At 42.7% G+C, this 57,671-nt stretch carries 49 protein-coding genes (1 of these 49 running past the window's edge); 16 read left to right on the forward strand and 33 right to left on the reverse strand.

Annotated elements, in window-relative coordinates:
- Nucleotides 1–174: 174 nt before the first annotated feature.
- Complete coding sequence (gene leuS / locus FHW89_RS24655) at nucleotides 175–2,979, reverse strand: leucine--tRNA ligase (protein ID WP_172337723.1); 2,805 nt, start codon at nucleotides 2,977–2,979, stop codon at nucleotides 175–177.
- Nucleotides 2,980–3,185: 206 nt separating this feature from the next.
- Here leuS and FHW89_RS24660 point away from each other — a divergent pair, with 206 nt between their 5' ends.
- Nucleotides 3,186–3,980 (forward strand): hypothetical protein, encoded by a 795-nt coding sequence (locus FHW89_RS24660; RefSeq protein ID WP_172337724.1) that lies wholly within the window; start codon nucleotides 3,186–3,188, stop codon nucleotides 3,978–3,980.
- Between the two features lie 83 nt (nucleotides 3,981–4,063).
- Here the strand turns inward: FHW89_RS24660 and FHW89_RS24665 are convergent, their stop codons facing one another.
- Both FHW89_RS24665 and murB read right to left on the reverse strand, forming a co-directional pair.
- Entirely contained in the window at nucleotides 4,064–4,600 is a 537-nt protein-coding gene (locus tag FHW89_RS24665) for an RNA polymerase sigma factor (protein WP_076376152.1), read from the reverse strand.
- A gap of 265 nt (nucleotides 4,601–4,865) precedes the next feature.
- On the reverse strand, nucleotides 4,866–5,885 hold the full coding sequence (murB, locus tag FHW89_RS24670; RefSeq protein ID WP_172337725.1) for a UDP-N-acetylmuramate dehydrogenase: 1,020 nt from the start codon (nucleotides 5,883–5,885) through the stop codon (nucleotides 4,866–4,868).
- Nucleotides 5,886–6,396: 511 nt separating this feature from the next.
- Between murB and FHW89_RS24675 the strand changes: the two genes are divergently transcribed.
- Nucleotides 6,397–7,908: a serine hydrolase gene (locus FHW89_RS24675; RefSeq protein ID WP_172337726.1), complete on the forward strand. Its 1,512-nt coding sequence runs from the start codon at nucleotides 6,397–6,399 to the stop codon at nucleotides 7,906–7,908.
- A 17-nt stretch (nucleotides 7,909–7,925) separates the two neighbouring features.
- Here FHW89_RS24675 and FHW89_RS24680 read toward each other — a convergent pair whose 3' ends face one another.
- The 4 genes from FHW89_RS24680 to FHW89_RS24695 form a co-directional block, all read right to left on the reverse strand.
- Nucleotides 7,926–8,531: an FMN-dependent NADH-azoreductase gene (locus tag FHW89_RS24680; RefSeq protein ID WP_172337727.1), complete on the reverse strand. Its 606-nt coding sequence runs from the start codon at nucleotides 8,529–8,531 to the stop codon at nucleotides 7,926–7,928.
- A gap of 412 nt (nucleotides 8,532–8,943) precedes the next feature.
- On the reverse strand, nucleotides 8,944–9,822 hold the full coding sequence (locus FHW89_RS24685) for a DMT family transporter (protein WP_172337728.1): 879 nt from the start codon (nucleotides 9,820–9,822) through the stop codon (nucleotides 8,944–8,946).
- 899 nt (nucleotides 9,823–10,721) lie between these two features.
- Nucleotides 10,722–12,389 carry a glycosyltransferase family 39 protein gene (locus FHW89_RS24690; RefSeq protein ID WP_172337729.1) on the reverse strand — a complete coding sequence of 556 codons (1,668 nt, stop codon included), beginning with the start codon at nucleotides 12,387–12,389 and terminating at the stop codon, nucleotides 10,722–10,724.
- A gap of 470 nt (nucleotides 12,390–12,859) precedes the next feature.
- Nucleotides 12,860–13,840 carry a glycosyltransferase gene (locus tag FHW89_RS24695; RefSeq protein WP_172337730.1) on the reverse strand — a complete coding sequence of 327 codons (981 nt, stop codon included), beginning with the start codon at nucleotides 13,838–13,840 and terminating at the stop codon, nucleotides 12,860–12,862.
- A 363-nt stretch (nucleotides 13,841–14,203) separates the two neighbouring features.
- Between FHW89_RS24695 and FHW89_RS24700 the strand changes: the two genes are divergently transcribed.
- Nucleotides 14,204–15,520: a sugar MFS transporter gene (locus FHW89_RS24700; protein ID WP_172337731.1), complete on the forward strand. Its 1,317-nt coding sequence runs from the start codon at nucleotides 14,204–14,206 to the stop codon at nucleotides 15,518–15,520.
- A gap of 98 nt (nucleotides 15,521–15,618) precedes the next feature.
- Here the strand turns inward: FHW89_RS24700 and FHW89_RS24705 are convergent, their stop codons facing one another.
- From FHW89_RS24705 to FHW89_RS24720, 4 genes are all read right to left on the reverse strand, one after another.
- Nucleotides 15,619–16,077, reverse strand: a complete 459-nt coding sequence (locus FHW89_RS24705; RefSeq protein WP_253952315.1) for a sterol desaturase family protein — start codon at nucleotides 16,075–16,077, stop codon at nucleotides 15,619–15,621.
- Between the two features lie 10 nt (nucleotides 16,078–16,087).
- Entirely contained in the window at nucleotides 16,088–16,474 is a 387-nt protein-coding gene (locus FHW89_RS24710; RefSeq protein WP_172337732.1) for a four helix bundle protein, read from the reverse strand.
- 44 nt (nucleotides 16,475–16,518) lie between these two features.
- Nucleotides 16,519–17,922: a dihydrolipoyl dehydrogenase gene (gene lpdA, locus FHW89_RS24715; protein ID WP_172337733.1), complete on the reverse strand. Its 1,404-nt coding sequence runs from the start codon at nucleotides 17,920–17,922 to the stop codon at nucleotides 16,519–16,521.
- 63 nt (nucleotides 17,923–17,985) lie between these two features.
- Nucleotides 17,986–18,984, reverse strand: coding sequence for a phosphotransferase enzyme family protein (locus FHW89_RS24720; protein WP_172337734.1), 999 nt, complete (start codon nucleotides 18,982–18,984; stop codon nucleotides 17,986–17,988).
- Nucleotides 18,985–19,113: 129 nt separating this feature from the next.
- On the opposite strand from FHW89_RS24720, the gene FHW89_RS24725 reads away from it, so the two are divergent.
- The 5 genes from FHW89_RS24725 to FHW89_RS24745 all read left to right on the forward strand — a co-directional run bounded on the left by FHW89_RS24725 (nucleotide 19,114) and on the right by FHW89_RS24745 (nucleotide 26,082).
- A complete protein-coding gene (locus FHW89_RS24725) occupies nucleotides 19,114–20,973 on the forward strand; it encodes a CocE/NonD family hydrolase (protein ID WP_172337735.1) in 1,860 nt (619 codons plus the stop codon).
- A 156-nt stretch (nucleotides 20,974–21,129) separates the two neighbouring features.
- Nucleotides 21,130–22,809, forward strand: a complete 1,680-nt coding sequence (locus tag FHW89_RS24730) for a M1 family metallopeptidase (protein WP_172337736.1) — start codon at nucleotides 21,130–21,132, stop codon at nucleotides 22,807–22,809.
- A 7-nt stretch (nucleotides 22,810–22,816) separates the two neighbouring features.
- Entirely contained in the window at nucleotides 22,817–23,458 is a 642-nt protein-coding gene (locus FHW89_RS24735; RefSeq protein ID WP_216650688.1) for a M949_RS01915 family surface polysaccharide biosynthesis protein, read from the forward strand.
- 22 nt (nucleotides 23,459–23,480) lie between these two features.
- Nucleotides 23,481–25,154 carry a M1 family metallopeptidase gene (locus FHW89_RS24740; protein ID WP_172337737.1) on the forward strand — a complete coding sequence of 558 codons (1,674 nt, stop codon included), beginning with the start codon at nucleotides 23,481–23,483 and terminating at the stop codon, nucleotides 25,152–25,154.
- Between the two features lie 190 nt (nucleotides 25,155–25,344).
- A complete protein-coding gene (locus tag FHW89_RS24745; RefSeq protein ID WP_172337738.1) occupies nucleotides 25,345–26,082 on the forward strand; it encodes a head GIN domain-containing protein in 738 nt (245 codons plus the stop codon).
- A gap of 147 nt (nucleotides 26,083–26,229) precedes the next feature.
- Here the strand turns inward: FHW89_RS24745 and FHW89_RS24750 are convergent, their stop codons facing one another.
- The 11 genes from FHW89_RS24750 to FHW89_RS24800 all read right to left on the reverse strand — a co-directional run bounded on the left by FHW89_RS24750 (nucleotide 26,230) and on the right by FHW89_RS24800 (nucleotide 36,157).
- Entirely contained in the window at nucleotides 26,230–26,955 is a 726-nt protein-coding gene (locus FHW89_RS24750) for a DUF2490 domain-containing protein (RefSeq protein ID WP_172337739.1), read from the reverse strand.
- Nucleotides 26,956–27,070: 115 nt separating this feature from the next.
- Nucleotides 27,071–28,099 (reverse strand): hypothetical protein, encoded by a 1,029-nt coding sequence (locus FHW89_RS24755; RefSeq protein ID WP_172337740.1) that lies wholly within the window; start codon nucleotides 28,097–28,099, stop codon nucleotides 27,071–27,073.
- An 11-nt stretch (nucleotides 28,100–28,110) separates the two neighbouring features.
- The gene (locus FHW89_RS24760) at nucleotides 28,111–29,835 is read right to left on the reverse strand and encodes a glycosyltransferase family 39 protein (RefSeq protein ID WP_172337741.1); all 1,725 of its coding nucleotides are present in this window, start codon (nucleotides 29,833–29,835) and stop codon (nucleotides 28,111–28,113) included.
- Between the two features lie 395 nt (nucleotides 29,836–30,230).
- Nucleotides 30,231–31,115, reverse strand: a complete 885-nt coding sequence (atpG, locus tag FHW89_RS24765) for an ATP synthase F1 subunit gamma (RefSeq protein ID WP_172337742.1) — start codon at nucleotides 31,113–31,115, stop codon at nucleotides 30,231–30,233.
- A gap of 145 nt (nucleotides 31,116–31,260) precedes the next feature.
- On the reverse strand, nucleotides 31,261–32,835 hold the full coding sequence (gene atpA / locus FHW89_RS24770; RefSeq protein ID WP_172337743.1) for a F0F1 ATP synthase subunit alpha: 1,575 nt from the start codon (nucleotides 32,833–32,835) through the stop codon (nucleotides 31,261–31,263).
- 34 nt (nucleotides 32,836–32,869) lie between these two features.
- On the reverse strand, nucleotides 32,870–33,415 hold the full coding sequence (gene atpH / locus FHW89_RS24775; protein WP_172337744.1) for an ATP synthase F1 subunit delta: 546 nt from the start codon (nucleotides 33,413–33,415) through the stop codon (nucleotides 32,870–32,872).
- Nucleotides 33,416–33,544: 129 nt separating this feature from the next.
- Entirely contained in the window at nucleotides 33,545–34,036 is a 492-nt protein-coding gene (locus FHW89_RS24780; RefSeq protein WP_172337745.1) for a F0F1 ATP synthase subunit B, read from the reverse strand.
- Between the two features lie 108 nt (nucleotides 34,037–34,144).
- Nucleotides 34,145–34,381, reverse strand: coding sequence for an ATP synthase F0 subunit C (gene atpE, locus FHW89_RS24785; RefSeq protein WP_172337852.1), 237 nt, complete (start codon nucleotides 34,379–34,381; stop codon nucleotides 34,145–34,147).
- Between the two features lie 53 nt (nucleotides 34,382–34,434).
- The gene (atpB, locus tag FHW89_RS24790; protein ID WP_172337746.1) at nucleotides 34,435–35,526 is read right to left on the reverse strand and encodes a F0F1 ATP synthase subunit A; all 1,092 of its coding nucleotides are present in this window, start codon (nucleotides 35,524–35,526) and stop codon (nucleotides 34,435–34,437) included.
- 14 nt (nucleotides 35,527–35,540) lie between these two features.
- On the reverse strand, nucleotides 35,541–35,927 hold the full coding sequence (locus FHW89_RS24795) for a hypothetical protein (protein ID WP_172337747.1): 387 nt from the start codon (nucleotides 35,925–35,927) through the stop codon (nucleotides 35,541–35,543).
- Nucleotides 35,924–36,157, reverse strand: coding sequence for an AtpZ/AtpI family protein (locus FHW89_RS24800; RefSeq protein WP_172337748.1), 234 nt, complete (start codon nucleotides 36,155–36,157; stop codon nucleotides 35,924–35,926). Before FHW89_RS24800 ends, FHW89_RS24795 begins: the two co-directional genes overlap by 4 nt.
- Before the next feature lie 265 nt (nucleotides 36,158–36,422).
- On the opposite strand from FHW89_RS24800, the gene FHW89_RS24805 reads away from it, so the two are divergent.
- From FHW89_RS24805 to uvrC, 3 genes are all read left to right on the forward strand, one after another.
- Nucleotides 36,423–39,377 (forward strand): tetratricopeptide repeat protein, encoded by a 2,955-nt coding sequence (locus tag FHW89_RS24805; RefSeq protein ID WP_172337749.1) that lies wholly within the window; start codon nucleotides 36,423–36,425, stop codon nucleotides 39,375–39,377.
- Nucleotide 39,378: 1 nt separating this feature from the next.
- Nucleotides 39,379–41,628: a transglycosylase domain-containing protein gene (locus tag FHW89_RS24810; protein ID WP_172337750.1), complete on the forward strand. Its 2,250-nt coding sequence runs from the start codon at nucleotides 39,379–39,381 to the stop codon at nucleotides 41,626–41,628.
- 138 nt (nucleotides 41,629–41,766) lie between these two features.
- Nucleotides 41,767–43,587 (forward strand): excinuclease ABC subunit UvrC, encoded by a 1,821-nt coding sequence (gene uvrC / locus FHW89_RS24815; protein WP_172337751.1) that lies wholly within the window; start codon nucleotides 41,767–41,769, stop codon nucleotides 43,585–43,587.
- A gap of 157 nt (nucleotides 43,588–43,744) precedes the next feature.
- Here uvrC and gldN read toward each other — a convergent pair whose 3' ends face one another.
- From gldN to FHW89_RS24870, 11 genes are all read right to left on the reverse strand, one after another.
- Nucleotides 43,745–44,749 carry a gliding motility protein GldN gene (gldN, locus tag FHW89_RS24820; RefSeq protein ID WP_172337752.1) on the reverse strand — a complete coding sequence of 335 codons (1,005 nt, stop codon included), beginning with the start codon at nucleotides 44,747–44,749 and terminating at the stop codon, nucleotides 43,745–43,747.
- Between the two features lie 6 nt (nucleotides 44,750–44,755).
- Complete coding sequence (gene gldM / locus FHW89_RS24825) at nucleotides 44,756–46,255, reverse strand: gliding motility protein GldM (RefSeq protein ID WP_172337753.1); 1,500 nt, start codon at nucleotides 46,253–46,255, stop codon at nucleotides 44,756–44,758.
- A 39-nt stretch (nucleotides 46,256–46,294) separates the two neighbouring features.
- The gene (gldL, locus tag FHW89_RS24830) at nucleotides 46,295–47,095 is read right to left on the reverse strand and encodes a gliding motility protein GldL (RefSeq protein ID WP_172337754.1); all 801 of its coding nucleotides are present in this window, start codon (nucleotides 47,093–47,095) and stop codon (nucleotides 46,295–46,297) included.
- Nucleotides 47,096–47,143: 48 nt separating this feature from the next.
- Complete coding sequence (locus tag FHW89_RS24835; RefSeq protein WP_172337755.1) at nucleotides 47,144–48,460, reverse strand: SUMF1/EgtB/PvdO family nonheme iron enzyme; 1,317 nt, start codon at nucleotides 48,458–48,460, stop codon at nucleotides 47,144–47,146.
- 254 nt (nucleotides 48,461–48,714) lie between these two features.
- Entirely contained in the window at nucleotides 48,715–49,479 is a 765-nt protein-coding gene (locus tag FHW89_RS24840) for a uroporphyrinogen-III synthase (protein ID WP_076376218.1), read from the reverse strand.
- A 13-nt stretch (nucleotides 49,480–49,492) separates the two neighbouring features.
- Nucleotides 49,493–50,479 (reverse strand): DUF4271 domain-containing protein, encoded by a 987-nt coding sequence (locus tag FHW89_RS24845; RefSeq protein WP_172337756.1) that lies wholly within the window; start codon nucleotides 50,477–50,479, stop codon nucleotides 49,493–49,495.
- Between the two features lie 367 nt (nucleotides 50,480–50,846).
- The gene (locus FHW89_RS24850; RefSeq protein WP_172337757.1) at nucleotides 50,847–51,572 is read right to left on the reverse strand and encodes a hypothetical protein; all 726 of its coding nucleotides are present in this window, start codon (nucleotides 51,570–51,572) and stop codon (nucleotides 50,847–50,849) included.
- Nucleotides 51,573–51,583: 11 nt separating this feature from the next.
- On the reverse strand, nucleotides 51,584–53,884 hold the full coding sequence (locus tag FHW89_RS24855; protein ID WP_371742487.1) for a peptidase domain-containing ABC transporter: 2,301 nt from the start codon (nucleotides 53,882–53,884) through the stop codon (nucleotides 51,584–51,586).
- 6 nt (nucleotides 53,885–53,890) lie between these two features.
- Entirely contained in the window at nucleotides 53,891–55,084 is a 1,194-nt protein-coding gene (locus tag FHW89_RS24860) for a radical SAM protein (protein ID WP_172337758.1), read from the reverse strand.
- Nucleotides 55,085–55,127: 43 nt separating this feature from the next.
- On the reverse strand, nucleotides 55,128–55,313 hold the full coding sequence (locus FHW89_RS24865) for a hypothetical protein (RefSeq protein WP_172337759.1): 186 nt from the start codon (nucleotides 55,311–55,313) through the stop codon (nucleotides 55,128–55,130).
- Nucleotides 55,310–55,507, reverse strand: a complete 198-nt coding sequence (locus FHW89_RS24870) for a hypothetical protein (protein ID WP_172337760.1) — start codon at nucleotides 55,505–55,507, stop codon at nucleotides 55,310–55,312. The genes FHW89_RS24865 and FHW89_RS24870 overlap by 4 nt, the downstream gene beginning before the upstream one ends.
- Nucleotides 55,508–55,947: 440 nt before the next feature.
- Here FHW89_RS24870 and FHW89_RS24875 point away from each other — a divergent pair, with 440 nt between their 5' ends.
- The 5 genes from FHW89_RS24875 to FHW89_RS24895 all read left to right on the forward strand — a co-directional run.
- Entirely contained in the window at nucleotides 55,948–56,151 is a 204-nt protein-coding gene (locus FHW89_RS24875; RefSeq protein ID WP_166090748.1) for a hypothetical protein, read from the forward strand.
- A 198-nt stretch (nucleotides 56,152–56,349) separates the two neighbouring features.
- Nucleotides 56,350–56,565, forward strand: a complete 216-nt coding sequence (locus FHW89_RS24880) for a hypothetical protein (protein ID WP_172337761.1) — start codon at nucleotides 56,350–56,352, stop codon at nucleotides 56,563–56,565.
- A 213-nt stretch (nucleotides 56,566–56,778) separates the two neighbouring features.
- Nucleotides 56,779–56,994, forward strand: a complete 216-nt coding sequence (locus FHW89_RS24885; RefSeq protein ID WP_172337762.1) for a hypothetical protein — start codon at nucleotides 56,779–56,781, stop codon at nucleotides 56,992–56,994.
- Nucleotides 56,995–57,201: 207 nt separating this feature from the next.
- On the forward strand, nucleotides 57,202–57,423 hold the full coding sequence (locus FHW89_RS24890) for a hypothetical protein (protein WP_172337763.1): 222 nt from the start codon (nucleotides 57,202–57,204) through the stop codon (nucleotides 57,421–57,423).
- 236 nt (nucleotides 57,424–57,659) lie between these two features.
- Nucleotides 57,660–57,671, forward strand: partial view of a hypothetical protein gene (locus tag FHW89_RS24895; RefSeq protein ID WP_172337764.1) — the beginning only. The gene runs 204 nt beyond the window's last position; the window shows 12 of its 216 coding nt (coding positions 1–12); it begins with the start codon at nucleotides 57,660–57,662; its stop codon lies beyond the right edge, outside the window.

The following is a 57,671-nucleotide window of genomic DNA, read 5'->3' on the forward strand; positions in this document are numbered from 1 at the left end:
AAACAAAATCATACACCGAATCTTTGCTGTCATTAAAAACCAAATACCTTATCAAAATCATTTGCTTTTATCATAGAAATCGCAATGACGCGTTTGTTATTAGAAAACCCGTTTTTGCCTTAGGCAAAAACGGGTTTTCTACAGCTTTTATCACTCCCCCTTTAGGGCCGGGGCTTAAACCACCATATTCACAATCCGGCCTTTTACTACGATCACTTTTTTAGGGGCTTTGCCGTCCAGGTATCGTTGTACATCGGCGTTGGCCAACACAAATTCTTCAATAGCTTTTGGTTCAAGGCTTAATGATATATTGAGGTTCATTTTTGTTTTACCGTTGATAGAGATCGGGTAAGCAAACTCGTCCTCAACCAAGTAAGCGCTGTTGAATTTTGGATACGGCGCATAGGATAAACTACCGGCAGGGTTACCTAACAAGGTCCACAATTCCTCACAAATGTGCGGCGCGTATGATGACAATACGATCACCATATCCTGCAAAATGGCGCGGTTGTTACATTTCAGATCGGTGAGCTCGTTTACCGCGATCATAAAGCTGGATACCGAGGTATTGAACGAGAAACGCTCCACATCTTCTTCTACCTTGCGGATGATCTTGTGTAACGATTTTAACTCTGCTTTTGAAGGCTCTGCGTCAGATACGCTAAACTCCCAGGCTTCATTGTGGAACAAACGCCAGAACTTACGCAGGAATTTAAACACGCCTTCGATACCATTGGTATTCCATGGTTTGCTTTGCTCCAGTGGGCCCAGGAACATTTCGTACATGCGCAGGGTATCGGCGCCGTAACGGCTGATAATGTCATCCGGGTTAACTACGTTGAACTTGGACTTTGACATTTTTTCAACCTCAACACCACAAATGTATTTGCCGTTTTCCAATATAAAATCAGCTGTTTCAAACTCCGGTCTGAATTTTTTGAACTTTTCCAAATTCAGCACTTCGTTCTCTACAATATTCACATCCACATGTAATGGTGAAGTTTTGTAGTCTTTGATCAATCCATGAGACACGAAAGTGTTGGTTCCACGCCCCTCTTCATCAATTAAACGATATACAAAATTACTACGGCCCTGTATCATCCCTTGATTGATGAGCTTTTTAAAAGGCTCCTCCTCAATTACCAGGTCCAAATCTTTCATAAACTTATTCCAGAAACGGCTGTACAATAAGTGCCCGGTAGCATGCTCGCTGCCGCCGATATATAAGTCGACATCTTTCCAATAAGCTATGGCCTCTTTGGATGCAAATTCCTGATCATTGTGGGCATCCATATAGCGGTACCAGTACCAGCTGCTACCAGCCCAGCCGGGCATGGTGCTCAATTCATATTCGCCTTCTGGATGTTTCCAACCTTCTGCTCTACCTAATGGCGGCTCGCCGGTTTCGGTTGGTAAGTATTTATCCACTTCGGGCAATAACAATGGTAAATGCTGTTCTTCAATTAAATGAGGCAGTCCATCTTTAAAGTATACCGGCACAGGCTCACCCCAGTAACGCTGACGGCCAAATATGGCATCGCGCATTCTGAAGTTTACCTTGGCTTTACCGGCGCCAATGGCTTCCAGTTTGGCTATCACCGCGGCTGTCGCTTCTTTGTAAGCCAGGCCATTCATAAAGTCGGAATTGATATACTTACCTTCTTTGGTTGGGTCGGCTTCGTTTTCAATATTTTGTATGTCGATAATAGGTACTATCGGCAGGTTAAAATGCTTGGCAAATAGATAATCGCGCTGATCGCCCGATGGTACGGCCATTACGGCCCCGGTACCATATCCCGCCAAAACATAATCAGCTATCCATATCGGGATCCTTTCGTTATTCAACGGGTTCAATACGTAGCTACCGGTAAAGGCACCAGATACGGTTTTGGCATCAGCCATCCTGTCCAGCTCCGATTTCTTTTTAGTTTGAGCGATGTAGGCTTCAATATCAGCTTTTTGTTCAGGCGTAGTTAAAGCAGCCACCAATTCATGCTCCGGCGCGATCACCAAAAAGGTAACCCCAAAAATGGTATCCACACGGGTGGTGAAAACTTCTATGAATTCGTGAGTGGTGAGCGATGAGTGGTGAGTGGCTTTCTCAATCGGAAACTTCACACTTGCACCAGTGCTTTTGCCTATCCAGTTGCGCTGCATTTCTTTCAGTGGCTCGGGCCAGTCAATAGTGTCAAGGCCTTGCAATAGGCGTTCGGCATAGGCGGTGATGCGCATGCTCCACTGCATCATTTTCTTTTGTTCCACAGGGTAACCACCGCGCTCGCTAAAGCCGTCTTTTACTTCATCATTAGCCAACACGGTACCTAAGGCTGCGCACCAGTTTACGGTGCTTTCGCGTAAATAGGTAAGGCGGTATTTTAACAGTTCATTTTGCTGTTCGCGGTTGCCCAGGGCTTTCCACTCGTCAGCAGTAAAACTCAAAACTTCTTCATCACTTACAGCATTAATACCTGCTGAACCTTTTTGCTCAAAATGTTCTACCAATTTGGCAATGGATTCGGCCTTATCGGCATCCTTATTATACCACGAGTTGAACAGCTGCATAAAGATCCACTGCGTCCATTTATAATAATCGGGCGAGCTGGTACGCACTTCCCGGCTCCAATCAAACGAAAAACCGATCTGATCTAACTGGCGGCGATAAGTAGCAATATTGGCTTCGGTAGTAATAGCAGGGTGCTGACCGGTTTGTATGGCATACTGCTCGGCCGGTAAACCAAAGCTATCGTAACCCATAGGGTGCAGCACATTAAAACCTTTTAAACGTTTATAGCGTGCAAAAATATCAGAGGCAATATAACCCAGCGGATGGCCCACATGCAGCCCCGCACCCGATGGGTAAGGGAACATATCCAGCACATAATATTTAGGTTTGGCGCTTTTATCTTCAGCTTTAAAGGTTCCGTTCTGGGCCCAAAACTGTTGCCACTTTTGCTCTATATCTTTAAATTGATAGTCCATTTTATTGTTTACACGTATGAGGTTGCGAAATTAAGAAAATACCTATTAGTTTGGTAGTATATTGATGCTTTGTTTGTTATGTTCTGCGGATAATATTCTCCTGGCGATAGTTTTACCTTTCATTATCCGCGCAAATTAATTTGCTTTCCCTTTATCTTAATTCATTGATAATAAGTTAAATTTGCACAGAATACCAAACCTTTATTATGAAACAATACTCCAAACTCACCTTTTTATCACTTGCCTGCATCGCTATTACTTACTCGGCTTGTATGAAATCGGCCAATATTAATAACAAAAGCAATCCCAGTACGGTAAGCACCAAAGTGGTAAGCAGCAACGTAGTGATGAACCTTAAACAGATACTATACGGTGAATATGGTTCCTTCAATATTGCTGATGGTGCCAATATGCCCCAAAATATGGATCAAAACCACAAGGGGCGCCTTAAAGTACAATCCACTCAAAGTCCGGATTGCGATTTTAAGATAGATACGGCATTTCAGTTCGGTTTGGATCTGAGCGACACCGCCAAATTCAACATCTGGAACAAGATCAAATATAACGTACAATGCACGGGCGGTACGCTTTCGGGCATCAGTGTGTATGATAGTTTATATGTTACCATTACCTCCAACGATTACATCGCACTAACCAAAAGCGGCGAAACACTCAACATGAAGCTGTTAACACCAGGCAATAAGAACTCGCAGCTATCCATGACCGGCTCTATGAATGTTTATGCCAACTTACAAGCCAAAACAAAAGCAGAAAAAACGAGTATTTCCAGCTATAATTATTCGTTTAACGCGCTCGTTATTGATCCTACAAAAGAGGGGGATATTATCAGCGGCTCGGCCAGCTTTGCCACCAAAGGCAGCGGTGCCGATGGTATGTGGGATTATAAGGGCACTATCCAGTTCATGGGCGGCCACCGGGTAAAAATAGTGATTAACGGTGTTACCTATACTTATGATCTGCAAACGGAGCTCCCGGTATAGCGATTCTTCACCAGGTTCAAAAAATGCAAAAAACCCGCCTAAAAAGCGGGTTTTTCTATGATATATATTTGAGTTTAATCGTATTAATTCTCTGCGTAAACGGGTTTGGCAATACCGTTATCATAAGCTTTCAAGTTCTTTTTCAATAACTTGCGGGCTACGTGGATGCGGGTTTTTACAGTACCGATCGGGATATCCAGGTGATCGGCAATTTCGTGGTATTTATGACCTTCAAAGTACATAGTGAAGGGTACATAATAATCTTCGGGTAAGCGGTCAAGTGCTCTTTTGATGTCGTCCATCACAAATTTCGCCTCGCCTTGATTTTTTGTCGAGCTGTATACCAGGTTTGGAGAAGAGATCTCGTCAGATTTGGTAACAAAAGTGCTCATTTTAACAAAACGGCGATAATTGTTGATGAATGTATTTTTCATGATGGTATACAACCATCCTTTTAAATTAGTACCCTCTTTAAACTTATTGTAATAAGTTATGGCCTTCAACATTGTATCCTGGACAAGGTCGTTAGCATCATCTGCGTCATGAGTAAAATGAAGGGCATAAGACCTTAATGAACTTGCCTGACGTAGTACTAGGGTGTTAAACTCAATCTTTGTCATTTTGTTAAAGTTTTGTATCAACACTTAGGCAACCATGATGCCACTTAAAAATTGTTTTTTTTGCCAAAACTTCAACGAAGGCGATTTTCAATAAAAAACACAACAGTGTAAAAGTTACACTATAAATGCAATCAATACACTGAAAAACAGAAGATTAAATGAAAGTTTTCAACTAAATGAAAAAGCAATGAAATTTATTTCTGTAACAAGAATGTTATACAGTTAACGTAAAACGAAAGCGAAGTTTTAGTTAGAATAAAATTATTTAACTAATAATATTCACCTCACGTTGTAGCATAACGCCAAATTTAGTGTACACACTGTCTATGATTTGCGACGAAAAACTGTACACTTCGGTTCCGGTGGCACCGCCATGGTTTACCAATACCAGCGCCTGATTTTTCCAGGTACCCGTATTTCCCACCACTTTTCCCTTCCAGCCGCATTGCTCAATGAGCCAGCCTGCCGCCAGTTTAACCAAACCATCACTGCCCGGGTAATTAACCACATCCGGGAATTTTGCCAACAGCGTGCTGAATTCATCCTGGGTGATCAACGGGTTTTTGAAGAAGCTACCGGCGTTACCTATAGTAGAGGGATCTGGCAATTTAGACACCCTGATGTGTGATACTACTTCCGAAACATCTTTAATAGTAGGCGCGGTAATGCCTCTGTTAGCCAACTCCTGTCCTATGGCACCATACTGCGTGTTGACATTAGGAATAAGCGATAGCTGGAATTTGACCGACACGATAATATATAAACCCTTGAGTTCATTTTTGAATACACTTTCCCGATAACCAAACTGGCAATCGGCCTTGGTAAATATTTTAAAAGTGCCCGTGGCTATTTCAAAAGCGCGGCAGCTTAAAAAGGCATCCTTTAGCTCCACACCATAGGCACCGATGTTTTGAATGGGCGATGCCCCTACCGAACCGGGAATCAGGCTCAGGTTTTCGATACCGGCATATCCGCGAGCCACGCAAAAGTTTACCAGGTCGTTCCACACCTCGCCACCGCCGGCTTCTACAAAAACATCATTGTGACTAATGCGGTGTTCTATCCCCCTTATATTCATACGGATCACCAGGCCCTCAAAATTGTTCACCAACAGCAGGTTACTACCACCGCCCAATACCAGGCGATCCATTTGCTGCCATTGCGGATCGGCAAACAGTTCAACCAGGTTATCTTCGTGGCTTATCTCCACAAAATAACGGGCATAAGCATCAATGCCAAAAGTGTTGAAGTTTTTAAGGGATACGTTTTCCTGTATTTGCAGCATATTTTTGATGTCAGCTATCGGATGTTCGATGTCGGATTTATTGGGGCGAATTTCGGAATTTTATTTTATTACTGAACTTCTGTTAGTAAACCACCGAATCAATGAACCAATGACCAAGATAAAAAACTTTTTAAACCTCCGTTTTTAACAAATTTTCACTCAAAAACGGATCAAAACAGGCCCAAAACAGCTTAAAAATTATTCAAAAACCTCCATTTTAACACTTTTTAACAAATTTTTGATGGGTTTTAAAAACTTTAAAAAGTTTTAAAAAATTGATTGTCAAATAACTAAATAAAAAACAGCCTATTTTTGATCTGTTTTATCCTTAACCAAACAGCCCGGTTCTCTGATTAAAGAGAACCGGGCCGTTGATTGATATAAATATACGAAAATCTGCTGACATTCAAAAAGGAAACTACACTAACCCTAACCGCTTTACAAAACTGTAACTATTAAGCGCTGTTTGATGTCTCCAATTATATTTAAGTAAACCTTCACTTGATAAACTATGCGTCTTATTACAGTCCTGGTTACCATCGTTATCCTTACACAAGCAGTAACCTTAAACGTTTCGGCTCAGTCAATATCTCAAAACTTTGACCGTTATTATAAAGCCCTTTATCATGACCGTGAAATGAACGGAAATATAGCCGTGGCCGAAAAAGGCAGGGTTATTTATCAACAAACTTTCGGCTTACGCGATGAGGCTAACCAAAAGCCCAATAACGAGCAAACACAATTTGAATTAGCCTCCATCTCGAAGTTATTTACCGCCACAGCTATATTGCAATTAAAAGAACAGGGCTTACTTGATCTCGATACACCATTCGCACATTACTTCCCGGAGTTTCCTTATCCTACCATTACCGTTCGTCATTTACTGGCGCATACCTCCGGCTTGCCCGACATCGAGAGTGTGATAGATCCCCTGCTTACAGCCAATCCCGACAAGCAATTCACCATTCATGACGATCTGCAAAATGTGTTGCTGTACAGTCGTAATCATGATTTAAAGTTTCAGCCAGGCGAACAATGGGGCTATTCGAGCCTGGGCTATCACCTGCTGGGCCTGCTGGTAGAAAAACTCAGTGCGCAAACCCTGGCAAACTATACCCGGGATCATATCTTTAAAGTGGCTGGTATGGCACACAGTTATGTACAAACATCGATGGCACAAAAAAGTGAAGCCAACCGGGCTAAAAATTACCAGTACAACAACCATTTTGAGATGAAACTTCAATGGGCAGACACCCTGAGCGATTGGCGCGAATGGACCTATAATCTTGCCCTCGAAACGGGCGGTGGCGGCATCATCAGCACTACCGAAGATATGCTTCGTTTTGATAAGGCACTAAATGCCGGTATATTAATAAAACAAAAAACCTTTGAAGAAGCCTGCACCCCTTACCGGCTGAACAATGGGCAACCGGCGCAGCCCTTTGATTTAACATACTGCGGATTGGGATGGTTTATTTTTAAGGATACCTCCTGTGGAAAGATCATCTGGGGCTCTGGCGCCAACCCTGGTACCATCAGTTTTTTTGCCAGTAATATCAACAAAAACCAATGTATAGTTGTGCTGCGTAATAGAAAGTGTAACTCTTTTAATGACCTGAAAGCATTGGATATGCTTTGCGGAAAAGCTGTTCCATATCATAGTTCTCTGGCATTTACTTACGCGCAAGACCTGTATAAAAACGGCCGGGTATATGCAGATGCCCGACTTGAAAAACTTTGTACCGATACTACAAACTATATTATAACCGAGAGTGACCTTAACCGTGCGTCATTAGAGTTTCGTCGTGCAGGCTTAAAAAGCCAGGCTTTGGCAATTGCCGAAACACACATCAAACTATTCCCTAAAAGCACCGGAGCTTTCAAAGATTATGCTTTAACGCTTGCCGAATATGGTCAAAAGGAAAAAGCCATCGCCGCTTATCAAAAGGCCCTTGAACTGAATCCCAATGATCATGAAAGCGGTGATGCTTTGAACAAATTAACAGGCAAAACCAAACCCTGAATGGCTTGAGGTACTCTTTAACTGATACAAATACTGCCGATAGCTTTTTGCAGCGCAGTGGCCTTTATACCTGGTATGGCTAATCCCTCCACACGGATAGAGGTAATATCGGTCAGGCCGATAAAGCCCAGGATGGTTTTCAGATAGGGCTCTACATGATCGGCCGGACGCATGGGGCCTTCAGAATAAACAGCACCAGACGTAAGGGCCAGATAAACTTTTTTCCCTTCTATCAGGGCTATCTGGTTTCCTTTATCATCGTATCTAAAAGTAAGTCCCACCCTAACTAAATGATCTATCCAGGCTTTCAGGTTTGAATGGATGCAAAAATTATACATCGGGGCCCCGATCACGATGATGTCCGCCTCTTTCACTTCCCTTATTACTTCATCAGAATGAATAATGGCTTCCAGATCTTGGGGTGTCCTGTTTTCGGGTGGTGTAAAAAAAGAGATAACATGGTTTTCTGCCAAATGCGGAAGTTCGCTTTCCAATAAGTTACGTTTTTTTACCACGCTACCGGGATAGGTTTGCATGATCTTTTCAACAATGGCATTTCCCAATTGAATGCTTACAGAAGCCTGGCCGCTCGCGCTTGATAGGATATGAAGTATCTGTTTCATTTTAATAATGGGTTTGATAGGGTTAATACAAAGTTTTTCATGTTGTTTAATGTTATTACCCCGATGACGATCGGGATTTGGGGAATAGGACAAGCGACGGATTTTTTTCACCACAGCGCATGGCATCGACTCACCCCGACATCGCTGCGCTTGTCAACCCCTCTCTCCGCTTCGCGCATAAGACCTCACCTAAGTCCTCTCCAAAGGAGAGGACTTAGCTTTAAAAGTTTCTTAGCTCCCTCTCCTTTGGAGAGGGGTTGGGGTGAGGTTTCTTTCCGCCGCAGGCGAAGATAGGGTGGTATAGCGAAGCGTAGACTGGATGAGTCGACTCTGCGTCATGTTATTACCCACGAAGGTCTGATCATGGGCTTTACCCCAAGGAGAACTACAGTCAAGTCAGGCAACAAAAAAACTACGTTTTTTTTCGTTTTATAGCCACTATAGCCATCAGCATGACAACAACCCCCACCCATTGCAGCAAACTTATCTTTTCGCCCAGGAAAAGCCAGGAACAGCACATGGCCACCGGGAATTCCGCGGTCATGAGCACCGAGCTTTTAAAGTGACCAGTTTTGGGTATGCCCGCGGCAAATAGCAGCGGCGGGATAATAGTACCAAAAAGAGCCAGGAACGCACCCCATTTCAATAGTTGCATATTAAAATGGTGAACGGCTGCTAATTGATGACCAGTAAGGATGATCAGCGAAACAGCCGAGCCAAGGATCATGACTGAGCTTTTGGTTAAAGAAGATCCCTCATATTTTAACCTGCTGTTGATCAAAATAAAACCAGCGTAAAATAAGGCGGATAACATACCATACAATATACCTATAGCCGGCAGATGGCCATTTTGTGAGCCCAGCATCCCGCTGGCCATAATGGTGGCTATCCAGATAACACCGATGATCAGCAATTGAATGGCCGTTGGCTTTTTATTAAAAAACGCCCACTCCAAAAATATACCTATCCAGGTAAATTGCATAAGTAATACAATAGCCACCGAAGCCGGGATATATTTTACAGAAAGATAGTACACATAGGAGGTTAGGCCAATGCAGCACCCGGTAAGCAATAAGTAAAGCCAGGTTGATGCCGGTATGGAGGCGCCTCCTGGTTTTTTATTGTACCTCTGGATTAACGTTAATGTACTTAACACGATAAAACCGATGGAAGCCTGCGTAACGCTGATCTCCTGGATGGTGTAGCCGGCCTGGTAAGCCAGTTTTACAAAAGTAGAAAGTATACCGTAGCTGCATGCCCCGGCAAATACCATAAACATATATTTGTTCATTGTTGCGGTTGAAATAAGAAAATAGAATGGCTAAAAAATGAGATAGCGCGAAACAACCGCCTGATGCAGGAATATGCTAAAGCTGTATGTTACAGCAATAACCGGTTGCGCCGCTTAAGCAACAACAACTGGTGGAGGAAGTACCGAATTGAATGGTAACATGATGATAATAATTACAGCTGCAATGTAGGTATAATAGTATTTGTAGTCAAGCGATGAATTCTTATATCTGTTAAAGAAACCCCTTCCTCCCCTTCCCGAGGGAAGGAATCGCACTTACCCCGGGCTTTTTTTGTTTATGGCTTTTGTCCCCCGAGACGAAGCTAAAGTTCCCTCCCCACGGGAGGGGTGCGGCTGGTCGGAGCGGTGGCAGGGAGGGGTTCATACGCCCTGCTTTTCGCGGCCGCTCGGCTCCTGCCGCGTGACAACTATTTGCAGGCCTCTGGCCTGCGATTAAATATCACTTTGTCTTCTACAGCGGCCGGAGGCCGGTTAATAATGGTCACTCGGCTGGAGCCGACAGGTGTTGGGAAGACATAAATTTATACCGAACGTTGTCATTTCGATGAGCAGAAGCTGAGGCCTGGGCGGGAGGGCGAAGAGAAATCTTGTACGATTTGCTTATCTCAGCGTATAAGATTTTTCGCTGCGCTCAAGAGATAGTTTCTCCTCGTACCTCGTCGAAATGACAACTTTTTCTTCTCCCCAGCACTTGAGGGCTGGAGCCGAGCGACTGCCGGGTCTTTACATAAAAACCCAAACACGTTTGTCATGCTGAGGAACGAAGCATCTGTTATTAAGCCTTCCAATCGCAGAATAGATCCTTCACTCCGTTCAGGATGACAAAACTGTTCAATTTAGCCCATGGTCGGTGTTATCACCGCACCATTAACAGAAACTTATAACCCCTTACCTATCCTCACCAAATAAAACCGCTCCAAAGTACCCAACCTGCTGGTTTTGATGATGAATGGCAAGATAATGTTTTCGCGGGGATAATTGTAAAATGCCTGTACTATCCGGAAATCGGTATGGTTCTTTTCCAGTTCGGCTTTTAAGCCGTCGTCTATCAATATAAGGGCTTTGTTGTGCGTGGCTGCCTGGGCCATACTCATAAAAGTTACCGGCTGGTGGGTGTAAAAATCAAAGGCATTGGGCACATCAAAAGCGGCGATGATTTCGTCGTTAGGATAATGCTGGTTGATGTATTCGGCAGCGTGCACATCGCCTTTAAATTTCAATAGTGTTGGATAAACCACGCCTACAAGGTAAGCGTTAACCCATAAACCTATTATCACCGTTAATAAAAACAAGGCCCGTTCCCGGTTGCCGCTGTTTTTATAAATATATAAGGTAATGCCAATAAGCAAGATACTGAGCGCTACAAATACGGGCCAGCGCTCGGGTGCGAAAACAAAGTTGAGCAGCGTTACCGCGATGATGAGCAATACCACAATAGTATACTGAGCGATGGTGAAGAACTTGTTTTTGTTCTGGATCACCTCCCTAACAAAACCAGCTGTGATGATAGCGAAAAAGGGAAACAGGATATTGGTATAAAAGGGCAGCTGAAACTTGGATATCGAAAATATCAGCAGCATCACCACCGAACCACTGATGCTGATATACTCGGGCAGCTTTACTCCTTTGATCATTTTGCCGATATGCCTGATAAGCGCGTAATAAAACACCAGCATCCACGGCGCGAAGGCCCACAATAATGTATGCAGAAAAAAGAACACGCTGCCATGACTGTTGCGGATAAAACTGTTGTTATTGAAACGACCGAACTGGCTATCCCATAAAAACCAATGAATACCCGATATGCCTGTTTTGCCAAACACCACTTTTTCGGGGTGCATATCAAACTGTATATATAAGGTATAAATTTCGGGCAGGGTAAACACGCAAACCAGTACAAAGGCCAGCAGCCATTTCCAGTGGAACAGGCTTTTAATATCTTTTTTAAACAGGTAATCGCCAATGATGGCGCTGCCAATGGGGATGAGCAGGTAAATGCCCTTGGTCATCACGGCGCAGGCGGTAAACAGGGCGCCGAGTAAAATATCGGCCCAGCCAAAGCGCTCTTTGAGTTGATAAAAGTGATATACGGACCCCATCAGCAAACCCATAATATAAGGCTCGGCCCGCACATCGGTGTTCGACATGAGTCCGTGCTGCGCGGTAAGCAATATCAGTACCGCAATAAGGGTAGTTTCCTGATCGTAAAACTTGCGGGCCAGTTTATAGGTATATAGCACCGACATCAGGAAAAACAACAGGGCGGGTAACTTATAGGCTATGGTATTGATGCCAAAGATCTTAAAGCTCAAAGCAGCCATCCAAAAAGGGAAGTGCGGTTTATCCAGCCAGTCCTTACCATGATAAATAATATCAGTAAAATTATTGCTTTGGGCCATACCACGGGCCAGTACGCTGTACAAACTGGGATCATCGGTAAAGTATTTGATGCCAATGCCGGCTATATTCACCAGTATGCCCAATGCCAATACTACGATGTATGGCTTTTTATACGCGGAAGATAAAGTGCTTACTGAACTGTTCACCAGGGGATATTTAGGGTACAAAATAACACATTATAAAACGAAAAGGAAAACCATAGTCGTCCCGATCGCAGATAGAGATCTTTTACGATGAGCTTATCCGCGTATAAGATCTCTATCTGCGTTCGAGATGACAATTGTTTTTACCCGCTCTACTTTATCGTTTTTTTAAAGGCAGGGACATGTGCGATTCCTTCCCTCAGAAAGGAACAATGTCATTATTTAAGGTTACTCCGTAGGAGTAAAAGCTTTGTAGAAAACAAAGAATAAGTATTTAGCATGCCGTAGGTATGCAACCGAAGTACAGTACCTACGGCACTGGTTTTGCTATCGAAATTTCCCTACAACGCTTTAACCCCGATGGGGTTTACAAAAAAGCCTAACTTAATCACAACCATCCGCCCGAGGGGAGGGAATTAAAATCCTGGAATAAAGCTTAAAGCCCTCTCCTTTGGAGAGGGTTGGGTGAGGTGTTACTCCTTCCAGGGCAGATACTTAGGCGATATTTCTTTCAATGTCGGGTTAACCGGGTTCAGAGTTTCGCCATTCAATATCTTTTCATATAATCCCAGGTAGCGCTGCGCCATTTTTTGAACGGTAAAATATTCCATGGCGTAATCATGGCAATGCTGGTTATTAAAAGAATCCACATCCTTAAGCGCTGTTGTTAACGCAATTTTGCTATCGTTCAGGAAACCAACCTCCGCCGGTACCAATTCCGGCAGCGAGCCATAAGGTGTGCCGAATACCGGGCAGCCAAAATACAGACTTTCGATAATGGCCAAACCAAAAGGCTCGTGCCATAAAACAGGAAACAGCAAAGCCTTGGAAGCATTCAACACTACCGACTTTTGGTCATTATCAACCATGCCCTTAAACCGTACATTTAAATTTGGCGTAAAGCGCAGCCCCATCTTCAAGTTTAAACGTGTGCCGCCCAGTACCACCAGCTTGTTGTGGCTTTGAGTGGCTATATCAATAGCTCCTTTTACGTTTTTAACGCGCCAGGCCGCTTTAGCCAAAAAGTGGACATGGGTGCGTTTTTGTTGCAGATCGGGCTTGGGGTAATCATCAGGATCGAGACCGTGGTGCACATACATGGATGACCCGTGGCGGGCAGCGTGATTAGCCGATACAAATACTGAATTTTGATCAAGTGTCTGGCCGTAGCCGGGATTGTTGTGTACATTAACCAGGTATGGCTTTTTTGTAAATCCGCTAACCTGAAAATGGAAGTGCACCACATCCACATCATCCGACACCTGTTGGTTCATATCCACAGCAGGGTCATAAACCAATACTTTCGCGAACGGACAGGCAGAACCAGCGCTTACCAAAAAAGTAACCTCATGGCCCAGGCGGTTAAGCTCTTTGCCCAGCCACCAGATCATCCTTTCGGTACCACCATATTTGGCAGCCGGTATCACAGTATTGTTAACGATTAATATTTTCATGCAGGCGATGAATGTAAGCGCCCGAATTTCGGAATTTTAATTTGGATTGGAAATTTCCGACATCAATCGCCGTGTGCGCTAAAACCTTGCAATAAATTGAATTTTATTTATAAATCTTGAGTTTTATAAGCAATGCATGTAAAAACCACTACGCAAACGTTTGATAAATCAATAAAATAGGTTATCAACTCTTTTTTTAAAGAAAATTCACCCAAAAAAACCACACAAATGATGTAAATCATCCAAATAAGGAAGATATTTCCTCATTTAATTTTACTAATTTTCACATTACCAATATAATCTACCAACTTTTTTAATTATTTTAGAAACTTCATTAAGTTCTTAACAATTCAACTAAAAGAAATGGATTCTGTTATCAAAGCCGAAAAAGCGGCAGTAAAAAGCTCAGGGATCAACCCTATCATTATTATAGGCGCGTTATTTTTCATCTTCGGGTTTGTAACCTGGTTAAACTCGGTATTGATACCCTACTTAAAAATTGCCTGCCAGCTTAATAACATCGAATCATTTTTAGTTGCGAGCGCTTTTTACATTGCCTATTTGTTAATGGCCAAACCATCGGCCTGGCTGCTTAAACTATTTGGCTTTAAAAATGGCATGGCTGTAGGTTTGCTCATTATGGCGGTTGGCGCACTCATATTTATCCCAGCGGCATTAACGCGCACTTATGCTATTTTCCTGATCGGCCTATTTGTACAGGGTTCGGGATTGGCCGTTTTACAATCTGCCTCAAATCCGTATATCACTATAGTTGGCCCGCCCGAAAGCGCTGCCAAACGTATCAGCATTATGGGTATCTGTAATAAATTTGCCGGTGTGCTGGCGCCAATTGCATTAGGTGCCGTAGTGTTAAAAAACATCGACGCTTTTACAGCTAACCTGGCCAAATTGGATGCCACTCAAAAAATAGCCGAATTGAATGAACTGGCTTCCAGGGTAATTTTGCCTTATATACTTATTGTTATTGTATTGGCAGTATTGGCCGTGCTGATCTATTTTTCGGGCCTGCCAGAAATTGATACAGATCATGAAGACGAAACTGTAGCGGCTGCCAACTCGGGCAAAACCAGCGTATTCGAGTTTCCACATTTGATATTGGGTGTAATTGCCCTGTTCCTGTATGTAGGTGCCGAAGTTATAGCCGGCGACTCTATCATCAGCTATGGTGTTGCGCATCATATACCACTATCTACCGCCAAATATTTTGCTTCTGGTACATTGGCTTGTATGGTTATAGGTTATATAGCGGGTATTTTATTTATCCCTCGTTACATTTCACAGCAAAAGGCGCTGGTATACTCGGCCGTGTTGGGAGTGATTTTAACCGCGGTTGCCTTAATTGTTCCTAAATATGCCTCTGTGGCTTGTATTGCTCTTTTGGGGCTGGCCAATTCATTAATGTGGCCTGCTATATGGCCATTGGCTTTGTCTGGCCTGGGCCGGTTCACCAAGATCGGTTCGTCATTACTGGTGATGGGTATTGCAGGCGCAGCGGTTTTCCCACCTATTTATGGCTTCCTGGTCGACAGCTTTAAAACAAGCCTCGGCCCCGAAGAAGCAGCGCAAACCTCGTATTGGATCCTGTTGCCTATTTACTTGTTCATACTTTATTTTGCCGCTATTGGGTATAAGAAAGGGAAACATGTGATAGCGGTGTAAGATTTTCTGAACCTTGATTTTGGGGATTTTAGGATTACCTTGATTTTTTTAAAAATAATCACGCCCATCTTTAAATCCTAAAAATCATGGTTCAGATACTATTTCCTAAACCACTTTCGGCTGGCCACCAGTAACCCAAACTCTTCCGAAGGGTTTTTCTGTGTGGATTTATGATGTATTTTATGCGCCCTGCGGATACCTGCCAGGTAACGGTTGTTACTCCTGAACGCTTTAAAGCGATTATGAATAAACCAATCGTGAAAAATAAAATAGATGATTCCGTATATGCTGATGCCAGCACCTATCCAGAAGTGATAGTCTAAAGCAAGGTGCCCCAGCCACATCAGCCATAAAGCAAAGGCCGCGAAACCGATGCTGAACAGATCGTTCAGCTCAAACCAGCCATGCCTTTCCTGGTGGTGCGTTTTATGAATAAACCACAGCGGCCCATGAAACAGGTATTTATGCATAGCCCAGGATAATAATTCCATCAGGGCGATGGTAAGCAACACGATACCAATGTTTAAAAATACCGTTGTAAAGTTGAAATGTTGCAAGGTTGAAATGTTACTTTTTCTTCTTTTCGGCCTCAAACTTCTTTAGATAATCAATTAGTGATTTCGTTTTACCCGAGAATTCAATACTTTTTGCATACAAATCATTATACACCGTACCATTGATCTTACCCGATCTGTATAAAATCACCAATTTATTTCTAAACTCGCCGGATGAACCTTTTGCATAGTTTAAAAATCTGATAAAATCAGGGTTGTTGTTATACTCAAACCCTTCTGCAATATTATCAGACATAGAACAAGCTGCTCTTCTTATCTGATCTTTCATTCCCCAATCAGATTTCAGAGGCTCAGTATCGCACAGTGAATAAACTTCAACTGCAATTGAAACAGCTAAATTCCAGATATCTAAATCTTCAAACTTTTGAAACTTACTCAAACAGCGTTACAACATTAAAACATTCCAACCTTACAACAAATAAACTACATATGTATCGGCCTGTTGTCGGTAGCTGCTAAGCAGGCTTCGCGCATAGCTTCGGTGTAAGTTGGATGGGCGTGGCTCATGCGCGAAATATCTTCGGCGCTGGCACGGTACTCCATAGCAACTACAGCCTCGGCTATCATATCTGCAGCCCGTGGACCAATCATGTGAACACCCAGTATCTCGTCGGTAGTGGCATCGGCCAGTACTTTCACAAAACCGTCCAGATCGCCACTGGCACGTGCACGGCCGCTGGCTTTGAATGGGAACGATCCTATTTTATATTTTACACCGGCTGCTTTCAGCTGTTCTTCTGTTTGACCAACGGCGGCAACTTCGGGCCAGGTATATACTACGCCCGGGATCAGGTTATAATCAATGTGTGGTTTCTGACCGGCAATGATCTCGGCAACTAAAGTACCTTCGTCTTCGGCTTTGTGGGCCAGCATGGCGCCTTTAATTACGTCGCCAATAGCGTATACACCTTTCACGCTGGTTTCCAGGTGATCGTTAACGGTAATTTTTCTGCCGCGTTCTTCTACAGTGATGCCTATCTTATCCAAACCTAAACCATCGGTATAAGCCACACGACCAACAGCCACCAGGCAGTAATCGCCTTTAAGCTCCTGTTTTTCCCCTTTAGGCGTATCAAAAGTTACAGTCACCTCTTTACCTTTTACGGTAGCGCCGGTAACTTTGTGGTTCAGGTAAAACTCCATGCCTAATTTGGTCAATACTTTTTGCAGTTCTTTACCCAAAGCTTTATCCATAGTTGGGATAATGCCATCCATAAACTCAATTACAGATACTTTAGCGCCTAAGCGGGCGTAAACAGAACCCAACTCCAAACCAATAACACCACCGCCAATCAGCACCAGGTGTTTAGGTATCTCGGTGAGGGTTAAAGCTTCGGTTGAGGTGATGATGCGTTTTTTATCGATCTTCAGGAATGGCAGCGCCGATGGTTTTGAACCGGTAGCTATGATCACATTTTTGCTGGTGATCTCGGTTTCTGTGCCATCGCTCTTTTTAACGATGATGGTATTTTTATCTTTAAAAGATCCAACACCGTGATGGGTATCGATCTTATTTTTCTTCATCAGGTAAGTGATACCGCTGGTATTGGCATCAACAACTTCCTGCTTGCGTTTGATCATCTGGCCGAAATCAATTTTCAGGTTATCCAGGTTGATACCATGCGTTTTAAAAGCATGGGCAGCATTATGGTAATGTTCAGACGAATCCAATAAAGCTTTTGACGGGATACAGCCTACATTAAGGCAAGTACCGCCAAGGGTATTATATTTTTCAACAATCGCGGTTTTTAAACCAAGCTGGGCACAACGTATAGCGGCTACATAGCCACCCGGGCCCGAACCGATAACGATAACATCATATTGCATAGTAGTCTATTTTGTGGTTGGCAAAGTTAATGGTTATTAGGCTATTATTTTATAGATTAATGGTCAAAATTCGCAATACTTATCTACCCACACTTTGATCAGCGCCACCCTGTCCTTTATAAATTTAGGGCCAAAAAACAGGTTCGACCAATCGTCGAAGTTCTCATACTGAAAGCCCAGGTAAAATATCCAGAAGCCTACGCCCAGGTATGGAATGGCATTGATCTCCTCAACTGATACCGGCCTCACTTCGCGGTAAGCTGCTATAAAAACCTGGTACATACGGTCGGCTTCTTCGTCGGTCAGCTTACCCGTAAATACATGCATAAAAAAATGCACAAAAAACGACATCAGATCGTTTGCCAGATGGCCCTGCCCCGCAAAGTCGAAATCAAAAAAGGTGATCTGGCCCTTGTCGTCAAAATGAAAATTCTTCGGCAAAAAATCATACTGGCAATAGCCATAGCTAAATTTTTCGGTATCAAACGTATCCAGCTTTTGAATTACCCGCGTGGCTATCTCCTTTAAATAAGCGTATTCATCCGGAAGATCGGCAAAAGCCGGTTCCAGAACGTTCAAAGGAACGGTTAGCGTGGTATCCTTGGTATAAGCTTTTCTGGCATAGTTTAGCTTCACCACCGCGGTGATGTTATGAACCGCGGCCATTTCGCGGCCAACGGTTTTTAGTTGTTCATCATCAAGATCCAATACGGGTTTACCTTGCGCGTAGGAAAGTACAATGCCATAACGGGTGCCTTCGGCGGCATCAAACTTTTGTATCTGCCCACCAAAAATATCAACCAGTGGGTACGATACTTTTGCCCCATACTCTTTCAGCATATTCAGCAATTCCACTTCGCCCTGTATCTCGCTTAGTGAACGGTGCTGGTCGCGATAAATTTTTAAAATATACCGGGCATCAGCGGCGGTTAAAACATAGGTATCGCTTACGCCACGCAGTAAATACTTGCAGCTTACCAGGTTTATACCATACGCCGCCGTTATATAATCTTTTAAGGCAAGGGCCGATAATGTGGAATACTGGGCGGGAAATGGTGTCATGGCAGAGGTTGATAATTATAAAAAAGAGATAGTAACCAGCTTTTATTTAAATTTATTGCAACAATGATGCAACAATAAATTGAATTAACGATTTACTTGCTAAATTAGGCGTTTAATTTGACTGATCTCATGAAAAAAGTTTACTCACTTTTTGCACTGTTATTGATGTGCAGCATTAACGCTTTTGCTCAAAGCGATTATGTGAAAGAACATTTTACCAAAAAAGACGTGTACATCACCATGCGCGACGGTAAAAAGCTTTTCACCTCCATTTACACACCCAAAGATGCTTCGGCCAAAAACAAGTATCCTATCCTGATGCAGCGTACCTGTTACAGCGTGGCGCCATACGGCGAGGATAAATACCCGGCACGTTTGGGCCCGTCGGAAATCACCATGAAAGAGGGCTATATTTTTGTATACCAGGATGTACGCGGTCGCTGGAAAAGCGAAGGCACCTGGACCAACATGACCCCGGTTATTGATAACAAAAAAAGCAAAACCGATGTTGACGAAGGTTCTGATACTTATGACACTATTGACTGGCTGGTTAAAAATGTAGCCGGCAATAATGGCAAAGTCGGTCAGTATGGTATCTCCTATCCGGGTTTTTACACCGCGGCAGGTATCCTGTCAAACCATCCGGCCCTCAAAGCTTCGTCACCACAAGCTCCTATATCTGATTTCTTTTTTGACGATTTTCATCATAACGGTGCTTTTATTGAAGGTTACTTTTTCACCTTCCCGGTTTTTGGTGTTCAAAAAACCGATACCACCAGCAAACCCTGGTACACCATGCTTAAGCCTAATAGCAAAGACGGCTACCAATATCTGCTGGATATGGGTCCGCTAAAAAATGCCGATAAATTTTACCACGATAATTTCTTCTGGCAGGAAACCATCAACCACCCAAATTATGACGAATTCTGGCAAAAACGTGGCTTGTTAAAACACTTTGGTAAAGTAAAACCTGCGGTAATGCTGGTAGGTGGCTGGTTTGATGCGGAGGATTTGACCGGTCCCCTGGCTATTTACAAAACCATCAACAAAACCGATCCCAATGCTTATAATACCATTGTGATGGGTCCGTTCGGGCATGGCCGCTGGTCGCGCGAAACCGGGCACACCATGCACAGCAACGTTTACTTTGGCGATAGCATAGCTACTTTTTATCAGAAAAATATCGAGGCCAAATTCTTTAACCATTTCCTGAAGGGTAATGGCGATAAAAACTCTGGTCTGCCAAATGCCTATATGTACAATACCGGCAAAAAAGAATGGGCCACTTTTGATAAATGGCCGGCTCCAAACGCGGTTCACCAAAAAATGTATTTAGGTGCCGATGGTAAACTGGCTGATGCGCAACCAGGCACAGCAGGCTCGGTATCATTTGTGAGCGATCCATTGAAACCGGTTCCTTATACCGAAGATAATACTACCACTATGGGCTTTACCCCGCACAACTATATGAGCGAGGATCAGCGTTTTGCCGGCAGGCGCACGGATGTGCTGGTTTACCAGACCGACGTATTGAATGACGATGTAACCCTTGGCGGCGAGATCATGGCGCATCTCAAAATAGCCACCACCGGTACCGATGCCGATTTCATCGTAAAACTGATTGACGTGTACCCTGCCGATGAGCCCAACAACCCGTACATGCCCAACAAGAATATCATCCTGAGCAATTACTGGCAAATGGTACGCTCGGAAGTGATGCCAGCACGTTTCCGCAATAGCTTCGAGAAACCAGAGGCTTTGGTAGCTAATCAAAAAACGGATGTTAACTTCCGCCTGCAGGATGTGTTGCATACCTTTAAAAAAGGTCACCGCATCATGATCCAGGTACAAAGCACCTGGTTCCCGATCATAGCACGTAACCCGCAAAAATTTGTGGAAAACCCTTACAAGGCCGACGAAAGCGATTACATCAAAGCCACCGAAACTGTTTATAACGACAGTTTTATTGATGTGCAAGTATTGAAATAAAACACTATCCCAGCCCTTCTCCTTACGGAGAGGGGCTTTTTTATTAAAACGCCCCCCTTTTAGGGTGAATTTAAAGTCAACTTATCTCTAAAAATATACTTAATCATAAGATATTTGTAGATTTAGGTTCATTTAAACATTGACTGATCCGTTACAATGAACAACTCATCATTTATTAAACTGAATTTTCAGTTTATAGTGGGGGCAATTTTATTATGTCTCCCGGCTATTACCAAAGCCCAGCTTTTACAGGAAAAAGAAAAGTATACGCATGCAGATACACTGCGCGGCAGTCTCTCACCTCTACGTTCCTGCTATGATATTAACTATTACCATCTGGATGTTAAGGTTAATATCGATCAAAGATTTATCAGCGGCAGCAATCAATTTAAATTTACGGCCACAGAAGATTTCGCCAAACTACAGTTTGATCTGTTTGCTAATCTGAATGTAGATAAAGTGGTGTATAAAGGTAAAACCCTGCCTTATACCCGCGAGGCTAACGCCGTTTTTGTTACCTTCCCGCAACCGATTGCCAAAGGCAGCAAGGATGAGTTCACCGTGTACTATTCGGGTAAACCAACTGTAGCGGTTAACGCTCCCTGGGATGGCGGCCTGGTATTTAAAAAAGATTCGCTGGGTAAACCCTGGGTAGCTACGGCTTGCGAGGGCATTGGCGCCAGTATCTGGTGGCCCAATAAAGATCACCTGAGCGATGAGGTTGACAGTATGATGATCAGCATCAGCGTGCCTAAAGGATTAAAAGATGTATCCAACGGAAGGCTGCGTAAAGTTACCCCGCTTAAAGATGGCTATACCCGGTTTGACTGGTTTGTGGCCAATCCTATTAACAATTACGATGTGACCGCCAATATTGGTGATTATACCCATTTCAGCGATACTTATGATGGCGAAAAAGGCAAACTCACTTTAGATTACTGGGTATTGCCCGCCAGCCTGGCCAAAGCCAAAAAACAATTTACCGAAAACGTGAAACCCATGCTCAAAGCTTTTGAACACTGGTTTGGCCCTTACCCTTTTTACGAGGATGGCTACAAACTGGTAGAAACGCCGCATTTAGGTATGGAGCACCAGAGCGCCACCGCTTATGGCAACCACTATTTGAATGGCTATCTGGGTTATGACATGTCAAGCACCGGCTGGGGACTTAAATGGGATTATATCATCGTTCATGAAAGCGGGCACGAGTGGTTTGGCAACAACATCACCGGTAAAGACCTGGCCGATATGTGGATCCACGAAAGCTTTACCTGTTACTCCGAATCGTTGTTTATTGAAAACAACTGGGGCAAAAAAGCCGGCCAGGAATATAATAAAGGCCTTCGGCCGGGCATCAGTAATGACAGCCCTATTGTAGGAGTTTACAATGTAAATAAAGAAGGCTCCGGCGATATGTATCCCAAAGGCGCGGTATTGCTTAATATGGTGCGCACTATCATCAACGATGATGAAAAATGGCGAGGGATATTGCGTGGCCTCAACAAAACTTTTTATCATCAAACAGTGACTTATGACCAGGTAGTAAACTACATCACCGAACAATCGGGTAAAAAACTATTGCCTGTGTTTGATCAGTACCTGCATTATAAAAACCTGCCTACACTGGAGTTTGCTATAAGGGATGGTAAACTGCTTAGTCGTTGGATAGCTGATGCCACTGGCTTTACCATGCCTGTATTGGTAAGGGTTAAAGGCGGCGAATATCAATTTATTACGCCTACCACCCGCTTTAGCCCGGTTGCTATTGAAGGTGCCTCTATTGATAATATTGAAGTTGATACATTTAACTACTATATCGGTATCCTGAAAGATTAGTATGAGCATGCATTACATCAAAATCATGGCCTTGCTGATATTTTTATCTGCAGTGCAAATGACTATGGCACAGGTCAGCGTGGTTAAGCTTAATAAAAGATCGATACCCGCGTCAATTAAATATAAAGGAGATATTGTTAACGCGGTACGCTTTACAGACAACGAAGGTGAGCATTTACTGATCACCACCGAAACAGGAATAACCGACCCCAGAGGTGACAGCGAAGACGGCAATGGACGCGATGCGGCACTTTATGCTTATCAATACACTGTAAAAAGCACTGGCAGCCTGCAGCTAAACTGGCAAATGGTTGATTTTGTGAAGGATTGCCAGGTCGACCTGGAAGCGATATATATTCCGGGGTCATTTGCGGTTACCGACCTGGACAGGAATGGTAAGGCCGAAGTATGGCTGATGTACAAAACATTATGCGCCGGTGATATCAGCCCCGGCGAAATGAAGATCATTATGCATGAGGGCGGTAACAAATATGCCATAAGAGGGCAAAACAAAGTTAAAGTGGGCCCTGGCGATTATGATGGCGGCAAATATACTTTTGATGAGGCTTTCAAAACAGGTCCCGAGCTATTCAGAAAATATGCCCAGGAGCTTTGGAGAAGGAATATCTGGGGCCCGCGAGTTGATTAATTTATACGCACAGTAATTCAACATGAAAACAAAATATTTATATAACATCGCGTCGGCTGTCTTGATGCTGACCGCGTTTACTCTACCTGTCCGTGCCCAACTTGGTGCAAACCGCGAAACTTTTACCCGTGCCGATAGCCTGCGCGGCAGTTTAACACCGCTACGCACTTGTTACGATATCAATTACTACCACTTGGATGTGAAGTTTGATATCGATCAAAAATATATCAGCGGAAGTAACCAGTTTAAGTTTACAGCCACCCAGGATTTTACCAAACTCCAATTCGATCTGTTTGCGAATCTCAAAATAGACAAGGTAGTTTATAAAGATCAGGAGCTGCCTTATACCCGCGAATTTAACGCCGTGTTTATCACTTTCCCGCAAACCATCACCAAAGGCACCGCCGATGAGTTTACCGTATTTTACTCCGGTAACCCTACCATTGCCAAACACGCTCCCTGGGATGGCGGCATCGTATATACCACCGACTCTTTAGGCAAACCATGGGTGGCTACTGCCTGCCAGGGTATTGGCGCCAGCATCTGGTGGCCTACTAAAGATCATCAGTATGACGAGGTGGACAGTGCCCTCATCAGCATCAGTGTACCTAATGGTTTAAAAGACGTATCAAACGGCCGTTTACGTAAGGTAACCAAATTAAAAGATGGCTATACCCGGTTTGACTGGTTTGTAGCCAATCCCATCAACAACTATGATATTGAAGCCAACATTGGCGATTATGTACACTACGATGGCGTTTATCAAGGAGAAAAAGGTAAACTGACCACGGACTACTGGCCGCTAAGCTATAACCTGAACAAGGCTAAAAAACAATGGAATGAAAATGCTACCAGAATGCTCAAATCATTTGAGTACTGGTTTGGCCCTTATCCGTTTTATGAGGATGGTTATAAACTGGTAGAAACCCCGCATCTGGGCATGGAACACCAAAGCGGTACCGCCTACGGCAATCATTATCAGAATGGTTACCTCGGTCGCGACCTTTCGGGTACGGGCTGGGGTTTAAAATGGGATTTTATTGTGGTTCACGAGAGCGGGCACGAGTGGTTTGGTAACAACATCACCTCCAAAGACGTAGCCGATATGTGGATCCATGAGAGTTTTACCAATTACTCCGAATCGTTATTTATAGAAACCTATTACGGAAAACAGGCCGGTCAGGAATATGTACATGGCACCCGTTTGGCTATACAAAATGACAGGCCCATTGTTGGCCCATACGGCGTAAACCGCGAGGGATCTGGCGATATGTATTATAAAGGCGGCAACCTGCTCAACATGATCCGCACTGTGATTAACGACGATGAAAAATGGCGCAATATCCTGCGCGGGCTCAACAAAACGTTCTACCATCAAACCGTTACTTACGACCAGGTGGTTGATTATATCACCACACAAAGCGGCATGAACCTGGCACCTATATTCGATCAGTACCTGCATTATAAAAACATTCCTATCCTGGAGTTTGTGAGCATCAAAGGCAGAATACTTTGCCGCTGGATAAATGTAAGCAGCAAGAAGTTCAACATGCCGGTAAAGGTTAAAGTAAAGGGGGGCGATTACAAATTCATTACCCCTACAACCAGCTTAACGCCACTAAAACTGGAGGGTGCTACCGAAGATAATATCGAAGTAGATACTTTTAATTATTACATAGGGGTAGCACGTAATTAAGTTGTATTAGGTTAAAATATTGTTTGTCATCCTGCGCGATAGCGAAGGATCTGTTAGTGGAAATGCATGATCTATAATAGATCATGCGTTCCTCAGGATGACAAATAAGTTGTAAAAGCTTATTTATTTCAAAAACAGTGCAACCAATCGGCGCATGTTGCGTCTTATAAACAAATAATTAACGTTAACCATGAAATCACTAACCAAACTATTACTACTTGCAGCTTTAGCAACAGGCACTACCGGCTATACTTATGCTGCACCTGTTACTACTGTTAAAACCATACAACAAAGTACACAGGATCGTCATTTATCAGGATTCAGGGCTATTGACCTGGCTGGTTCTTTTGATGTTTATATTACCCAGGGCTCTACAGAGTCGGTAAAGGTGGAAGCACCGGCTAACGTTATCGATCGTATTGTTACCGAAGTAGAAGATGGCGTATTAAAAATACACAGTAAAAAAGATTCCAACTGGAATAACTGGAGCTTCGGCAATAAAAAAATGGTGATCTATGTAACCGCGAAGGACCTGAATGGCGTTTCGGTAACCGGATCGGGCGATATCTTTTTTAAAGATGGTATCAGCACCAACTCCTTAAAATTAAACATCACCGGATCGGGCGATATACAGGGCAAAGTGAATGTGAAGAAATTGGAAAGCAGAATATCAGGTTCTGGTGATATGAGCCTGTCGGGCCGTGCCGATGACTCCAGCGTAAGCGTAGTTGGCTCTGGTGATTTTAAGGCCCGCGATCTGGTAACCGTAAGCACCGCGGTACGTGTAGCAGGCTCTGGCGATGCCACCGTAAATGCCAGCAATAAAGTTGATGCCTCTGTAAGTGGCTCGGGCGATATTCGCTATACCGGCGGCGCCAAAAATATCAGCAGCTCCAAAGCAGGCAGCGGCGATATTTCAAGACTGTAACCTCACCCTGCCCTCTCCAAAGGAGAGGATTTCTGATTAGCACGGAGTTTAAAAATTAAAAAAGAGCGATAGCATTAATGCTATCGCTCTTTTTTTGCCAATATTCAAGTAAAGAACCCTCACCTTTGGAGAGGGCAGGATGAGGCTTTAAAACCTCGTATAAAAAGCTATCTGAGCCACGTGGTTCAGCGTATAGGCTTCGGCCAGGTTAATGTATTGGTTTAAATAACCGGCCTCCACATCAAACACTTTGCTCACGCGGTAGCCCAGTGCAACGTATGCCCGGTTTTGATCAAAGAAATGTTTGTTTACCCTGTTTTTGTTCTGAACATTAAAAAATATTTCGTTCTGCAGGGCCAGGAATGGGCCTTTGGCAAATACCGCCGAATCATTCTTAAACGGAATTATTCCTCTTACAAAATACCGGAAACGCTGGGCAAAGTAATCGTCGTTTTTGTTATTGGCAGTTTGCCCCAAAAAGCGTTGCTCCAAACGGAAACGGTGTGCTACGGCAATGTGTTTACCCAACTTGTGCGAGTAAGTGTACTGCTGCCATATCCGGTGTTCAGGCCTGAAGGTTTTGCTACCATCAGCGGTACGGCCGTTAGTAGCGATGTAGGCATAACCCAAAGCGGCTACCTTGTTATTGGCAAAGTAATAGTTGGCCGAAGGGCGCAACAGGGTGTGTTTTAAATAGCTCAGATCGTCATGCGAGCGAAATTGTCCGTCGAACGAATAGCCCCAGTGTTCAGACAGGCGTTGGCTGTGAAACCAGGCTGCCCAGCCCGAAAATTGATTCTCTTGTGCCAATAGCCTTGCAGGTGCTATAAACAGGCACACCAACAGAACCAGTAATTTGTGCTTTAATTGCATAGTATATGTGATTTGTGTTAAAATTAGTATCAAGTAGCTAGTATCAAGATTTTACTTCGGTCTTGATACTTGATACTAGCTACTTGATACCCAACTAAGGTTAATTTCTTTCTCTTTAATCCTTGAATCTGGCCAGAACCTTCCTGCCCAAATCAAACGTTACCCTAAAGGCTTCCTGATTACTCATCTGAAACCCTGGTACCTGGTGAAGGCTCAAAATAAACTGCCCTTTTATCCTGTTAGCTAAAAACGCGGTATAAATAATATCCAAACGGTTATAGGTTTTGAACTGATAAAACGAATCGCCGTACATAATGTGGCTGCCCTGGCCTTTATAAAATTCATCATACAAAGCAAACTGATGCCAGCCAAAATAAGCGTTGGCTATAAAGCCTGCTGGTTTTTGAAAACCATCAACCCCACGAACTCGCTCAAACGACATCATGCCGCCTGCTTCTACTGATAACGAATCTAAAAAGGTTTTATGACTGAAATCTAAACCTAAACGGATCTGGCCACCGCCATTGTCCTGGATATGATCATTGGGGATAGGCACACCGGGACCAGCATCATGCAACAATAAAAAGTAATGCGATACATAAAAAGGGCCAAAAAGTGATGGGCGGTATTTACCCGAAAAGCCAAACAGGAACTCCTCACGTTGGGTATCGGTTTGGTGGCTCACCCAGTCGATCCAGCCGGTTTCGGTAAAGTGCTCGTTATGATAGCGGGCCAATAAGCCTTCTACGTTGGGGCGATAATAACGCAGGGTATCGTTCAGCAAAGCACGGGGATAATCGTCAAGCAAGCCTTCGCGCGGGAAAGCACCGGCGTTAAACAACCAGCTTTTGCCGGTATAGCTATAGTAAGCCACAGGGTTAACCTTTGCAAAATAAGACTGTCCGCCAAAATCATGCAGAGCGTTGGCACCTACCACAAAATGATGTACGCTATCGATATTCAAGCCCAGATCAAGCTCGGTACGCACACCAGAGTAGGTGTGGGACCGCTCTGTAAAAGGTTTATACTCGCGGTTATCAAGAAAACCCATCCCGTTAAAATGGATGTCGAGGCTATTTTGTGCCCGGGCAGCGGTACTGCCTATGAAGATAATAATTGCAACTAAGTATAGTTTTTTAAACATGGGGTGATGATTTATTTAACAGTAAAAGTGATCATACCGCTGTTTCGTCCTCCGGCAAAGGGCTCGGTGCGTAACGAAAATAGCAGATCATAGCGCCCCTTTTTAAGGGGCGCCGTAAGTGTAAATTTATATGGTGTGGTTTGTCCTGGCTGCAAGGCAATATGATAAAAGCTGTCGCTGGCTTTCTGCGTATTGACCAGATCTGAATTTTCAAAAAAGCAGGCCTCCAAATAAACAGGCGGCTCGCCAGGTCCATTTCCAAAATTAATGGGAAAGCTATAGGTATTTTTAAACGACAGGTCAAAGGTGAGCCGCTGTCCCGGCGACGCGGTTACCTTATACGACGAAGGTTTGAAATCAATTTTCTGGTAGGTACGCACATTATTTACCCAACCGGCATACCAGTTGCCAACCGGCGTTTTAATGGTATCGGGAGTTACTCCTGGTATACGATCTTCCATCACCAGGTATGCCTTTTTATGTTGTACACTATCATCAATGGGCCATATATCATATTGGGTACGGCGGTAATAGCGCGCATCGTAGTTGAGTCCCTTGACCGTATTGTTATAAAAGTTATATTTCGACGGATTCTGAAAGCCTTCACAAAATATCACATAATTATCGCCAGCCTTATCGCGTACAGTTTTGGCCCAGTCCTTAAAACCGAAAAAGCTTCTGATAGCCCCAACTTCCATTATAAATGAAGGCCCCCATACAATCAGCAACCTAAGCGTTACGATCAAAGCCATATTGATGATGGCCAGGCGACTAAACCATGCGGGCCAACCACGTTGCGCGAAGTGAATGAGCACCAGCATACATAAAGGCACATATACAATAAGCGTCCAATGTAGCTGCACCTCGCCTTTAAACGAGGTGAGGAAAAAGAAAAGCAATATGCCTATGCTGTTCACCAGTAAGGTGCGCATAAACGTATCCTTGATACGTACAGTAAAGCTTTTATAAAACAAAAACCAACCGATTAGCGGCCCAGCCATTATCAGTTGCCCTAAAGGGTATTGGTAGGAATAGGACAGGTCATACGTTTCGGCCGAACGTTCAGAAAGATGGTATTTGATAGATGGATAATCATGATTTATCTGCCATAAAATATGCGGCGCGTAAAAAACAAGCGCCAATATCACAATGCCCCAAAATGATGGTCGTTTTAATAATTTCAGGTTTGACAGCAGCGTAAATCCTACAACCAAAACACCATGATACTTGCTGTAGAGCAAGCCTGCAACAACCATTGCCAGTATGAGCGCGAGCGGCCAGCTATCCCTTTCGGCATATTGCTGGTAGAAAAAGAAAAACAGGGTAGTAAATAACAGCAGCGGTGCATCGGGTGTGGTGGTAAAACCATAAATATGGAAAACAAATACCCCGGGAATCACCAGTATAAAGGCTTTGGCACTTACCTGATACTTTTTCAGCATCAGCCATATCAGGTATAATGATATCGAACTGCTGAGTACCGTAAACAACCGCAGGCCAAATTCATTATGCATCAGACTGTACCCGGCTTTGATGAACAGGGCCACCATAGGCGGATGATCATAATAACCCCAATCTAAAAACCGCGAGTACATCCAGTAGTAGGCCTCGTCGGCATGTATCTCCAGAGTACTGGCTTGTAGTATATTCAATGCCGTCCAAAGCAATAAAAAATAAATAACGGGGCGGTTATAGTTTACCGGGGCCTGCGTGTTATTTAAATTACTTTCCTGCATTAATATCCTGAAAATTGAATTGGCAAAGGTATGATAAAAGATATAAGCCTTAAAATGTTAGTAATCATGATTAAGTAAAATACATGTATTCTTCATAATTAAACGTGAGTTCGATATAAGAAATGTAGCGCAATACCAATAAAAAAATGTCATTTCGAACGAGGTACGAGGAGAAATCTTTTGCGATACACTGATTTAAAAGGCATTGAGTAAAAGATTTCTCCTCACCCCATCACTTTGTCCGTCGCTGTTTGTCGAAATGACAGGGAGGTTTTCTTATATCGAACTCACGTTAATTCAAATGAGCGGGTAAGGCGAAAGAGAAATTTACAGGCAACAAAAAAAGGCCTTCTTAAACAAGAAGGCCTTTTTACTATAAACTCTTTTATAAACTATTATTGTGCAGATAAAGCCGCGGCACCGCTCACAATTTCGGTAAGCTCGGTGGTGATGGCTGCCTGGCGGGCTTGGTTGTAGGAAAGCTTAAGGGCTTTTAACAATTCGCCTGCGTTTTCGGTAGCCTTATCCATAGCGGTCATACGGGCACCATGTTCAGATGCGTTAGAGTCTAACACAGCACGGTATAACTGGATCTTGATATTTTTAGGTATCAGTTGCTCCACAATTTCTTCTTGCGAAGGTTCCAGGATATAATCAACATTAGCTGCTTTTACCTCGTCCTTTTTCTCAGGTTTTGGCACTGGCAACAGTTGCTCGGCAATTAAATACTGTACAGCGGCGTTACGGAAGTGGTTATACACCAGCTCAACACGGTCATACTTGCCATTAACAAAACCTGCCATAATGCTTTCGGTAATTTTGGAAGTATTTTCAAAGTTAAGCTCATTGTACAGATCGTTATTGTTACCAATTACGTTGTACTTACGACGCTCATAATACTCCTGGCTTTTTTTACCGATAGCCACTATCGAAACATTACCGGCCTGCAATTGCTTGCTGTATTTTTCGGCAATAAGATTGTTAGCTGTTTTTATCGCGTTGGTGTTAAAGGCACCGGCCAAGCCACGGTTTGAGGTTACTACAACCACCAATACACGCACGGGCTCGCGCTCCTGCAAATAAGGTGATGAGCCATCCTCTAAACTTGCAGATAAGTTAGCCAGTAATTCCTTTAGCTTATTGGCATAAGGGCGCAATTGTACAATAGCATTTGTAGCACGTTTCAACTTAGCCGCCGAAACCATTTTCATGGCCTTGGTGATCTGCTGGGTTGATGATACAGATGTTATCCTGTTTCTTACTTCTTTTAAATTAGCCATTCTTCTTTTTTAGTATCAAGTATCGAGTATCAAGATTTTTGTACCTGAACACGCTTACTAATGGTACCTATATTTTTTATCAAGCAGTTAGTATCAAATTTTCAAAAGTACTTGATACCTGATACTAACTACTTGATACTACTAATTAATAGTTACTTGCCAGTTCTTTGGCTACAGTTTCTAATACGCCGGTGATCTGATCGTCGAATTTACCTGCTTTAAGTGCAGCTAATGTTTCTGGGTGACGAGCTTCTAACTGGCTGGTAAACTCAGCTTCAAATTTCCTGATATCTTTTACAGGTACACTACGCATCAGGTTTTTAGTACCTAAATAGATGATAGCAACCTGTTTTTCAACAGATACAGGAGAGAACTGACCTTGTTTCAATACCTCTACGTTACGCACACCTTTGTCCAGTACCGTTTTGGTTGAAGCGTCCAAATCCGAACCGAATTTAGAGAATGCTTCTAATTCGCGGTATTGAGCCTGATCCAGTTTCAAGGTACCGGCTACTTTTTTCATGGATTTGATCTGCGCGTTACCACCCACACGTGATACCGAGATACCTACGTTAATAGCCGGACGAACACCCGCGTTAAACAGATTTGATTCCAGGAATATCTGACCATCTGTAATAGAAATTACGTTGGTTGGGATATAAGCAGATACGTCACCAGCTTGTGTTTCGATGATAGGTAAAGCGGTTAATGAACCACCACCTTTTACGATACCCCTGATAGACTCAGGAAGATCGTTCATTTGCTGCGCGATAGAATCGTTAGCGTTGATTTTAGCGGCACGCTCTAATAAACGGCTGTGCAGGTAAAACACGTCACCCGGGTAAGCCTCACGGCCCGGTGGACGACGTAATAACAACGATACCTCACGGTAAGCAACAGCCTGTTTTGATAAATCATCATAGATGATCAAAGCTGGTCTTCCGGTATCACGGAAGTACTCGCCGATAGCAGCACCAGCAAACGGAGCAAAGAACTGCATTGTTGCAGAGTCTGAAGCGTTTGCAGCTACAATGATAGAGTATGGCATAGCACCATTTTCTTCCAGTGTACGTACAATGTTAGCTACTGTACTTGCTTTTTGACCGCAAGCTACATATATACAGATAACCGGCTGACCGGCATCATAAAATTCTTTTTGGTTGATGATGGTATCGATACAAACAGCGGTTTTACCAGTCTGGCGGTCACCGATTACCAGCTCACGTTGTCCGCGGCCGATAGGGATCATCGCGTCGATAGCTTTGATACCAGTTTGCAGAGGCTCAGTTACCGGCTGACGATAGATTACACCAGGTGCTTTACGCTCCAATGGCATCTCGTAAGTTTGACCAGTGATTGGGCCTTTACCGTCAATTGGGTTACCCAGGGTATCCACAACACGACCTAACATACCTTCACCTACGTTGATAGACGCGATACGGTTGGTACGTTTTACGGTATCACCTTCCTTAATATCGTCAGATTTACCTAACAATACCACACCCACGTTATCTTCTTCAAGGTTAAGCACGATACCTTGCAATCCTGTGCCAAATTCTACAAGCTCTCCTGATTGTACTTTTGTCAATCCATAAACGCGTGCAATACCGTCACCCACCTGGAGTACAGTACCCACTTCTTCTAATTCAGATTCTGACTTGAAGCCTGCCAATTGCTGACGCAAAATTGCCGATACTTCGTCTGGTCTTACCTCTACCATTGTTTAAAATTTATTTAGAGTTTTAGTGTTAATATTAAACTGCCTGTTCGGCAAATTCTTTCTTTAATTTTTTCAGGCTGGCTGCAATGCTGGTATCTACCTGCCTGTCGCCAACGGTTAGCACAAAGCCACCAATCAGTGATGGGTCAACTTTAGCTTCCAGTTCTACTGTACCGCCAATTGCCTTTTGCAATTCGGCAACCAGTGTTTGTTTGTTAGCTGCAGAAAGCTCGGTGGCCGAAGCAACTTTTGCTTTGGTGATATGCCTCTTGATATTATACAGGTTAATGTATTCAAGCGCGGTAGTATATAAAACCTCACCACGGCCTTTATTAACCATCAGTTTAAAAAACGCGATAGTAGCCTTGTTCACCTTTCCCGCGAATACCTCGTCCAGTATCTTTATTTTTTTGATGTGGGCGATGATCGGGTTACTTAAAACAGCTTTAAGTTCGGGGCTTGCCTTAAGGGTATGTAAAAACAGATCCATATCGGCCTTGATCACATCAACAATATCTTGTTCCTGTGCAAGGTCAATCAATGATTTGGCGTACCTGGTTCCTACTGTTAATTCTGACATATCTTTTTTATTTGGGAATTGGGATTTTCGATTTCGGATTTCTGCCCGATGGATAAATTCAAATTCACTCTTTATATAAATTATAACAATTTCAAAAATCCGAAATAACAATTCCGAAATTCGAAATCACTATAATTTCACTTCTTTTAATAGTTGGCTTACCAGTTCGTCTTGTTTCTGGTGATCTTCAAATTGCTTGCGTAATACTTTCTCAGCAATTTGTAATGACAGTGTAGCTACCTGATTTTTAACATCAGCCATAGCTATTGATTTCTGATTGTTGATTTCCACACGGGCCAATTCAATCATACGTGCACCTTCCTTGTGGGCAAGCTCTTTAGCATCAGCTATCATTTGCTCCTTAACTTTGCGGGCGTCAGACAGGATCTGATCGCGCTCGGCACGGGCTTGTTTCAGTAACGACTCATTCTCGTTGGTTAAACGGGCCATTTCATCTTTAGCAGCTTCGGCTTTTGACAATGAATCTTCAATAAAACGTTCACGATCATTAAGGGCTCCTAAAATAGGTTTCCAGGCAAATTTTCCTAATATGAATAACAGGATCAAAAATGATAATGTCGTCCAGACAACCAAACCAAGATCGGGTGTAACTAATTCCATAATTCTGTATAGATATTTACTTTATATGTTTATTCTTTTTTCAGCAGATTAAAACAAGCCCGGAGCCAATCGCCCCGGGTTGTTCTTTTTCTTTTTCTCTAATAAATATTAGAGCAAAGCAACTACCACAGCAAACAAAGCAACACCTTCTACAAGGGCCGCAGCGATGATCATGTTAGTTTGAATTTTTGAGGCAGCTTCTGGCTGACGGGCGATACCTTCAACGGCTTTACCACCGATTTGACCGATACCAATACCTGCGCCGATAACAGCTAAACCTGCACCAACTGCACCAAGTTTTTCAAGGCCAGAAGCAGCGGCTGCTTGTGCAATTGTTCCAATCATTCCAATCATTGTTTGATAATTTAACGTGTATATATAATTATAATTAATTCAGATTAATGGTGATGCTCTTCAACAGCCATCCCGATAAACAGGGATGTAAGCATCGTGAAAATAAAGGCCTGCAAAAACGCTACAAGCAATTCAATACAATCCATAAACACCACGAACGGAACAGAAACTGTCGACATCCATGCGGTTTTAAAGATAAATATTAAAGATATTAAGCTTAATACAATGATGTGACCGGCTGTAATGTTGGCGAACAAACGGATCATCAACGCAAATGGCTTTGAAATAATACCGATGATCTCAACCGGAACCATGATAGGATATAACCACAATGGAATACCCGGCGCAAAAATGTGTTTCCAGTAATATTTGTTACCGCTAAAGTTAATAACGATCAGAACAATAAAAGACAATACCAATGTTACCGCAATATTACCAGTTAAGTTAAAACCTCCCGGGAAGAAAGGAACCAAACCTAATAAGTTATTGATCAAGATAAAGAAGAAGATGGTTAACAGTAAAGGCATGTATTTAGCATACTTCACACCTATATTAGGTATAGCCACATCGTCTCTTACAAAAAGTATCACCGGCTCCAGTAATGACTGCAAACCTTTTGGAGCCCTACCAGAACGTTTTTTATAAGCTGATGCCACAGCGAAAAATATGATCAATAATACGATCATCCCCATCCACATGCTGATCACATTACGGGTGATAGAAAAATCATACACCTTGGCTTCTTTGTTAATTTCGCCTGTTTCGTTAACAGCAACTACCTTTTTACCTTCCAGTTTATAGCTGTAATGTTCGCCTTTGTAAACCGGGGCTTCGTGACCTTCTGCATGATGAAAGCCTAATTTTTCAGAAGAAAAAATCTCCAGACCCTTATCTGTGTACAGAATAATTGGCAAAGCAACAAAATGCTCGCTCATAAACGGTACAGATACCGGCCAGGAGTGAGAGTCGCCGATATGTTCAAATACCAACTCTTTAGGATCAAATCGTTTTTCGCTTGCTTCAGCAGCCTTTTCTTGTGAAAAAGATAATGTTGGCTTAACACAGAAAAGCAAAAAAAGCGCGGAAATCAGTAATGGTTTAAATATTTTTGAGTTCAAAATCGAGCTATTATTCATCTAGATGAAGTTTTCTACCTTATTTTTTGGTTGCGCAAGTTACGTAACAAACCATAAATTTCAAAACCCATATTTAAGAAATATATATAAAAAAAATCGGCCACAAAAACGTACTTGTTTACCTTGTTTTTTAACAGAAAAATCAGAACGAAAAACATACAAGCCAACAGTTTAACCGTTGTAGCGGCCAAAAACGCCTGTGCATACATTTCTTTATTGATTTTGGCCACCATCAGGATAGCAATTACCGTTAAAAAGGTAAGCGCCGAAAAGAAAAAAAACATAAGCCAAAACTTTGGCGTGAGTAAGTTACCGTAGCCGAGGTGCGGCAATACCAATGGGGGCGCCGCTATGATAATAATAAACGATAAGTAGGATAATACAGTAGGTAGTACTTTCAACTTTTTACAGATCTGATAACAATATACAATGCAATAAATACCCCGATAAGCGATAGCACAGCTGTTACCCATTTTACCTGGTGCGCCATGGACTCATCAATTTTATAGCCTGCAAAAGCAAACAGACCAATAACGGCTATCATCTGAAAAGCCACACCGCTGAATTTGGCATAGCTGTTCATCTCTTTACCAATTCCGGATTCATCGTCCTGCTGTTCTTTTTTAGCCATGTGCAAATTTATAAAAAGCTGGTGGTCTGCACCAGAATTATCGGAATTAAACTGTCTGAACCAGAATTTATAGAATTAAAGAATTAACAGAATAATGAATCTGAGTTACGACATTCTGAGATCTAACACCTGAAATGATCGGTATCATCAAAAACTAACAACGGTTAAAATCGAACATCCTAAATCCGAAATCGTATAATGTTTAGTATTTTAGCGATGCTTTTAAAACCAACAACTTATTTTGAGGCAACTACCTATATCTTCCATGTACAAAAACAGTAATTTTTTACTGTTTGCCCTTATCATTATTATCGCGGGGTGCTCGCTCGAAAAGCAAAGCGGTCTTAACCGCTCTATGCAAAATCTCACCGCGCATTATAATATACTATTCAATGCCAATGAATTGCTACGGCGCAAGCAGGAAAGTTATGCAGCCTCCTTCCCTGATGCCTATACCGAATTATTGAATGTCTATCCCGATACTACCAGCCAGAGTGGTTCGCCGGATAAGGATATGGAATTGGCCATTACCAAAGCCAATACCATCATCAATATTAAAGAGCAAAGCCATTACATTGGCAATGCCTACCTGGTTTTGGGCAAAGCCCGCTTTTTGGAGGGCAGCTATTTTGACGCGGTGGAATATTTTAGCTACGTAGTACGTTCATTCGGAAATAATTTCCCATTGGCCCAGGAAGCCATGGTTTGGGAAGGGCGCTCGCTTTTATATCTCAATAATCTCCCCAAAGCCAAGCTCGTTATTGATTCGGCTGTACAAAACATCAACCCCAAAAAACCGGGCAAAAGTTTCACGGCCGATGTATATGCTACCCGCATGCAGTACAACATCAACACGCAAAATTATGCCGAAGCCGAGGAAGATGCCAAGCAGGCTATAGAATTTTGTTCGGTAAGCAGGCTAAAGCTGCGCTGGATCTTTATTTTGGCCCAACTGCAGGAGCTTAACCTAAAACCCGCCGAGGCTTACAATAGTTACACCCGTATTGTGCAAAGCAACGCATCGTTTGAGATGGCCTTCAACGCCAATTTAAATCGCATCAGGATACAGGATAACCGCGATGGTATTAAGATAAGCAAGATAGACCAGTTGCGTAAATTATTGAAAAACCACGACAACATTGACTTTTTTGACCAGATATATTACCACATCGGGCAGCAATACTATGCCACAGGCGATATTGATAATGCCGTCAAAAACTACAAGCTCTCTATACGCCATAGCACCAAAAACCAAAACCAACGGGGCGTATCTTATTTACGCATTGCCGATATCGACTTTAAAAACAAAGCTGATTACGAGGGTGCTAAATTATATTACGACAGCACGCTTAATGATCTGTCGCCCAGCTATCCCGGTTATCAGCTTATTGTTAAAAAGAGCAACAACCTGCAAATACTCACAGGTCTGCTGCAAACCATAGCCCGGGAAGATACCCTGCAGATGCTGGCTGGGCTCGATGAAAAAACGCGAATGACGCATATTGACGCGATGGTTGCCCGTAAAGCCGCCAAAGAAAAAGCAGCGGCGGCAGAAGCCGCGGCGGCAGCAGCCAGCGCCAATAACGGCGATCCATTTAGTAACAGTTTTACGTTAAGTAACCCAGACGCGCAGATGCTGCAAAATGGGCAGAACCGACAGAATGGGCAAAATGGGCAAAACGTAGTGAGTTCATTCTATTTTTATAACACCAACGCGGTAAGCCAGGGCTATACTGCCTTTAAGCGCCAATGGGGCAACCGTAAACTGGAAGATAACTGGCGCCGTAGTAAACGCTCAAACGCGGGCATGCCTACCAACGCCGGTCCTACCACAGGCCCTAATACCACTACCGACAAACTCGCGGGCCTTACGGGTAAAGCTGCCGACTCGGTCAGAAACGTGGAGTACAAACAACAGCTCATTCACGATCTGCCATTAACGCCCGATCTGATCAGTCAGTCCAATATCCGGATCTACAATGCTTATCTCGACCTGGGCAACCTGTATCGCGATGTGCTGGAAGATAAAAAAGAGGCCATAGCAGCCTTTGAGAAAATGCTGGCCCGCTTTCCGAACAATCCGGATAAACCCGCTATATATTATAATCTGTACCGTTTATATACGGATATCGACGCGACCAAATCCGACATGTATAAAAACCTTATCCTGAAGGACTACCCGCAAACCGCATTTGCCAAAATAATTCTTGATCCGGAGTACAGCAAAAAACTAAACGATGCCAACGCCGGGTTTAATGTGTTTTATAACCAGGTATATGACCTTTATGAACAAAAACAATACGCGCAGGTGGTGAGTGCCGCAGAAGATCTGTTAAAAAGATACCCGGACAACCGCTTCTCGGCACAGTTATTTTATTTGAAGGCCATAGCTGCGGGTCACCAGGAAAAACTGCCTCCATTTTTAACTGATATGCAGGAAATAGTTGCAAAATACCCGGATGACATATTGATAACCCCGTTGGCCCAGCAACACCTGGCTTACATTCATGCCAACATCGACGAAGTGGCCGCACGACCTGTAGTACTTAATAACGAAGATCCGAATGAGATCCCGTTCACCCCGCCAGTGGCTTATCAAAAACAAACAGAGTATCGAAAAACCTATATTCCATCGCCACAGGCACCAGAATATCGCCACCCGGTTAACGCGCCTCTGAATGGGCTGACCTCAGTTACAACAAAAATCAACACGCAGCTAACTGCACCACAAGGCAAATTGAGTGATAATCATATCCAACAACCTGCCTATGTATTGCAGCAAGCCAACCAGGCCAACCCCGATAGTGTGACTACAACAATAGCCCCGCCTGTAATTGTAGCACAAAACATTGCCTCCATATTTTCAAAGCGAGATAGCACCCATTACTATTTTGCTATAAATGTAACCTCGGGTACAACTAATCTGGCCTCATCACGTTTTGGTATAGGACAATTTAACCGCATACGCTTTTTTGGCTATGGCTTTAAGCACGAGCTTATGACTGCCGGACCGGATGACCAGATCATTTATATCGGAAGGTTTTTTTCCCTGAGTGATGCCCGCAAATATGCCAAGAGCATTATCCCGGTATTACCCGATATTATGAAGGTACCTAAGGATAAATACAGTTTTTTTATCATTACCAAGGAAAATCTGGATAAATTAGCCGATCAAAAAGCGGTGGATAGTTATATTGACTATTACCAGAAAAATTATTGAAATGAGAACCACTAAGCCCAAGCTTACACAACAGGATATAAGAAGATATAACTGGTACATATGGCGTACCGTAATAGCCGGTTTTGTATTTGTTGGATTGATGATAGCACTAACTATTTTTGATGTATTTGGTCAGCTACCCTCTTTCCGCGATCTGGAAAACCCAAAGAGTAACCAGGCATCCGAAGTAATATCATCTGATAAAAAGGTACTGGGTACCTATTACATACAAAACCGGTCGAACGTTACCTATGCAGAGCTATCACCCAATGTAGTTAACGCGTTGGTTGCTACCGAAGACAAGCGTTTTTTTGATCACTCCGGTATTGATTTTGGTCGCAGCTTTACCATCTTTCTGCATTTATTGATCGGGCAGAAACAAGGCGGCAGCACTATTACTCAGCAATTGGCGCTAAACCTGTTCTCAGAGAGAGCGGCCAATCCATTTAAACGTATTGTCCAAAAAATGCAGGAATGGGTAACCGCCGTTAAGCTGGAACGTCATTATACCAAAGAAGAGATCCTGACCATGTACCTCAACACGGTTGATTTTGGTGCCTATAATACTTATGGTATTAAATCGGCTGCACGTACTTACTTTAATACCACCCCGGATAAACTTACACCAGACCAGGCAGCCTTATTAATAGGCATGGTTAACGGACCCGGTATCTACTCACCTATCCGTCACCCCGAAAACGCGCTGAGACGCCGTAACCTGGTGCTTAACCGCATGGTAGAAAAAGGCGATCTGAACCAGGCACAAGCTGATGAATACAAACAAAAACCGCTTGGACTCGATTTTCGCCCTAACAACCACTTTGATGGCCCAGCACCTTATTTCAGGTCGGTACTTAAAAAAGAGCTGCAAAAACTGTTTAAGGAGCAAAACATCAGCCGCTCAGATGGCAGTCCATACGATCTTGATCGTGATGGTTTAAAAATATATACCACCATTGATGCTACCATGCAGCAATATGCCGAGGAAGCACAGCAGCAATACATGCGTGATCTGCAAGTGCAGTTTAACGATCACTGGCGCGGGAAAAATCTGGCTAAAAGCATTCACAACTATAAATTGCTGATACAGCAGGGCATGCTTAAATCAGACCGATACAAGCAACTGAAAGCCCAGGGCATGAGCGACGAAGATATCACCACCAACTTTAACACTCCCGATAAACTCAACCTGTTTACCTGGCATGGCGATATTGATACGCTGATGAAACCTATCGATTCTATTGTGTATTGCAAAATGCTGCTCCGTAACGCGTTGATGAGTATGGACCCAACCACAGGCTATGTTAAAGCCTGGGTGGGTGGTACCAACTTTGAACACTTTAAATATGACCAGGTTAAAAACGGAACACGCCAGGTAGGTTCAACCGCCAAACCATTTACCTACGCGGTAGCTATTGATAATGGCTACTCTCCTTGTATGAAGATCAATAACGTGCCGGATACCATTAGGGGGTATGGCAGCGGTCCGTGGTGCCCACGTTCTTCTCCGTCCGAAACGATACCGGGCTTTATTACCCTGCGCCAGGCTTTGGCCCACTCGCAAAACTGGGTAACCGCGCACGTAATGGGCGAAGTTAAGCCTGAGCCTGTTGTAGAACTGATCAAAAAAATGGGAGTTACCAGTCCGGTACCGCCATATCCTTCTATTTGCCTGGGCACATTTGATGCCTCGGTATTTGAAATGACAGCGGCTTATTCGGTATTTGCCAACCACGGTTTGTGGACAGAGCCTACCTATATATTACGTATTGAAGATAAAAACGGCAACGTTTTATATACCCACACCCCAAAAGTAGTGCAGGCCATGAATCCGCAAACCGCCTATGTGATGACGTATATGCTTAAAGGCGTAATACAGGATGGTACAGGTTCACGCTTACAATATAAATATGGCCTGAGCAACCCGATAGGTGGTAAAACAGGCACAACTCAAAACAACTCCGATGGCTGGTTTATTGGCATCACCCCGCAACTGGTTACCGGCTTATGGACTGGCTGCGAAGACCGAGACATCGCATTCCAATCTACCCGGTTAGGTGAAGGCGCCAACAGCGCATTGCCTATATTTGCATTCTATATGAAAAAGGTATATGCCAACGCGGCACTGGGCATTAAAAAGAATGTCGACTTTGACGCGCCCAAAAACGGTGTAAGCATAGTGATGGATTGCAACCAATACAACCAGCAGCAACAAGGCACTACCGAAGTTGATAAGAAGCTGGGATTTTAGGTTGGTTCAGAAATAAAATCAAACAAAATTTGTCATTCTGAACAATAGTGAAGAATCTGTAAGCGACATGCATGTAGTATAATAGATCCTTCGTACCTCAGGATGACAACAAAGGCATTGTGGGTACCGATTAAGAAAATGGAGAAATTTGATTACAAAGTTGCATTAAAAAATATACCTCACAAACCCGGTGTTTATCAATACTGGGATAGTGAGCAGGAACTGATATATATTGGCAAAGCCAAAGATCTGCGCAACCGCGTAGGATCCTACTTTAACCAGGATACACATGTAAATGCCAAAACCCGTGTTTTGGTATCCAAGATACGCAATATCACTTTTACCATTGTTGATACCGAGGTGGATGCGTGGCTGTTGGAAAACAGTATGATCAAAAAGCATCAGCCGCGCTACAATGTGATGCTGAAGGATGATAAAACCTATCCATGGATCATCATTAAGAATGAGAACTATCCCCGCATCTTCTGGACCCGGCGTATTGTTAAAGATGGTTCAAAATACCTGGGGCCTTATGCTTCGGTAAGTATGATGCACAACATCTTAGGGCTTATTAAGGAAACATATCCCCTGCGCACCTGTAACCTGCAGCTCACCCGCGAAAACATTGACAAGGGCAAGTTTAAAGTTTGCCTGGAATACCAGCTGGGCAATTGCAAAGGCCCATGCCAAAACTATCAGACCGAGGATGATTATGACAACAGCATTGAGGAGATCAAGGATATCCTGAACGGTAAAATAGGAGCTGTGCTACGTCGTCTTAAAAGCGAGATGGAAACCGCGGTTGCAGAATATAACTATGAGCTTGCCCATCGTTTAAAACGAAAGTTCGAACTACTGGAAAACTACCAGAGTAAATCAACGGTGGTAAATTCGTCGATTACGGATGTGGACGTGTTCAGCATCGCTTCAGAAGATAAGATCGCCTTCGTTAACTTCTTAAAAGTAATGAACGGCACCATCATCCAAACGCAAACTATTGAGTTAAAGAAACGCCTGGACGAAAGTGATGAGGAGCTGCTTACCCTGGCTATATCTGAGTTCAGAAGCCGTTATAACAGTGATTCCAAAGAGATCATCGTACCTTTTGGTATCGATCTGGAAGATCATCCCGGCATCAAATTCACTGTACCTAAACTGGGCGAAAAGAAAAAATTGCTCGATCTTTCGCAAAAGAATGTGCTCTTCTTTAAAAAGGAGAAGATAGATCAGTATGAAAAGCTAAATCCCGAGATCAGGACCGAACGTTTGCTTACACAGATGATGAAGGACCTTCGTATGAACCAGCTGCCCCGACATATTGAGTGTTTTGATAACTCCAACTTCCAGGGTAAATATCCGGTGTCGGCCATCGTTGTATTTAAAGATGGCAAACCATCCAAGAAAGATTACCGCCATTTCCACGTAAAAACGGTAGAGGGCCCGAATGACTTTGCCACCATGGAAGAAGCCGTACACCGCCGCTACCGCCGTATGCTGGATGAAGGAACGGAACTGCCTCAGCTCGTCATTATTGACGGTGGCAAGGGCCAATTGTCATCGGCGATGCACAGCCTAAAGCTATTGGGCATTGATAAACAGGTAACCGTAATAGGCATAGCCAAACGACTGGAAGAATTATACTATCCAAACGATCAGTACCCAATGTACCTGGATAAAAAATCAGAAACATTAAAGGTGATCCAGCATCTGCGCGATGAGGCCCACCGGTTTGGTATTACCTTCCACCGTAAGATACGCGATAAAGGCACCCTGGCCACCGAACTGGAACTGATAGAAGGCATAGGCAAAACTACCGCCGAAAAGCTGCTGAAATATTTTAAATCGGTTAAGAAGATCCGCGAGGCTAATGAGGAAACGCTATTGGAAGTTGTTAATCTGAAACAGGCGAAAGCTATTTTAGGATACTTTGGGAAAGAGGAAGAAGCAAGTCAAAAGTAAAAAAAGCTGTCATACTGAGCCTGTCGAAGCATGGTGGGTAAAGGTCTCTCCGCATGATCCTTCGACAAGCTCAGGATGACAGGCCGGCCCTTATTAAAACAAAAAGGTCAAAACTATTACAATTTTGACCTTTTTTGATTTTGACTTAAAAACTCTTTTAGTATGACCACAGGTTAAGCTCCCAGTCCATCAGGGATTTCTTTATCCTCTCTGATTCGTAAAGCTTATCAATGCCCTGGGCATAATCTTTTATACGTTCGTCCTTATCGTTACTTTCTTTAACAATATAGCTGGTAAAAATGCGCTTCATAAAAACATCATCGAAGCTTAAACCCGTCGCGTCGCTGTTACGACTGGCTACTTCTTTGGTAGCAAAAATGGGTCTTGCTTCCGGAAAATATACCCAAAACGCGGGTTGATAATCCAGATCAAGAGTACCCGCTTTTGGTTTGATCAATGGGGCTATACCTATAATGCGCGGCTCAAATACAGAACGCTGCTTATCAAAAACCCAATCTTCCTTGATACGGAATTTAACAACACTATCAGGGTTAAACTCGCCAGCCTGTAATGATGATCCTATTTTATTACCGTCTTTATCAAATTTATCAACTACCGAACTATCCGCCATTTTTGATTTGGCTCCGCCCGCACTAAGCGGAACCGTAAAGGCATCGCCTCCCGGATCGTCTTTTGTTGGTGTTGGATCATAAGCAGTCAATTCACCCGCAGCGATGGCATTTAAAAGCACATCAATCAACCTGCTTTTTGGCGAAGCCAAATACTGGTTCATTTTTTCGCGAACATCAATTTCCCGCCAAACGCGTTTAGCAAAAACCACATCATTTTCGCGCAGGTTTGGCAAAGGCGTAACCCGGGCGTTCAGGATGTTGTTCTTTTTATAATAACCATCAAGCGGTCTTTCAAAAGGCTTATTGGGATCAAATGTTTTGCGCTTAGAAGTATCAGCAACCGGCTGACTTACTACGTTGTCCTGCTGGCTTGATTGCTGTGGTTGCAGCTGTGCTGGCTGTTGCTGTGCTGGTTGCTGCTGTGTGGTAGTAGCGGGCTTCCGGGTACGTTTTTTAGCGGGGCGTTTCTGAGCAAATACAGCCGAAACACACACTAAGCAAAGTACAAAACACAAAATTTTCTTTTTCATACGCCTTTAATTTGCGGATAATACAATTGGGTCAAGTCCTCTTGGTGTTCCATCAGGGCCAACTGCAACAATATCCTTAAATACAACAGTAGTACCCGGTGTAACGGTGTTCATTACAGAACGCATAGCGCCTGTTAATTCGCCCCCACTGCCTGACATAATAATGGCATCCTGGCGGGGTTTTACAACAAGCAGTGTAAAACGGGTTACATTAAATTTAGCATCAAAATCAAAGTTATCCAGTTTAGCAAACACCCTATCCTGCGCCCTTAAGTTTGCAGCACTGGTATTACCACCGCTTTTGCCGGCAAACTGAGGTTTAGGATCAGGTATACGCTTAACACGAAAATCAGACGTCCCTAAAACCATACCTTTATCGCCAAAAACAGTAACTTTTGCTGTACCTACACTGCTCACTGTAGCTGTATAGTGTCCGCCGCTCCCACTGATCGATCCTCCGCTCATGCTTACTTTCATGCTTTCTTTGGGTACACCCGGCGCCGATACTGAAAGTGGGTTAGCTACACCAATATATAATACGTTCATTTTATCGGGCGATACTACTGCTGATGGTTTTGCCACCATGTAAGTAGCAGAAATAGGATAAACTTTTGGAGGTCCCTCTACCTGTTTCACCGATAAACTGCCAGTCCAGGTATGCAATCCTTCGCCACTTGCAGTGGTGGTATAAGTACCTACACCATTTGCAGTTGGAATTTGTGATCCACCAACAGTTATTACAGGATCTGATTTTTGGTCATATGCTGTTAGGTAGATCTCGGCCTTATATGGCTGGCCTGCCAAAACATAACTGCTTGGGGCAACAGCTACAGCCTTAAACTGATTTAAGGTCACTGACGCCTGATCAACTTTACCTAATAACTTTTTCACTACCTCGTTCTCCGCATTTTTATTATCAGCCTGTATTTTAGCCAGTGTTGTTAAAGCTGCCCCCAGGGGAATACCGTCACCAAAATACGCCTGCTGCCAGGACTTTTTACCCGGGTCGATCGCATTCAAAGAAAAGTTAACACCAGCCGCATCCTTACCTAATATTTGCAGCAAACGTGCCCTGGTGGCTTCAATTTTCCCTTTTAGTACATCAGCTTTTTTAGCGTTTATCATTACCTCAGGCGATATATCCAAACTTTCTCTTGCATCTACATCTCCGGTTTCTGAGTTGATCCCACCGCCTTTTTGTATTAATTCAGCTTTTAACTCTTCAATATATCCATTCAGTTCATCAGCAGCTTTACTTGCATCTTTGGCCTGAGCTTCCAGGCGTGCCGCCTTTTCTGGCTGCTCTTTTAACTTGGTTGCCTCAAATGCCGAATAAGTACTTTGTAAGCTGGCGTTAACGTTTTTTGTTGACTGATCTAAACTACTTGTAATGTTTTTAAACGCGTCTAACAAGCTATCCGGCACATTAAGGGCTATTAAGCCTAAAAGTACCAGGTATAGTATGCCTATCATTCGCTGTCTTGGGGTTTCCTTACCTCCGGCCATCTATATAAATATTAGCTTGTAAAAAATCTATTAATTATATTAATTAACACGTGGCTGGTTCATTGCGGTAAGCATATTCCCATAAACCGAATTTAACGATGCCAGGTTTTTTGCTAAACGCCCCACTTCTTCCTTAAACTGTTTAGAATCATCTAACGACTCGTTAAAGTTGTTCATGGTTAAAGACAGGTTTTTATAAAAGTTGTTCATTGATTTTAAATGAGCGCTTGAATCCTGTAATTCCAGTTCATAAACAGCATTTAGTTCAGACAGGTTTCTGCCTAATTTAGTTACCTGCTCGTGATAAACCTTTGAATCGACATTTGAATTGGCTAATTCTGATAAATTGGCTGATGCCTTATCAAAAGCAGTACTCAATTTATCATAGCTTGCCGATGCGGTTTTTACTTTATCAGTAAAGGCAATAGTAGCTTCGCCAGCATCTGTTACTCTTGATATGGCGGCAACTTTATCGCCAAAAGTTCTCAAACCATCGCCCAGGCTGCGTACCAGGTCCGGGCCTATCTTAGCATCCTCCAGCATCTTATCCAGAGCTTGTGTGTTTGATGAGTTGCTTGCTACGGGCCTTGCGGTTGCCTTTGGCAATTCGCCGCTAAAATCCTCGCTCAATTCCGGATAAACACGTACCCAGTCAATATCCTTATCTTCTCTTTGGAAACCCAACAATAAGAACAGGAAAGCTTCCATACCTAATCCTACTGTTATAAAGGTAGATGCCATTGGCCAGTGCTGTATTTTAAACAGCAAACCGATGATCACTATCGTAGCTCCCCATGATATCACATTTCCTATTCCATAAGGTTTTTTCTTCCCTGCCATAATAATTCAGAAATAATTTGTGTAGATGTTTTATTAATTAGTTTATGTTTATCGTTTGTCTTTAATATCGCGGCCCAAATAATCAGTTACACAACGGAAACCAATGTATGATTTCGCGGTGTCCTGGTATTCATAGGTACGGGTAGCGTTTTGAAGAAAATATCCGATATCTTTCCATGATCCGCCGCGTACAACCTTGCGCTTAAGTACTTCCGGATCGGTTGATTTTGCTTCGTAATTAAATGTAGGTGCGAGGTCATGCACAAATGATGAGGCTGATTCGTCGAAGGTTGATGATGTCCACTCAGCTACGTTACCAGCCATGTTATACAGACCGTAATCATTAGGAAAATAAGAGCGTACATTTACCGTATAAGCACCGCCATCATCTGTATAATTACCACGGCCAGGTTTAAAATTGGCCAGTAAACAGCCCTTGGCATTTTTAATATACGGGCCACCCCATGGATAGTCGGTACCTATCCTGCCACCACGTGCAGCATATTCAAACTGCGCTTCGGTGGGTAAGCCATAAGGTAAGCGATGCGGTAAACGGCGCGAATCTTTGTAAGCATCATTATAACGGGTACGCCATACAGTATAAGCTCTCGCCTGCCTCCAGGTAACACCCACTACCGGGTAATTACGGAAAGCAGGATGTGAAAAATAACCCTCAACCATCGGCTCATTGGCAGCGTATGAAAAATCGCTCAGCCATACCAGGGTGTCCGGATAAACGGCTACCGTATCGCGCAGGATAAAGTCGGAGCGTCTTTTGCTTTTATCGTTTTTATAATTGGCTGCATCACGTAAAACCATAATAGAGTAGTTATATTTTAATATACGTACGTCTATTTCGTTACGATCAAAAACACGGTCATCGCCCTGGTAATACATACCCTGCAGCTTAGAAGCATTACCGGCCTGTCCTTTTTTGTTTCCCCAAACCGGGTTCTTTTTTACATAATCCCAGTTAATGAATTTTTTGCCGGTATTAGTATTGGCATTAGCAGCGCCTTTGGGCTGAATGTAATATTTATTATCGTTGGCGTAATTGGTAATAGCTATAGAATCACGAACCCAGTAAACAAACTGTTTATACTGGCTATTGGTGGTTTCTGTCTGATCCATGAAGAAAGGCGCGATGGTAACCTGTTTGGTTTGCGCTATCTGCGCAAAGGTTACATCCTGATCAGTTTGCCCCATCAGGAAAGTTCCGCCGGGTATATAAACCATACCGTAAGGCACCTCTGATCTGAATGAACGCTGCGGGATACCGGTAACTTCCCCTCTATCGCCCCCTTTGCTGCAACCGCTCAAAAACCCGCCCGCTAAAACAACTATTAAAAAGTAGATATGCTTCATTTTAAAACAAATTCAGTTATATAAACTATAACATTATAAGCCCCCCGAATATATCAAAAATTTGCACTAACAAACCCAAAAAACATTTTTTTAACCTAAAATAAAGTCAATAAATGCCCTTTGCGTTATTTTAACGACAAATTATTGCATTGTGAAGGAGCAAAAACCTAATCACACTCATGTGAATTAGTTGGCATTAATACGCTAACATTTCACAAAAAGTTGCAACAGGATCCAATAAATTTCTAAATTATTTATTTGTTTACCAGTTTAACATATTGCTCAATAGCCATTGTCATGGATGGGGCTGCTGGGGTTGGCGCCGGAATATCCAGGATCAGGCCTGCTTCGAGCACTGCCTTGTGTGTTGTTGCACCAAAGGCGGCTATACGGGTATTGTTTTGTTTAAAATCGGGAAAGTTTTTATATAACGACTGGATGCTTGACGGACTGAAAAACGCGATCACATCATAAAACACATCGGCCAGATCAGAAAGATCACTGCAAACGGTACGGAACAATACAGCTGGTGTAAAGTTATAACCGTTCTCGAGCAGGAAACGCTGGGTTTCTTCTGCCGCAACATCCGAACATGGATAAAGGAATTTTTCGGCCGAATGTTTCTTTAACACTTCTGCCAGGTCGGCAGCGGTTTGTTTACCAAAAAATATTTTACGCTTACGGTATTGAATATACTTTTGCAGGTAAAGCGCTATGGTTTCTGACAGACAGAAATATTTCATTTCGACCGGTACCTCAAAACGCATCTCTTCGCAAATACGAAAAAAATGATCGGCTGAGTTACGGCTGGTAAAAATAACCGCGGTAAAATCGCTTAGGTTTATTTTTTCCTTTCTGAAATCTTTTGCAGGAACGCCTTCAACATGAATGAATGATCTGAAGTCAATTTTCAGGTTTAGCTTTTTAGCCAGTTCTGCATACGGATTCTTATCGTTTTCGGGCTTTGATAAAGTAACTAATATACTTTTAACCTTTTTCTTTCTGTCTTCCAAATCAATTCGTTTAAACTACCTAAATTCTAATATTCAATGCCTTTATTAAAATTAAAATGGGGCAAATTTCGAGGGCACAAAGATACGTAAATAAATAAAATTTATGAAATCGAAAAGCAGAAATAATATTTACACTGCTTCTGAGATATTGCCAGATAAATATAACTACCGTTATGAGTAACGTTACGTCAAGCAAAGCCGGAACATAACGGTTAGCCAATAAGCTAAAACAAACCACCACCGGTAAAAATATGAACGCTAAATTGAAGTAGGTAAGATGCAGTATATTCAGGTATTCGGTCACCAGGCGGTTCATATCAAATACAAAGCCCAAAAACCTAAGCGCCAGGAACTTCAACGCAAATAAAACAATGATAATAACCGTGAGCGATACATATAAACGCGTACCACTTACTATGTAATACACATTTTTGTAGGCGGCGAGCTGGAATAAGAATAAGCCACAGGTTAAACAGAATAATAAAAAAAGCCCTAGAAAAGCCCATGAACTTACAAAACCTTCTTCTTTACCTGCCTGTGAGAGAACCCGTTTACTATAAAACGATTGCAACACATAAGTTACATCTTTATTCAGGCCGATGTTAAGCGCCGCTGTGTACAAAAGCAAGCCTACAATAATACTGATTATCCAGGGGTCACGTAGCGGCCGGCTATGCCCATCGCGCACCAGGCTTTTTGATTTTGAAGGCATATCTAAAAAGCCGTACCCCTTATATTTATAAGAACTGTGCGCCAGCAAACTATCGGTAAACTCCTTTGTAGTTGCCGAATCCGGGGCATGTATATAACGCATGGCTATGGAGTCGGACACAAAAACCTTGCGGGCCTGCATAGCTGCCGCTACAGAATCAAGTACCGAGGTACCGGCTTTACGTAGGTTTATTTTCCTCCTGGCACTATTACCCGCAATTGCCGAGTCCTGCTGTGCAAAAACAGACGAGCAGCTCCATAATAAAAGCAGGAAACACCAGATAGCTAAACGCATTTAAAAAGCAAAATATAAACCCCGTTAAATTTGCTGCAAATTTATTGTAATAATTGATTGTTTTATAAACCCTTTATAATTATACTGGGATTAATAAAATAAACCTTTATTAATAGGAGCACCAATAGCGGCACACCCGGCAACGCCATTTTTAAACCTAACATGCAGTGAAATTTGCAGCGGATCGGGATAAAGCTTGAATAAGAACAGGAAGATGCCTATGATGACGATAACAAAATGCTAAGATCAATCAAAACACTTCGAACTGTTGTATTTGCCGACGTTTGTGGCGCGGAAATTTTATATCAATAAAAAAAGCCTGCAGTCACCTCTATATGGCCGCAGGCAATTATTATAGACTAGGGATTTAGCTATTTCTGTCAAATAAGCTTCCGAAGATCCTTAGAAAGATATTTTTCTTGGATAACTCTATATAACCATCCCCCGTTAATGTACTGGCCAGGGGTATGGTTTTATTCTTGATAGTTTTAAGCCCGTCTACCAGTTTAACTTTGGCTATATACTTATCATGTACAGGTATCCTTATAATTTCGGTTATCTTTCCTTCCAACGGGCCAAAAGTTGCCGCGGAGTACTCTGCAAGGTTGATCATCACTTTCTGATTAGGCAAAACTTCGCCAACTCGCTCTGGTTTTATGTATAACCGCACCTCGTAGTTTCCTAATGTGGGGTTAATGATAATGGTGTTTTTACGGGCGTTATCTTCAGTGCCCTTAAGTACGATGGCTTTACCCTCAACCGGAGTAGTGATCACAGAGGTAACCTTACCCGCCGAATTGGTTTGAACCAACAAGGTATCGTTGGCCTTAACCGTGGCCCCGTCTTTTATATCAGACTTGTATATTTCGGCCCCATCTTTTAACCAGCTAACCTTAAAGGGCTGGTTTTTGGAATCAATGATCACTGTTGACGGTAGCAACGACGGGAAGCTTATTATTGTTGAGCATAAAATTATGATGCCAAAAACAAATAAAAACATCATGATACCCCATCTTATTAACCAGGGAGGAACATTACCAATAATCTCCTCAACCTCGTAACTGTGTTCTACAAAATCTAATCTATCTGGCATAATCCAAAAATTTAAGCAGCATCCAATTCTAATTGATTTTTAACAAGCTCATAATATTTACCTCTTTTTTGCACCAGTTCCAGGTGGTTACCCACTTCAATGATAGTTCCGTTTTCCATCACCACAATCTGGTCGGCATTTTTAACGGTGCTTAACCGGTGAGCAATTACCAATACCGTGCGTCCTTTAAAAAAGTCATTCAGGTTTTGCATTATAACGGTTTCGTTGTTGGCATCAAGCGCGCTGGTGGCCTCGTCAAAAAACAGGTACTTAGGCTGTTTATACACCGCTCTTGCAATAAATATCCGTTGCTTTTGCCCTCCGCTCATGCCGGTACCGGTATTGCCAATTTTAGTTGTAAGTCCTAAAGGCAGTTTCTTGATATAGTCCTGAATATTGGCAACGTTAATGGCATGTTGTAAAATTTCCTCATTAGGGGTATCCTCGTTGGCGGCGATGTTGCGCGATATGGTATCTGAGAAAATGTACCCTTCCTGCATTACGGTTCCGCAAATTTTTCTCCAGTCGCGTGCAGACAGGTCAAGTATATCCGATTCATTTATTGTGATCTGGCCTTCTGTTGGCGGATAGAATTTCAACAACAGTTTCAGCAGCGTGCTTTTCCCGCTACCGCTTGAGCCTACTATCGCGGTTACCTTGCCTTCCGGAATAAACAGATTGATATTCTTAAGCACTTTTACCGATTGTGAACCACCGTATTGGAACGAAACATTATCCAGGTGTATACCTCGTTTGGTATTATACGTTTTACCGTTGATCATCTGGCTATTGATTACATTATCGGCACTTTCGCTTGTTTCGTAAAGCTCCTTGTTCACCTTTCCGGCCTTGGTTGACAGATCGATCTCCTCATTACTCTGTTCATGTATCTCGCTTAAGCGTTCCAGACTTATTTTGGCATCCTGCACACTCCTCACAAAACCAATGATCTGGTTTAACGGGTTATTCATCTGGCCTACCACGTATGATATACTGAGCATCACGCCTAATGAGATACTGTTATTGATCACCAGGAAAGCCGCGGTAGATGATATCAGGATATTTTTAAGCTGGGTAACAAACGATGAGCCTATTTCTTGATATTGCTCCAAAGCCAAACTCTGGATGTTTACCTTAAACAGCCTTGCCTGTATACGCTCCCATTCCCATCTTCTGGTTCTTTCGCAGTTGTTCAGTTTAATCTCCTGCATGCTGGTTACCAGCTCGTATATGGTATTCTGGTTTTCACGCATCCGTTGAAAACGTACATAATCCAAATCCTTACGCTTTTTCAGGAAAAGCAGTACCCAGGCAATAGAAATAGCACTGCCGATACCAAAAATAGCCAGGATTTTGACGTTGTATGAACCGAGTACAATGGAGAATATCAATATGTTGATGATAGAGAACAAGGTACTTAAGGTTGAACCCGTTAAAAACGTTTCTATCCGGTGATGGTCATTGATCCTTTGTGTAATATCACCAACGTTCTTCGACTCAAAATAACTGATGGGCAGCTTCATGAGCTTAACCAAAAAGTTGGAAATAATAGTTACACTCACCCGGGTGTTGATATGCAGCAACATCCAGTTCCTGATCATATCTACCGTCATCCCCCCAACAAACAGGAAGAGTTGCGAAAAAAGCACCAGGTAAATAAAATCGATGTTGTGCCGCTGTATCCCAAAATCAACCATACTTTGTGTAAGGAATGGGAAGATCAGGGCGATAAGGCTGCTCAGGAACATACCGATGATAACCTGAATAACATATTTTTTATAGGGCGTGATATACTTATACAGAAATTTAAAGCCGCTCGACTTGGTTTTGTGAGTTTCCTCCTGGTTGAAAAACTCGATAGTGGGCTCTACAATCAGGGCTACACCTTTTGAATCGCTGCTATTCATCCAGAACCGGGTAAAAGTTGCCTGGTCAATAGATATCAGATTATGTCCGGGATCGGCAATCAGGAATTTCAGTTTTTTCTTCTTGGAGAGGATGCCTTCTTTAACTAACTGAATATCGTACAAAACCACAAAGTGTTCCTGGTTCCAGTGGAGGATACAGGGCAGCGGAACATCCTCAACCAGCTGGTTCAGCGTAATTTTAACACCCAATGTTTTCAGACCAATTTTTTCGGCTGCTTCGCCCAGGCCCAGGAGGTTTACGCCCTGGCGGGTAATAAATGAATTAGCCCTTAAAAAGTCTAATGAATAATCTTTCCCATAATATGATGCGATCATCTTTAAACAAGTGGGGCCGCAATCCATGTGGTCTAACTGCTTGTGAAATTTAAATTTCCTTTTCATCATTATTATTTAATAGCTTATCATTGAATGTATTTCATTAAAAACATTATCGTACGAAAGCAAATTCTTTTTTGCTTTACTTAAAACCTTTTGCGGCAAACTATCCATCAATATATTGTGGATATGACATATTAACTTAAGCGAATCATGGCAGTAAACCGACCGGTTGTTAAATCCGTTTATCGCGCTATACCGGTTTGGTAAAAACCCACCGCCACAAATACCCACTACCTTGCAATTACTACAGGGAAATGGCAACTCCTGGTGACTGTTATAATGCATGTTCAGCTGGTTGTTCTGTAATGCACTTTCCAGGTCCATATCCAGGATATTCATGTTCTCTTTGGTCATGCCATGTCCGCACACCTTTAACGCGCCCGAAACTTCAATGCTCCCATCGGTTTCAATGATCAAAAAGTCGAGCTTTTCGCCACCAAAGTATTGTGAGCTTTGCCTTAAACCGATGCACAAACCCAGTATTTGCTCAAATATGGGGATCGATGGTTTAGGCTTATCATCAAAGTACCAGCGGTCAAAAATTTTGATCAGCCAATCGGCATATACTGTCCGGTTTTTAACCCAGTCAGGTGGCGGAACATCCCAGGAGGCATACGGTAAAAGCAAATTGAAGCTCCTGATATTTAATTCCTTTATCTGCTGATAAAGCTTATCCGGATCGGCCCGGGTATTAATAACCGTTAATATCCCCAGGTTTAGCTTGCCCTGATAACTATTAACCAGATCAATGGCTTCAATAACTTTTTGGTATGATCCTTTTCCGGCATGATCAACACGTTTGCTGTCATGAATTTCCTCGTAACCATCTAAACTGATGCCTATGGTTATCCCCGCTGATAAAAAAAAATCACACCATTCTTTGGTCAAAAGCACCCCATTTGTTTGCATTGCGAAATGCAGATGCGTTTGAGGCTGAATGATCTCCCGGGCTTTTTTAATAAACCCCTCAAAAAAACCCATGCTTTGTAATAGAGGCTCGCCCCCATGAAAAACAAAGTGAAAATTGCTGATATTATGCTTTTCGCAATGCCGGGATACCTTTTGCAAAATAGCCTGAACCACTTTTACCGACATGAACTTTGGCTGATCCTGATAAGTTAAATCGCCCAGGTTATAAACGTAGCAATAAGTGCAATTCAGGTTACATCTGCTGGCTACTTTTAAAACAAGCGTATTTAAATTCATTAGCTTAGGGATCAGTAACCATATTCAGGTTAGTTTTTAGTCATCAGTCTTTTTTATCCAGGTGCACTTCAATAAAACCCGGGAGATTGCCAGTATCCATTGTTTCAATGAACCCGCCGGCGATAGTATCACCGCCTTCTAACTCAATTCCTTTGAGTTTTAATTGTTCAATGGCTGATGACTTCAAGTCGTGTTCAGCCGGATTTGATTTTTTGTCTTTCTTTTTCATTTTGAGTAATAGTTATTGTCCTGATCAAAAATTACTGAACTCTTAGTCCATATGTTTTTTTTCTCCGGATCATGATAAAGTGGTTTATATTCTTTATCACCACCGTTTATTGTTGTTAAAGCCTCACTATCCAAAATAGATTGATCGTCCAGGGCTGCCAATGTTTGTTTAAAATGATTTAAGTCCTTTTTCATGATGTCCTTTAATCTTTTTAGGTTTAACTCGATTTAATTGTGTTGTTGTTTATGTAATTATAGCGAAGAATGTAATTATGACCTTCATTTTTTCGACCAATGCGAGCGTTTGGATGACTAATTAACCTAATCTTTCCGCTTATGAAAATGAGCATGTTAACGGTTTTTTTTCCGCTATCTGAATCACGTGTAAAAGTCAGGTGGTACATTATATATGTGGTATAATAAACAGAGGCGGCTCAAATACAAATCCTACACCTATAGAAAAACTTATCTGATTTTTTGGTGAAGGTTTGGCCTTTGTTTATTTCAGGGTATCAATTAATAAGACCTACCATATTTGAACATTGGCCCACGGGATGGCGTAGTTAGTCGAAAAAGTTTCGCTTTGGCTATTAGCCCGGTTAGTTTTATCATAAACAAACTAAAATTTCAAAGCCATGTCAGAAAAAAAAGGATCTTACAGCTTCAGGCTGAATCTTGACGAATTAACTCCGGAGCAGTTATTCGACAAATTGAAAAAATTACAAAATGACGCGCTGATAGACGCGGGCGAATCTATTGCCGGTGGCGCCGACAAACAAAGTTCTGTAAGTGTAGTTCACGGTTCTGTTAGCGGTACCTTTAGCAGAGCTGCTAACTAAACACAACTTCATTTTAAAAGGCGGCCCGGTTTGCAGATGCAGACCGGCCGCTTTTTTATTATTCGTTTTAGGCTGACTATGCATACGTACATACATAATACACTATTTGTCAGCATGTTGCTTTGATTAGTCGAAAAAGTTTCGCTTTAAAACAGGTCTCAATTAGCTTTAATTATAAACAAACTAAAATTTAAAGCCATGTCAGAAAAAAAAGGATCTTACAGCTTCAGGCTGAATCTTGACGAATTAACTCCGGAGCAGTTATTCGACAAATTGAAAAAATTACAAAATGACGCGCTGATAGATGCAGGTGAATCTATCGCTGGCGGAGCCGATAAACAAAGCTCTGTAAGTGTGGTGCACGGTTCCGTTAGCGGCACTTTCAGCAGGGCCGCATCACCAACTCAATCGTAATTTTCCATCGGCACAAAACCCGATATGTAAGTTACATATCGGGTTTTGTGCGTTAATAACCCTTATGCAGGTAGTGTTTTTTAATACATGTATCAAAATATCATCGCCCGCCAAATATTATACATTAGTCTCCGGCCCGCTTTGATTGGTCGAAAAAATTCGCCTCCGGCTTATTCTGATTTTAGCTTTACTATAAATTAAAACTTTAAAGCTATGTCAGAAAACAAAGACACCAAAGGAACTTACAGCTATAGGCTGAACCTTGACGAAATGACTCCAGAAGAGTTGTTTGACAAATTAAAAAAATTACAAAATGATGCATTGGCCGAAGCCGGAGAATCTATTTCTGGTGGCGCTGCCGGTGATGCAAGAGCCAGCGTTATCCATGGTTCTGTAGGTGGCACCTTCAGCAGATCTGTTGCACAGTAATTGTAATTTACAGGCCAAAAACAAAACCCTGCGGACAATTGTCTGCAGGGTTTTGTTTTTAACAGACCCTTATATTTTATCCTGTTACTAAATTCATATCGCCCTATGATTACGATACATTGGTCTTGGAGCCACTTTAATTGGTCGAAAAAGTTTTCACTCAAATTATCAGGCATTTAGCTTTACTATAAATTAAAACTTAAAGCTATGTCAGACAAAAAAGGAACTTTCAGCTACAGACTGAACCTGGACGAATTAACTCCTGAGCAGTTATTCGACAAATTGAAAAAACTACAGAACGACGCCTTAAAAGAAGCCGGTGAATCAATTTCTGGTGGTGCCGCCGGCGATGGAAGAGTAAGCGTTATCCATGGTTCTGTAAGTGGAACTTTCAGCAAAAGCATTGTTTCAAAACCAACTGAAAGTTAAGTTGAAGGTTTTCAAACAAAAGCCCGATCTGCCTGGTAGATCGGGCTTTTTTTATTGGTCAATATTTGGTTTTACTGCGCCTGTCCGGGTTCTGTAATGGTTCCGGTTCTTATGTCAATAAATCAAATTGCGATGCTTTAAAACCGATTCGTCTTGAAGAGGCATTCATTAGTCGAAAAAGTTTCATCTCAAATTATCAGTCACTTAGCTTTACTAAAAATTAAAACTTTAAAGCCATGTCAGAAAAC

The organism is Mucilaginibacter sp. SG564 (assembly GCF_013149275.1).
In the GTDB taxonomy this organism is placed as follows: domain Bacteria; phylum Bacteroidota; class Bacteroidia; order Sphingobacteriales; family Sphingobacteriaceae; genus Mucilaginibacter.

Excerpts from the sequence above, each read along its gene's own strand:
- gldM (WP_172337753.1), bottom strand. The coding sequence starts at position 46,255 with ATGGCCGGAGGTAAGGAAACCCCAAGACAGCGAATGATAGGCATACTA.
- FHW89_RS24890 (WP_172337763.1), top strand. The coding sequence starts at position 57,202 with ATGTCAGACAAAAAAGGAACTTTCAGCTACAGACTGAACCTGGACGAA.
- uvrC (WP_172337751.1), top strand. The coding sequence starts at position 41,767 with ATGGAGAAATTTGATTACAAAGTTGCATTAAAAAATATACCTCACAAA.
- FHW89_RS24695 (WP_172337730.1), bottom strand. The coding sequence starts at position 13,840 with ATGAAAATATTAATCGTTAACAATACTGTGATACCGGCTGCCAAATAT.
- FHW89_RS24665 (WP_076376152.1), bottom strand. The coding sequence starts at position 4,600 with ATGACAAAGATTGAGTTTAACACCCTAGTACTACGTCAGGCAAGTTCA.
- atpB (WP_172337746.1), bottom strand. The coding sequence starts at position 35,526 with ATGAATAATAGCTCGATTTTGAACTCAAAAATATTTAAACCATTACTG.
- FHW89_RS24680 (WP_172337727.1), bottom strand. The coding sequence starts at position 8,531 with ATGAAACAGATACTTCATATCCTATCAAGCGCGAGCGGCCAGGCTTCT.
- FHW89_RS24780 (WP_172337745.1), bottom strand. The coding sequence starts at position 34,036 with ATGGAATTAGTTACACCCGATCTTGGTTTGGTTGTCTGGACGACATTA.
- FHW89_RS24730 (WP_172337736.1), top strand. The coding sequence starts at position 21,130 with ATGAACAACTCATCATTTATTAAACTGAATTTTCAGTTTATAGTGGGG.
- FHW89_RS24675 (WP_172337726.1), top strand. The coding sequence starts at position 6,397 with ATGCGTCTTATTACAGTCCTGGTTACCATCGTTATCCTTACACAAGCA.
- FHW89_RS24760 (WP_172337741.1), bottom strand. The coding sequence starts at position 29,835 with ATGCAGGAAAGTAATTTAAATAACACGCAGGCCCCGGTAAACTATAAC.
- FHW89_RS24740 (WP_172337737.1), top strand. The coding sequence starts at position 23,481 with ATGAAAACAAAATATTTATATAACATCGCGTCGGCTGTCTTGATGCTG.
- gldL (WP_172337754.1), bottom strand. The coding sequence starts at position 47,095 with ATGGCAGGGAAGAAAAAACCTTATGGAATAGGAAATGTGATATCATGG.
- FHW89_RS24745 (WP_172337738.1), top strand. The coding sequence starts at position 25,345 with ATGAAATCACTAACCAAACTATTACTACTTGCAGCTTTAGCAACAGGC.
- atpE (WP_172337852.1), bottom strand. The coding sequence starts at position 34,381 with ATGATTGGAACAATTGCACAAGCAGCCGCTGCTTCTGGCCTTGAAAAA.
- FHW89_RS24850 (WP_172337757.1), bottom strand. The coding sequence starts at position 51,572 with ATGCCAGATAGATTAGATTTTGTAGAACACAGTTACGAGGTTGAGGAG.
- FHW89_RS24865 (WP_172337759.1), bottom strand. The coding sequence starts at position 55,313 with ATGAAAAAGAAAGACAAAAAATCAAATCCGGCTGAACACGACTTGAAG.
- FHW89_RS24875 (WP_166090748.1), top strand. The coding sequence starts at position 55,948 with ATGTCAGAAAAAAAAGGATCTTACAGCTTCAGGCTGAATCTTGACGAA.
- FHW89_RS24810 (WP_172337750.1), top strand. The coding sequence starts at position 39,379 with ATGAGAACCACTAAGCCCAAGCTTACACAACAGGATATAAGAAGATAT.
- FHW89_RS24800 (WP_172337748.1), bottom strand. The coding sequence starts at position 36,157 with ATGGCTAAAAAAGAACAGCAGGACGATGAATCCGGAATTGGTAAAGAG.
- FHW89_RS24720 (WP_172337734.1), bottom strand. The coding sequence starts at position 18,984 with ATGACACCATTTCCCGCCCAGTATTCCACATTATCGGCCCTTGCCTTA.
- FHW89_RS24860 (WP_172337758.1), bottom strand. The coding sequence starts at position 55,084 with ATGAATTTAAATACGCTTGTTTTAAAAGTAGCCAGCAGATGTAACCTG.
- FHW89_RS24870 (WP_172337760.1), bottom strand. The coding sequence starts at position 55,507 with ATGAAAAAGGACTTAAATCATTTTAAACAAACATTGGCAGCCCTGGAC.
- FHW89_RS24835 (WP_172337755.1), bottom strand. The coding sequence starts at position 48,460 with ATGAAGCATATCTACTTTTTAATAGTTGTTTTAGCGGGCGGGTTTTTG.
- leuS (WP_172337723.1), bottom strand. The coding sequence starts at position 2,979 with ATGGACTATCAATTTAAAGATATAGAGCAAAAGTGGCAACAGTTTTGG.
- atpH (WP_172337744.1), bottom strand. The coding sequence starts at position 33,415 with ATGTCAGAATTAACAGTAGGAACCAGGTACGCCAAATCATTGATTGAC.
- FHW89_RS24755 (WP_172337740.1), bottom strand. The coding sequence starts at position 28,099 with ATGTTTAAAAAACTATACTTAGTTGCAATTATTATCTTCATAGGCAGT.
- FHW89_RS24725 (WP_172337735.1), top strand. The coding sequence starts at position 19,114 with ATGAAAAAAGTTTACTCACTTTTTGCACTGTTATTGATGTGCAGCATT.
- lpdA (WP_172337733.1), bottom strand. The coding sequence starts at position 17,922 with ATGCAATATGATGTTATCGTTATCGGTTCGGGCCCGGGTGGCTATGTA.
- FHW89_RS24845 (WP_172337756.1), bottom strand. The coding sequence starts at position 50,479 with ATGCGTTTAGCTATCTGGTGTTTCCTGCTTTTATTATGGAGCTGCTCG.
- murB (WP_172337725.1), bottom strand. The coding sequence starts at position 5,885 with ATGCTGCAAATACAGGAAAACGTATCCCTTAAAAACTTCAACACTTTT.
- FHW89_RS24660 (WP_172337724.1), top strand. The coding sequence starts at position 3,186 with ATGAAACAATACTCCAAACTCACCTTTTTATCACTTGCCTGCATCGCT.
- FHW89_RS24885 (WP_172337762.1), top strand. The coding sequence starts at position 56,779 with ATGTCAGAAAACAAAGACACCAAAGGAACTTACAGCTATAGGCTGAAC.
- FHW89_RS24750 (WP_172337739.1), bottom strand. The coding sequence starts at position 26,955 with ATGCAATTAAAGCACAAATTACTGGTTCTGTTGGTGTGCCTGTTTATA.
- FHW89_RS24880 (WP_172337761.1), top strand. The coding sequence starts at position 56,350 with ATGTCAGAAAAAAAAGGATCTTACAGCTTCAGGCTGAATCTTGACGAA.
- FHW89_RS24700 (WP_172337731.1), top strand. The coding sequence starts at position 14,204 with ATGGATTCTGTTATCAAAGCCGAAAAAGCGGCAGTAAAAAGCTCAGGG.
- atpA (WP_172337743.1), bottom strand. The coding sequence starts at position 32,835 with ATGGTAGAGGTAAGACCAGACGAAGTATCGGCAATTTTGCGTCAGCAA.
- atpG (WP_172337742.1), bottom strand. The coding sequence starts at position 31,115 with ATGGCTAATTTAAAAGAAGTAAGAAACAGGATAACATCTGTATCATCA.
- gldN (WP_172337752.1), bottom strand. The coding sequence starts at position 44,749 with ATGAAAAAGAAAATTTTGTGTTTTGTACTTTGCTTAGTGTGTGTTTCG.
- FHW89_RS24685 (WP_172337728.1), bottom strand. The coding sequence starts at position 9,822 with ATGAACAAATATATGTTTATGGTATTTGCCGGGGCATGCAGCTACGGT.
- FHW89_RS24735 (WP_216650688.1), top strand. The coding sequence starts at position 22,817 with ATGCATTACATCAAAATCATGGCCTTGCTGATATTTTTATCTGCAGTG.
- FHW89_RS24855 (WP_371742487.1), bottom strand. The coding sequence starts at position 53,884 with ATGATGAAAAGGAAATTTAAATTTCACAAGCAGTTAGACCACATGGAT.
- FHW89_RS24805 (WP_172337749.1), top strand. The coding sequence starts at position 36,423 with ATGTACAAAAACAGTAATTTTTTACTGTTTGCCCTTATCATTATTATC.